This is a genomic window from Acidovorax sp. GW458-11-26-14-TSB4 (assembly GCF_059423865.1).
In genome coordinates this window covers 1-53,860 of record NZ_JBWKYR010000001.1, presented here as the reverse complement: position 1 = coordinate 53,860, position 53,860 = coordinate 1, and the positions used below count along the sequence as shown (strand labels likewise).

General features: G+C 68.3%; 55 protein-coding genes and 3 pseudogenes (1 of these 58 cut by a window edge). 33 read left to right on the top strand and 25 right to left on the bottom strand.

What is annotated here, in order from left to right:
* Positions 1-520 carry the 5' portion of an NIPSNAP family protein gene (locus AC07X5_RS00290; RefSeq protein ID WP_494768602.1) on the bottom strand. The gene continues 215 nt to the left of window position 1, outside the view, so the window shows 520 of its 735 coding nt (coding positions 1-520); its start codon is at positions 518-520; its stop codon lies beyond the left edge, outside the window.
* 113 nt (positions 521-633) lie between these two features.
* On the opposite strand from AC07X5_RS00290, the gene AC07X5_RS00285 reads away from it, so the two are divergent.
* Complete coding sequence (locus AC07X5_RS00285) at positions 634-1,620, top strand: helix-turn-helix transcriptional regulator (RefSeq protein WP_494768601.1); 987 nt, start codon at positions 634-636, stop codon at positions 1,618-1,620.
* A 10-nt stretch (positions 1,621-1,630) separates the two neighbouring features.
* Here the strand turns inward: AC07X5_RS00285 and AC07X5_RS00280 are convergent, their stop codons facing one another.
* On the bottom strand, positions 1,631-2,281 hold the full coding sequence (locus tag AC07X5_RS00280; RefSeq protein WP_494768600.1) for a TetR/AcrR family transcriptional regulator: 651 nt from the start codon (positions 2,279-2,281) through the stop codon (positions 1,631-1,633).
* A 108-nt stretch (positions 2,282-2,389) separates the two neighbouring features.
* Between AC07X5_RS00280 and AC07X5_RS00275 the strand changes: the two genes are divergently transcribed.
* The 6 genes and pseudogenes from AC07X5_RS00275 (at position 2,390) to AC07X5_RS00250 (ending at position 5,968) form a co-directional block, all read left to right on the top strand.
* Positions 2,390-2,824, top strand: a complete 435-nt coding sequence (locus AC07X5_RS00275) for a VOC family protein (protein ID WP_494768599.1) — start codon at positions 2,390-2,392, stop codon at positions 2,822-2,824.
* 14 nt (positions 2,825-2,838) lie between these two features.
* A complete protein-coding gene (locus AC07X5_RS00270) occupies positions 2,839-3,186 on the top strand; it encodes a GFA family protein (protein WP_494768598.1) in 348 nt (115 codons plus the stop codon).
* 26 nt (positions 3,187-3,212) lie between these two features.
* Complete coding sequence (locus AC07X5_RS00265; protein WP_494768597.1) at positions 3,213-3,701, top strand: DUF1579 domain-containing protein; 489 nt, start codon at positions 3,213-3,215, stop codon at positions 3,699-3,701.
* A gap of 23 nt (positions 3,702-3,724) precedes the next feature.
* Positions 3,725-4,195 (top strand): annotated as a pseudogene (locus AC07X5_RS00260) (MFS transporter); the annotation flags it as partial.
* Between the two features lie 133 nt (positions 4,196-4,328).
* Positions 4,329-5,375: a pirin family protein gene (locus AC07X5_RS00255; protein WP_494768596.1), complete on the top strand. Its 1,047-nt coding sequence runs from the start codon at positions 4,329-4,331 to the stop codon at positions 5,373-5,375.
* A gap of 122 nt (positions 5,376-5,497) precedes the next feature.
* Positions 5,498-5,968 carry an FKBP-type peptidyl-prolyl cis-trans isomerase gene (locus AC07X5_RS00250; RefSeq protein ID WP_494768595.1) on the top strand — a complete coding sequence of 157 codons (471 nt, stop codon included), beginning with the start codon at positions 5,498-5,500 and terminating at the stop codon, positions 5,966-5,968.
* A gap of 5 nt (positions 5,969-5,973) precedes the next feature.
* On the opposite strand, the gene AC07X5_RS00245 is transcribed toward AC07X5_RS00250, so the two are convergent.
* Together AC07X5_RS00245 and AC07X5_RS00240 are read right to left on the bottom strand one after the other, a co-directional pair.
* Positions 5,974-6,468: a GNAT family N-acetyltransferase gene (locus AC07X5_RS00245; protein WP_494768594.1), complete on the bottom strand. Its 495-nt coding sequence runs from the start codon at positions 6,466-6,468 to the stop codon at positions 5,974-5,976.
* A complete protein-coding gene (locus tag AC07X5_RS00240; RefSeq protein ID WP_409963566.1) occupies positions 6,461-6,877 on the bottom strand; it encodes a rhodanese-like domain-containing protein in 417 nt (138 codons plus the stop codon). The genes AC07X5_RS00245 and AC07X5_RS00240 overlap by 8 nt, the downstream gene beginning before the upstream one ends.
* A 100-nt stretch (positions 6,878-6,977) precedes the next feature.
* On the opposite strand from AC07X5_RS00240, the gene ftrA reads away from it, so the two are divergent.
* Entirely contained in the window at positions 6,978-7,967 is a 990-nt protein-coding gene (ftrA, locus tag AC07X5_RS00235) for a transcriptional regulator FtrA (protein ID WP_494768593.1), read from the top strand.
* Here ftrA and AC07X5_RS00230 read toward each other — a convergent pair.
* The gene (locus tag AC07X5_RS00230) at positions 7,920-8,837 is read right to left on the bottom strand and encodes a LysR family transcriptional regulator (protein ID WP_494768592.1); all 918 of its coding nucleotides are present in this window, start codon (positions 8,835-8,837) and stop codon (positions 7,920-7,922) included. The genes ftrA and AC07X5_RS00230 overlap by 48 nt on opposite strands.
* A gap of 108 nt (positions 8,838-8,945) precedes the next feature.
* Here AC07X5_RS00230 and AC07X5_RS00225 point away from each other — a divergent pair, with 108 nt between their 5' ends.
* Positions 8,946-9,590 (top strand): glutathione S-transferase family protein, encoded by a 645-nt coding sequence (locus tag AC07X5_RS00225; protein WP_494768591.1) that lies wholly within the window; start codon positions 8,946-8,948, stop codon positions 9,588-9,590.
* Positions 9,587-10,561: a flavin-nucleotide-binding protein gene (locus AC07X5_RS00220; protein WP_494768590.1), complete on the top strand. Its 975-nt coding sequence runs from the start codon at positions 9,587-9,589 to the stop codon at positions 10,559-10,561. Before AC07X5_RS00225 ends, AC07X5_RS00220 begins: the two co-directional genes overlap by 4 nt.
* On the opposite strand, the gene AC07X5_RS00215 is transcribed toward AC07X5_RS00220, so the two are convergent.
* The 4 genes from AC07X5_RS00215 to AC07X5_RS00200 form a co-directional block, all read right to left on the bottom strand.
* Positions 10,530-11,402: a TIGR03915 family putative DNA repair protein gene (locus AC07X5_RS00215; protein ID WP_409963556.1), complete on the bottom strand. Its 873-nt coding sequence runs from the start codon at positions 11,400-11,402 to the stop codon at positions 10,530-10,532. The two genes, AC07X5_RS00220 and AC07X5_RS00215, sit on opposite strands and share 32 nt — an antisense overlap.
* A 9-nt stretch (positions 11,403-11,411) precedes the next feature.
* Entirely contained in the window at positions 11,412-12,689 is a 1,278-nt protein-coding gene (locus AC07X5_RS00210; RefSeq protein WP_494768589.1) for a putative DNA modification/repair radical SAM protein, read from the bottom strand.
* 113 nt (positions 12,690-12,802) lie between these two features.
* A complete protein-coding gene (locus tag AC07X5_RS00205) occupies positions 12,803-13,357 on the bottom strand; it encodes a response regulator (RefSeq protein WP_409963552.1) in 555 nt (184 codons plus the stop codon).
* A 177-nt stretch (positions 13,358-13,534) separates the two neighbouring features.
* Positions 13,535-14,422, bottom strand: a complete 888-nt coding sequence (locus AC07X5_RS00200) for a gamma-glutamyl-gamma-aminobutyrate hydrolase family protein (protein ID WP_494768588.1) — start codon at positions 14,420-14,422, stop codon at positions 13,535-13,537.
* Between the two features lie 307 nt (positions 14,423-14,729).
* On the opposite strand from AC07X5_RS00200, the gene AC07X5_RS00195 reads away from it, so the two are divergent.
* From AC07X5_RS00195 to AC07X5_RS00185, 3 genes are all read left to right on the top strand, one after another.
* Positions 14,730-18,350 carry a TonB-dependent receptor domain-containing protein gene (locus AC07X5_RS00195; RefSeq protein WP_494768587.1) on the top strand — a complete coding sequence of 1,207 codons (3,621 nt, stop codon included), beginning with the start codon at positions 14,730-14,732 and terminating at the stop codon, positions 18,348-18,350.
* On the top strand, positions 18,331-20,310 hold the full coding sequence (locus tag AC07X5_RS00190) for a CHASE2 domain-containing protein (RefSeq protein WP_494768586.1): 1,980 nt from the start codon (positions 18,331-18,333) through the stop codon (positions 20,308-20,310). Before AC07X5_RS00195 ends, AC07X5_RS00190 begins: the two co-directional genes overlap by 20 nt.
* Before the next feature lie 125 nt (positions 20,311-20,435).
* A complete protein-coding gene (locus AC07X5_RS00185; protein WP_057200711.1) occupies positions 20,436-20,786 on the top strand; it encodes an HPF/RaiA family ribosome-associated protein in 351 nt (116 codons plus the stop codon).
* Between the two features lie 3 nt (positions 20,787-20,789).
* Here the strand turns inward: AC07X5_RS00185 and AC07X5_RS00180 are convergent, their stop codons facing one another.
* Both AC07X5_RS00180 and AC07X5_RS00175 read right to left on the bottom strand, forming a co-directional pair.
* A complete protein-coding gene (locus AC07X5_RS00180) occupies positions 20,790-21,758 on the bottom strand; it encodes a PDR/VanB family oxidoreductase (RefSeq protein ID WP_494768585.1) in 969 nt (322 codons plus the stop codon).
* The gene (locus AC07X5_RS00175) at positions 21,755-22,786 is read right to left on the bottom strand and encodes an aromatic ring-hydroxylating dioxygenase subunit alpha (RefSeq protein WP_494768584.1); all 1,032 of its coding nucleotides are present in this window, start codon (positions 22,784-22,786) and stop codon (positions 21,755-21,757) included. The genes AC07X5_RS00180 and AC07X5_RS00175 overlap by 4 nt, the downstream gene beginning before the upstream one ends.
* A gap of 253 nt (positions 22,787-23,039) precedes the next feature.
* Between AC07X5_RS00175 and AC07X5_RS00170 the strand changes: the two genes are divergently transcribed.
* From AC07X5_RS00170 to AC07X5_RS00140, 7 genes are all read left to right on the top strand, one after another.
* Positions 23,040-23,816, top strand: a complete 777-nt coding sequence (locus AC07X5_RS00170; RefSeq protein ID WP_494768583.1) for a GntR family transcriptional regulator — start codon at positions 23,040-23,042, stop codon at positions 23,814-23,816.
* 135 nt (positions 23,817-23,951) lie between these two features.
* A complete protein-coding gene (locus AC07X5_RS00165) occupies positions 23,952-25,133 on the top strand; it encodes an ABC transporter substrate-binding protein (RefSeq protein ID WP_494768582.1) in 1,182 nt (393 codons plus the stop codon).
* 181 nt (positions 25,134-25,314) lie between these two features.
* The gene (locus tag AC07X5_RS00160; RefSeq protein WP_494768581.1) at positions 25,315-26,187 is read left to right on the top strand and encodes a branched-chain amino acid ABC transporter permease; all 873 of its coding nucleotides are present in this window, start codon (positions 25,315-25,317) and stop codon (positions 26,185-26,187) included.
* On the top strand, positions 26,187-27,155 hold the full coding sequence (locus AC07X5_RS00155) for a branched-chain amino acid ABC transporter permease (RefSeq protein WP_494768580.1): 969 nt from the start codon (positions 26,187-26,189) through the stop codon (positions 27,153-27,155). Before AC07X5_RS00160 ends, AC07X5_RS00155 begins: the two co-directional genes overlap by 1 nt.
* Positions 27,152-27,958, top strand: coding sequence for an ABC transporter ATP-binding protein (locus AC07X5_RS00150; protein WP_494768579.1), 807 nt, complete (start codon positions 27,152-27,154; stop codon positions 27,956-27,958). Before AC07X5_RS00155 ends, AC07X5_RS00150 begins: the two co-directional genes overlap by 4 nt.
* A complete protein-coding gene (locus tag AC07X5_RS00145) occupies positions 27,951-28,676 on the top strand; it encodes an ABC transporter ATP-binding protein (RefSeq protein ID WP_494768578.1) in 726 nt (241 codons plus the stop codon). Before AC07X5_RS00150 ends, AC07X5_RS00145 begins: the two co-directional genes overlap by 8 nt.
* A gap of 22 nt (positions 28,677-28,698) precedes the next feature.
* Positions 28,699-29,613 (top strand): NAD(P)-dependent oxidoreductase, encoded by a 915-nt coding sequence (locus AC07X5_RS00140; protein WP_494768577.1) that lies wholly within the window; start codon positions 28,699-28,701, stop codon positions 29,611-29,613.
* On the opposite strand, the gene AC07X5_RS00135 is transcribed toward AC07X5_RS00140, so the two are convergent.
* Positions 29,598-30,512 carry a LysR substrate-binding domain-containing protein gene (locus AC07X5_RS00135; protein WP_494768576.1) on the bottom strand — a complete coding sequence of 305 codons (915 nt, stop codon included), beginning with the start codon at positions 30,510-30,512 and terminating at the stop codon, positions 29,598-29,600. The genes AC07X5_RS00140 and AC07X5_RS00135 overlap by 16 nt on opposite strands.
* 137 nt (positions 30,513-30,649) lie before the next feature.
* Between AC07X5_RS00135 and AC07X5_RS00130 the strand changes: the two genes are divergently transcribed.
* From AC07X5_RS00130 to AC07X5_RS00090, 9 genes are all read left to right on the top strand, one after another.
* A complete protein-coding gene (locus tag AC07X5_RS00130) occupies positions 30,650-31,348 on the top strand; it encodes a substrate-binding domain-containing protein (protein WP_494768575.1) in 699 nt (232 codons plus the stop codon).
* A gap of 33 nt (positions 31,349-31,381) precedes the next feature.
* A complete protein-coding gene (locus AC07X5_RS00125; RefSeq protein ID WP_494768574.1) occupies positions 31,382-32,416 on the top strand; it encodes an amidohydrolase family protein in 1,035 nt (344 codons plus the stop codon).
* A 1-nt stretch (position 32,417) separates the two neighbouring features.
* The gene (gene ligK, locus AC07X5_RS00120) at positions 32,418-33,101 is read left to right on the top strand and encodes a 4-carboxy-4-hydroxy-2-oxoadipate aldolase/oxaloacetate decarboxylase (RefSeq protein WP_494768573.1); all 684 of its coding nucleotides are present in this window, start codon (positions 32,418-32,420) and stop codon (positions 33,099-33,101) included.
* Positions 33,102-33,202: 101 nt separating this feature from the next.
* Entirely contained in the window at positions 33,203-34,198 is a 996-nt protein-coding gene (locus AC07X5_RS00115) for a Bug family tripartite tricarboxylate transporter substrate binding protein (protein WP_494768572.1), read from the top strand.
* Between the two features lie 19 nt (positions 34,199-34,217).
* On the top strand, positions 34,218-35,141 hold the full coding sequence (locus tag AC07X5_RS00110) for an amidohydrolase family protein (RefSeq protein ID WP_494768571.1): 924 nt from the start codon (positions 34,218-34,220) through the stop codon (positions 35,139-35,141).
* 4 nt (positions 35,142-35,145) lie between these two features.
* The gene (gene ligA, locus AC07X5_RS00105; protein WP_494768570.1) at positions 35,146-35,586 is read left to right on the top strand and encodes a protocatechuate 4,5-dioxygenase subunit alpha; all 441 of its coding nucleotides are present in this window, start codon (positions 35,146-35,148) and stop codon (positions 35,584-35,586) included.
* 2 nt (positions 35,587-35,588) lie between these two features.
* A complete protein-coding gene (locus AC07X5_RS00100; RefSeq protein ID WP_494768569.1) occupies positions 35,589-36,455 on the top strand; it encodes a class III extradiol dioxygenase subunit beta in 867 nt (288 codons plus the stop codon).
* A gap of 1 nt (position 36,456) precedes the next feature.
* The gene (locus tag AC07X5_RS00095; RefSeq protein ID WP_494768568.1) at positions 36,457-37,419 is read left to right on the top strand and encodes a Gfo/Idh/MocA family oxidoreductase; all 963 of its coding nucleotides are present in this window, start codon (positions 36,457-36,459) and stop codon (positions 37,417-37,419) included.
* A 71-nt stretch (positions 37,420-37,490) separates the two neighbouring features.
* On the top strand, positions 37,491-38,498 hold the full coding sequence (locus tag AC07X5_RS00090; protein WP_494768567.1) for an aldo/keto reductase: 1,008 nt from the start codon (positions 37,491-37,493) through the stop codon (positions 38,496-38,498).
* A 51-nt stretch (positions 38,499-38,549) separates the two neighbouring features.
* On the opposite strand, the gene AC07X5_RS00085 is transcribed toward AC07X5_RS00090, so the two are convergent.
* The 4 genes and pseudogenes from AC07X5_RS00085 to AC07X5_RS00070 form a co-directional block, all read right to left on the bottom strand.
* Complete coding sequence (locus AC07X5_RS00085; RefSeq protein WP_409960522.1) at positions 38,550-38,933, bottom strand: DUF4398 domain-containing protein; 384 nt, start codon at positions 38,931-38,933, stop codon at positions 38,550-38,552.
* A 329-nt stretch (positions 38,934-39,262) separates the two neighbouring features.
* Positions 39,263-40,204, bottom strand: a complete 942-nt coding sequence (locus AC07X5_RS00080; RefSeq protein ID WP_409960523.1) for an OmpA family protein — start codon at positions 40,202-40,204, stop codon at positions 39,263-39,265.
* A 42-nt stretch (positions 40,205-40,246) separates the two neighbouring features.
* Complete coding sequence (locus AC07X5_RS00075; protein ID WP_409960524.1) at positions 40,247-40,639, bottom strand: DUF4398 domain-containing protein; 393 nt, start codon at positions 40,637-40,639, stop codon at positions 40,247-40,249.
* 209 nt (positions 40,640-40,848) lie between these two features.
* A pseudogene (locus AC07X5_RS00070) lies at positions 40,849-41,679 on the bottom strand (substrate-binding domain-containing protein); the annotation flags it as partial.
* Here AC07X5_RS00070 and AC07X5_RS00065 point away from each other — a divergent pair.
* Positions 41,593-42,387 carry a nucleotide-binding domain containing protein gene (locus tag AC07X5_RS00065; protein ID WP_494768566.1) on the top strand — a complete coding sequence of 265 codons (795 nt, stop codon included), beginning with the start codon at positions 41,593-41,595 and terminating at the stop codon, positions 42,385-42,387. The pseudogene AC07X5_RS00070 and the gene AC07X5_RS00065 overlap by 87 nt on opposite strands.
* A gap of 73 nt (positions 42,388-42,460) precedes the next feature.
* Here the strand turns inward: AC07X5_RS00065 and gap are convergent, their stop codons facing one another.
* From gap to tkt, 3 genes are all read right to left on the bottom strand, one after another.
* Positions 42,461-43,459, bottom strand: coding sequence for a type I glyceraldehyde-3-phosphate dehydrogenase (gene gap / locus AC07X5_RS00060; protein ID WP_494768565.1), 999 nt, complete (start codon positions 43,457-43,459; stop codon positions 42,461-42,463).
* Between the two features lie 27 nt (positions 43,460-43,486).
* On the bottom strand, positions 43,487-44,191 hold the full coding sequence (locus tag AC07X5_RS00055) for a hypothetical protein (RefSeq protein ID WP_409960527.1): 705 nt from the start codon (positions 44,189-44,191) through the stop codon (positions 43,487-43,489).
* 155 nt (positions 44,192-44,346) lie between these two features.
* Positions 44,347-46,404 carry a transketolase gene (gene tkt, locus AC07X5_RS00050; RefSeq protein WP_494768564.1) on the bottom strand — a complete coding sequence of 686 codons (2,058 nt, stop codon included), beginning with the start codon at positions 46,402-46,404 and terminating at the stop codon, positions 44,347-44,349.
* Positions 46,405-46,539: 135 nt separating this feature from the next.
* Between tkt and AC07X5_RS00045 the strand changes: the two genes are divergently transcribed.
* Both AC07X5_RS00045 and AC07X5_RS00040 read left to right on the top strand, forming a co-directional pair.
* A complete protein-coding gene (locus AC07X5_RS00045; protein ID WP_409960529.1) occupies positions 46,540-46,929 on the top strand; it encodes an S-adenosylmethionine decarboxylase family protein in 390 nt (129 codons plus the stop codon).
* Positions 46,926-47,684 carry a nucleotidyltransferase family protein gene (locus tag AC07X5_RS00040; protein ID WP_494768563.1) on the top strand — a complete coding sequence of 253 codons (759 nt, stop codon included), beginning with the start codon at positions 46,926-46,928 and terminating at the stop codon, positions 47,682-47,684. The genes AC07X5_RS00045 and AC07X5_RS00040 overlap by 4 nt, the downstream gene beginning before the upstream one ends.
* Positions 47,685-47,697: 13 nt before the next feature.
* On the opposite strand, the gene AC07X5_RS00035 is transcribed toward AC07X5_RS00040, so the two are convergent.
* The 5 genes from AC07X5_RS00035 to AC07X5_RS00015 form a co-directional block, all read right to left on the bottom strand.
* On the bottom strand, positions 47,698-48,447 hold the full coding sequence (locus AC07X5_RS00035) for a hypothetical protein (RefSeq protein ID WP_494768562.1): 750 nt from the start codon (positions 48,445-48,447) through the stop codon (positions 47,698-47,700).
* A 123-nt stretch (positions 48,448-48,570) separates the two neighbouring features.
* Positions 48,571-50,283 (bottom strand): flotillin family protein, encoded by a 1,713-nt coding sequence (locus AC07X5_RS00030; RefSeq protein WP_494768561.1) that lies wholly within the window; start codon positions 50,281-50,283, stop codon positions 48,571-48,573.
* Positions 50,284-50,333: 50 nt separating this feature from the next.
* The gene (locus AC07X5_RS00025; RefSeq protein ID WP_494768560.1) at positions 50,334-50,966 is read right to left on the bottom strand and encodes a YqiJ family protein; all 633 of its coding nucleotides are present in this window, start codon (positions 50,964-50,966) and stop codon (positions 50,334-50,336) included.
* Complete coding sequence (locus tag AC07X5_RS00020) at positions 50,963-51,637, bottom strand: PspA/IM30 family protein (RefSeq protein ID WP_409960535.1); 675 nt, start codon at positions 51,635-51,637, stop codon at positions 50,963-50,965. Before AC07X5_RS00020 ends, AC07X5_RS00025 begins: the two co-directional genes overlap by 4 nt.
* A 1-nt stretch (position 51,638) precedes the next feature.
* On the bottom strand, positions 51,639-52,148 hold the full coding sequence (locus AC07X5_RS00015; RefSeq protein ID WP_494768559.1) for a hypothetical protein: 510 nt from the start codon (positions 52,146-52,148) through the stop codon (positions 51,639-51,641).
* Between the two features lie 147 nt (positions 52,149-52,295).
* Here AC07X5_RS00015 and AC07X5_RS00010 point away from each other — a divergent pair, with 147 nt between their 5' ends.
* Positions 52,296-53,693, top strand: coding sequence for an aminopeptidase P N-terminal domain-containing protein (locus tag AC07X5_RS00010; protein WP_494768558.1), 1,398 nt, complete (start codon positions 52,296-52,298; stop codon positions 53,691-53,693).
* Positions 53,694-53,774: 81 nt separating this feature from the next.
* Here AC07X5_RS00010 and AC07X5_RS00005 read toward each other — a convergent pair.
* Positions 53,775-53,860, bottom strand: a pseudogene (locus AC07X5_RS00005) (DUF4148 domain-containing protein); the annotation flags it as partial.

The following is a 53,860-nucleotide window of genomic DNA, read 5'->3' as shown; positions in this document are numbered from 1 at the left end:
CGCTGGCATACCACGCCGTGTGGCGGGCGCCGCCCGCGCGCAGCGTGGGGCCCATGCGCTCACGGCAGTAGTCCAGCAGCGCCGGCGTTGCAGGCTCCTTGAGATGGAACACCGTGGCATCGAGCAGGCCTGGTGCCGCGCCGCTGGCGCCCGGGGCAGCGCGTTCCGCAGGCAGGCCATCGGCCGCGCCGGGCCAGGCAGGGTGCAGCAGCAGCACGTTGTCCGAATCGACCATGGTGGCGTTGGCCGCATCGCGGTGCGCAGCCCACACCGGGCCGCCGTAGAAGGCTTCGAGGGCCTGCTTGCGCGCCGCCATGCCGGCAAAGCCGCGCAGCCAGACGAAGAGGTCGGGCCGGTCCAGGTCGCGGAACTGGCCGATCACGCGCATGCCTTCGCGCTCCTGGGTTTCGAGGAATTCGCGGTCGAACAGGTCGATGAGCACCTCGCGCTGGCCGGGGTGCAAGGTGTATTGGCGCAGCTCGACGATGCTGCAGTCTGGAAGGGATGGGGTGGTGGGCATGCGGTCTTCCTTGGCTGGGAATGAAAGGGAAGTTCGCAGTGTGCGGCGCAATACATGACAAGGCATGGCAGGTATTGCAGGCACAATGCACACCGTCGTCTTTCCATTCGCCCATGCGCGCCAGCCGCCTGTTGTCCATCCAGATGCTGCTCGAAACCCGCGGGCGCATGAGCGCGCAGGCGTTGGCCGAGGCGCTTGAAATATCGGTGCGCACGCTCTACCGCGACGTGGACCAGCTCACTGCGGCGGGCGTGCCCATCTATGCCGAGCGCGGCCGCAATGGCGGCTTTGCGCTGCTGCCGGGGTGGAAGACCACGCTCACCGGCCTCACCCCCTCCGAGGCGCAGGCCGTGTTCCTGAGCGGCCTGCCCGGTCCGGCCGGTGACTTGGGCTTGGGTGGCGATGTGGAGGGCGCGCGCCTCAAGTTGCTGGCCGCGCTGCCCGCCCCCTGGCGCGAGGACGCGCAGCGCGTGAGTGCCCGCCTGCACCTGGACCCCGTGGACTGGTACCGCGAGAGCGCGCCCACGCCGCACCTGGCCACGGTGGCTGCCGCGGTCTGGAGCGGCGAGCAACTGGCCCTGCGCTATGAAAGCTGGGCCGATACGGCAGAGCGCAGCGTGGCCCCGCTGGGCCTGGTGCTCAAGGCCGGTGTCTGGTACCTGGTGGCGCAGCCGGTGGGCAAGGCGACTGCGGACAGCGGCCCGCGCACCTACCGGGTCGCCAACATCCGCGCGGCCACGGCCTTGGGCACGCCCGTGCGCCGTCCGACGCGCTTTGATTTGCCCGCGTACTGGAGCGCGTCCATCCGCCGCTTCGAATCCAGCCTCTATACCGGCGAGGCAGACCTGCTGGCCACGCCAGCGGGGCTCAAGGGCCTTGCCGCACTGAGCAGCGCCGTGGCGCGGGCGGTGGCGGCCGCGCCGCCCTCGCGCCGCAAGGATGGGCGCGTGGCGCTCACCATCCCCATCGAGTCGGTGGCCCATGCCTGCGGCCAGCTCATGCGCCAGTCGCCCGAGGTGGAGGTACTGCGCCCGGCGGCGCTGCGGCGGGCGATGGTGGAACGCATCGAGGCCACGGCGCGGCTTTACAAGCTGCGCTGAGGCAGGGCCGCTACAAGCCCCGTTCCACCATGTCCAGCAGCCGCTGGCCCAGCAACTGCATCATCTCGGCGGGGGTGCCGCGCAGGGGACCATCGATGGAGAGCAGCGCCATGCCATGCACGGTGGACCAGGCCAGGTACTCGGCGCCCGGGCGGCGTTCCAGCGGCAGGGCGCCTGCGGTCACCAGGTCGTCGAGCGCGGCCGACAGGTGCTCGAAGGGGTTCAGGCCCGTCAGGCCCCCCATGGCGGGGTCGGGGTCCTGCTCCACGCTGAATTGCCCGCCGAATGCGGTGCGGAACAGCCCCGTTTCGGCGTGCGCAAAGCGCATGTAGCCCGCACCCACGGCGCGTACCCTGGCGCGGGCCTGCTCGGTGGGCGTGCCGCCGGTGGGCACATCGGCCATCTCTGCCTCCATGGCTTGGGCCACGGCGGCGACCGCAGCCGCGCGCACGGCGGCCAGCAGGTCCTGCCGGTTGGCGAAATGGCGGTAGGCGGCGTTGGGCGCCACGCCCGCGCGGCGCGTGGCCTCGCGCAGCACCACGGCATCGGGCCCGCCTTGGCGGGCCAGCTCGATGCCGGCATCCAGCAGGGCGCGGCGCAGGTCGCCGTGGCGGTAGGTACTGCGCGGGGTGGAGGGGCTGTTGCTTGTGGTTACGGACATCGGGCCTTCAATGTGGACACTGTCCATTATCTCTGCTATTGTTTGTGAACGGTGTCCACAATTGTGTAGGCATCTTTCGTTGTTCTCATCCTGCAAGGAGATTGCCCCATGAAGGTCGAACCGTATCTGTTCTTCGAAGGCCGTTGCGAAGAGGCCCTGGAGTTCTACCGCAAGGCCCTCGGCGCCGAGGTCACCATGCTCATGCGCTACAAGGACAACCCCGACCAGATGGGTGGCGCTGGCTGTTCGGCCGATGGTGCCCCGGGTGCCGGACCGCAGCCCGAGATGGTGATGCATGCCTCGTTCAACATCGGCGATACCCAGCTCATGGCGTCCGACGGCATGGGCTCGGGAAAGCCCGCCTTCCAGGGCATTTCACTGGCCCTGAATCCCGAGACGGAAACCGAGGCCAGGCGCCTGTTCGATGCGCTGACCGAGGGCGGCCAGGTGCAGATGCCGCTCGGAAAGACCTTTTTCTCCCCCGCCTTCGGCATGGTCGCCGACCGCTTTGGTGTCTCGTGGATGGTGGTGGTGCCGCAATGACGGAAGCCCAGTCCATGCGCCATACCGGAAGCTGCCACTGCGGCAAGGTGGCCTTCGAGGTCGAGGGCAGCATCGACAGCGCCCTGGCCTGCAACTGCACCATGTGCCGTCGGCGCGGCTCGCTGCTGTGGTTCGTGCCGCACGACCGGCTCAGGCTGACCACGCCCGAGGCGGACCTCGCCAGCTATACCTTCCACAAGCACGTCATCCAACACCGCTTCTGCCCGGCCTGCGGTATCCACACCCATGGCGAGGGCACGCACCCCGCGGGCCACAAGATGGCCGCGGTCAACCTGCGCGTGCTCGACGGCGTGGACCTCGACGCCATCCCCGTGCACCACCACGACGGCCTGGCGATGTAAACCCCCAACCCCCAAGGAGACACACCATGATGAATCCCGAACCCCAGGCGCAGCACCGCTGGCTGCAGCAACTGCTGGGCGACTGGACCTGCGAGTCCACCTGCGACACCGGTCCGGGCGAGCCGCCCATGACCAGCACCGGCACCGAACACGTGCGCCAGATCGGCGACCTGTGGGTGCTGGGCGAAGGCACGGGCACCATGCCCGATGGCGGCGATGCGCGCATGCTGCTCACCCTGGGCTACGACCCTGCGAAAGAAGCCTTCATCGGCACCTGGGTCGGCTCGATGGCGACCCACATGTGGATCTACTGCGGCACGCTCGACGCCACCGGGAAGGTGCTCCCGCTGGAGACCGAAGGTCCGAGCTTCACGGGCGACGGCAGCACCGCGAAATACCGCGACACCATCACCATCGTCGGCCCGAACGAGCGCACCCTGACCTCCTCCACCCAGCAGCCCGATGGGAGTTGGAAGGAGTTCATGAAGGCTGTTTACCGCCGCAAGACTTCCTGAACGAAACAACCCGTTGACCATGGCGCTTCGCATCGAAGCTGGTGCCGCTGGCCCTGCTGGGGCTGCGCAACCTGGCCATCTCCAACGTGGTGGGTGTGCTCTGGGCGGCGTCCATGTTCGCCTGGTTCTTTCTCTCGGCGCTGTACATGCAGCTGGTGCTGGGCTACGGCGCCATGCAGGTGGGCCTGGCCTTCCTGCCGTCCAACCTCATCATGGCGGCGTGCTCGCCGGGGCTTTCGGCCTGGGTGGTGATGCGCTTGGGCATCCGCAGCACCCTGGGTCGGGGACTGGTGATGGCGGCAGCCAGCATGGCCGATGCCCGTACCGGTGGGCTGCGCGCGGCGTGCGCCAGCACGGCCGTGGCCCTGCATGGCGGCTACCAACTGGCCTTCTGCGTCTCTGCCGTGGCAGCCGGCATGGCCGCCGTGCTCGGCGGGCTGGCGCTGAGGCCGGCGCCGGTTCCCACCAACGGCGCGCAGCCGGTGCACGCCTGACGGCGGGGCATTGTCCCGCCGCGCGCACCGCACTGTCCTATCCACAGGACTTCTGTTCGCGCGCTGTGGCCTCACTTGCAGGTGCAAGCCGTTCACAATCCGAGCGGCGCACCATACAAGGAGTCATCGCCCCATGTCGACCACCCACCCCACGCCTGTCCTGCAGAGCCAGCCGCTCGGCCCGCTGTGGCCCACGCTCGACCCGTTCCTGTTCTGTGCCCACCACGACGATGCCTACCCTGCGGGCAATGCGTCCTTCGGACCGGCCGTGCCCGTGGACGACCGCCAGATCGGCAGCGACTTCAGCCGCAAGGACGGCTGGAGCATGTACCACGGCGACACCGTGCCTGGCTTTCCCGGCCACCCGCACCGCGGCTTCGAGACCGTGACCTTGGTGCGCAAGGGGCTCATCGACCATTCCGACTCGCTCGGCGCGGCCGCGCGCTTCGGTGGCGGCGATGTGCAGTGGGTCACGGCCGGCAAGGGCATCGTGCATTCCGAGATGTTTCCGCTGCTCAATGCGACCGAGCCGAATCCGCTGGAGCTGTTCCAGATCTGGCTGAACCTGCCCGCGCGCCACAAGATGGTGGAGCCGCACTTCACCATGCTGTGGAACGAGAAGATCCCGCGCCTGGTGCACCACGACGAGGCCGGCCGCGCCACCACCGTGACCGTGGTGGCCGGCGCCCTGCCCGCAGCGCCCGCCCCGCTGGCGCCGCCGCCCGAGTCCTGGGCCTCGCAACCCGGCGCGGACGTCGCGATCTGGACCCTGCGACTGGAGCCCGGCGCGCAGTGGACCTTGCCTGCCGCGCAGGGCGAGGGCACCCGGCGCATGCTCTACTTCTTCGTGGGCGACGGCCTGCGCGTGGGCCCGCAGGACGTGCGCGAGCACGCCGCGATGGAAGTCGATGCACGCCAGGACTGGCTGCTGACCAACACCGGCCCCACCGTGGTGGAGCTGCTGGTGCTGCAGGGCCGGCCCATCGGCGAGCCCGTCGCGCAGTACGGCCCCTTCGTGATGAACACGCAGCAGGAGATCATGCAGGCCATGCAGGACTACCGCCGCACCCAGTTCGGTGGCTGGCCCTGGCCCGACAGCGACCCGGTGCACGGCACCGAGGCGCGGCGCTTTGCGCGCTACCCCGGCCAGGCCGAGGACGAGGTGCCGGCCGCGGCGTGAGGTGCGCTGCCCATCCCCTGCCGCGGCAGGGGTGGGCCGGGTCGTGGACAATCCGGCATCCTGATCCGCAAGGCGGCCATGCCGCCCCCTGCTTTTCCTTGAATGAACGCGCGCCAGAAACCATGAACATCGCCAAAGACACTGCCGTCACCATCAGCTACAAGGTCACCACGCCCGAGGGCAAGCCCCTGGATTCGGGCAACCTGTCCTACCTGCACGGCGGCTACGAGAACATCTTCCCCAAGGTCGAGGCCGCCCTCGAAGGCCATGCCGCCGGTTTCAGCACCACGCTGGACCTGGCGGTGGAAGACGCCTTCGGCGCGCGTGACGAGGGCCTGGTGCGCACCATTCCCAAGTCCGAGTTCCCCCCGGGCGTGAAGGTCGGCGGCCAGCTCCAGGGCGTGGGCAACGATGGCCAGCCCGCCGTGTTCAACGTGGTCAAGATCAAGGGGCCTGAAGTGCACCTCGATGGCAACCACCCCCTGGCCGGCCAGGCCCTGCGCTTTGCGTGCAAGGTGGCCAGCGTGCGCGCTGCCAGTGCCGAGGAAATTGCCCACCGCCACGTGCACGGCGACCACGGCCACCACCATTGATCGGCTCAGCCGGGCTGCCGCAGCGCCTCCTGCGGTAGCTCCCAGTGTTCCCAGTGCGTGTCGCGGCGCCCGCCGCAGCGCGCATACATGCGCTGGGCCGGCGCATTGCCCGGCAGTACCAGCCACTGCAGCCGCGTGGCGCCGATCGCTGACGCCCGCTTGCGCACCGCATCAAACAGCTGCTCGCCCAGGCCCCTGCGCCGGTGGGTGGGCTGCACCCACAGCTCCTTGAGCACCAGCGCGGGCTTCAGGTCGAAGGTGAAGCGGGTCAGCACCCAGACCGCATAGCCAGCGAGCGGCCCGCCCGCACCGGGCTCTGCCACCAGGCAGCCGAACTCGCGGTCCGCCCCGCTGCAGGCCAGCCCGCGGTCCAACAGGTCCTGCTCCGCCACCTTGAAGGCATCGGCATAGCCCTCGAAGACGGCCAGTGCGCGCATCATGGCGAGCAGTTGCGCTGCATCGTGCGGGCTGGCCTCGCGGATGTGGGTGGGTTCAGGCACCCTGGGCACCCTTCTCCACGCTGAAGCCCTCGTCGATCCAGCCGGTCAGGCCGCCGATCATCAGCTTCACCGGCAGCCCCAGCCGCGCCAGCCGCACGGCTCCGCGGTGGGCACCGTTGCAGTGTGGGCCCGCACAGTAGACGACGAACAGCGTGCCGGGCGCATACGCGGCCATCTTCGACTCGATGATCTTGCCGTGCGGCAGGCTCACGGCGCCGGGCACATGTCCGGCCTCGTACAGCGCATGGCTGCGCACGTCGAGCAGCACGAAGTCCTGCACGCCGCGGTCCATGGCGTCATGCACATCCCAGCAATCGGTCTCGAAGGCGAAAGCCGATTCGAAATGCGCGAGGGCTTGGTCACTGGGGGCGGCGGGGATGGCGGCGACGGCGCTTTGGGAAGAGGTCATGGTCGAGTGCTCCTGAATGGCTGGTGAGATGGCTCCAGTGTCGCCAGGGGAGCGCTTTCGGGCCAGTGGCCGACAGGACAATAGTCGGTAACATTGCGCCATGCCCCATCTCGTCGCAATCCTGGCCTACGACCGGCTGTGCACCTTCGAATTCGGCTGTGCGGTCGAGCTGTTCGCGCTGGAGCGGCCCGAGCTGGAGGTGGACTGGTACCGCCATGCCGTGTGCGCGGTGGAGCCCGGGCCGCTGCGTGCCATGGGCGGCCTGCAGGTGCAGGCGCCGCATGGCCTGGCCATGCTGTCGCGCGCAGACACCATCGTGGTGCCCGGCTGGCGCGATGCGGCCGAGCGCCCGCCCGAGGCGCTGCTGCGCGCCCTGCAACGCGCCTGGCGGCGCGGCGCGCGCATCTGCTCCATCTGCTCGGGCGTGTTCGTGCTGGCGCATGCAGGCCTGCTGGCCGGCCGGCGCGCCACCACCCACTGGCGCTACGCCGAGCGCCTGGCCAGCGAGTTTCCCGACATCACCGTGGACGTCTCGGCGCTTTACATCGACGAAGGCCAGGCCATCACCTCGGCCGGCTCTGCCGCCGGGCTGGACATGCTGCTGCACCTGGTGCGGCGCGACCATGGCGCGCGCGTGGCCAATGTGGTGGCCCAGCGGCTGGTGATGCCGCCGCACCGCGATGGCGGGCAGGCGCAGTTTGTGCCCCGGCCCATGCCGAGCACCGAGGTCAGCCCCATCGCCCGCCTGCTCGACTGGCTGCGCGAGAACGCGCGCCAGGACCATTCGGTGGATGCCATGGCGGAATTCGCACAGATGAGCCGGCGCACGCTGCAGCGCCGCTTCAAGGAGAGCACCGGCCTGTCGCCGCAGGACTGGCTGGTGCGCGAGCGCATCGGCATTGCCAAGGATCTGCTGGAGACGCATCCGGCCATGCCCATCGATGAAGTGGCGGATCTGGCGGGCCTGGGCTCGCCCGAGTCGCTGCGCCGGCATTTCCGGCTGCACCGGCTGCCTGCGCCCACGCGCTACCGGCAGGCCTTCTCAGCCCTTGCGGCCGAGCCCACGCCCTTGCAGGACGGGTTCGGCTGACAGCCGCTCGCGCGCAAACTCCACGAAGGCCCGTACTTTGGCCGGTGCACGCCGGCCAGCGGGGTAGACGATGTGCACGGGCACCGGCGGTGGCTCGTGCGCCGCCAGCACGATGCGCAGCCGGCCTGCACGCACACCCTGGGCCGCCTGGTAGGCCAGGCAGCGCGTGAGGCCCAGGCCCGACTCGGCCGCGGCGATGTCCACCTCGTTGCTGTTGCTGATCCAGGTGAACTGCGGCTGGCCCACCACGCCATCCTTGAACTTCCAGGGCGACACGCTGTTGTTGTCGAAGCTGAAGCCGATGGCCCGGTGCGTGGCCAGCTCGCCGGGGTGCTGCGGCTCGCCGTGCTGCGCCAGGTACCCGGGCGAGGCCACCACCAGGCGGCGCAGTGCACCCACCTGCACGGCCGTGAGGCGTGAATCCGGCAGGTGGGCGATGCGCACCGCCACGTCCATGCCTTCCTCCAGCAGGTGCACCAACCGGTTCACGAACAAGGTGCGCACCTGCACGCGCGGCTGGGCGTGCAGGAAGTCCTGCACGATGGGCGCCACGTGCCGCATGCCGAACATGTGCGGCGCAGTGATGGCCAGCAGGCCCTGGGGCTCGGCCTGCGCGCCGCGGGCGGCCTGTTCGGCCTCGTGCAGATCGGTGAGGAGGGGGCGGCAGTCGGCCAGGAAGCGCTCGCCCGCCTCGGTCAGGCGCACCGTGCGCGTGCTGCGCTGGAACAGCAGCACGGACAGGCGGGCCTCCAGCGCCGCAATGGCGCGCGTGACGGCGGTGGCCGACACCCCCAGGCGCCGCGCCGCAGCCGCAAAGCCGCCCGCGTCGGCCACGGCGATGAAGCAGCGCAAGGTGTCCAGATGGTCCATTGTTGCGATATCCGCAATTTTGATTGCCGTACTATGGCTATTCACGGCGGATCTGGCAATGGATATCGTTGAGGCATTCCTGTTTCCCTGTCTATAAGGACCCTCGCCATGGCACCCTCCACCCCCCTCAAGCTCTACCGCATGCCCATCTCGGGCCACAGCCACCGGGTCGAACTCATGCTGTCCATGCTGGGGCTACCGCACGAGCTGGTCCATGTGGACGTGATCGCCGGCGAGCACCGCCAGGCCGCGCATCTCGCGCGCAACCCTCTGGGCCAGATCCCGGTACTGGTCGATGGCGATCTGGTGCTGTCCGACAGCAACGGCATCCTGGTCTACCTGGTGCAGCGCTACGCGCCCGGCAGCCACTGGATGCCGCGGGACCCGGTGGGCCAGGCCGGCTTGCAGCGCTGGTTCAGCCTGGCGGCCGGCATGCTGGCGCCCGGCGCATCGAGCGCGCGCTTTGCCGCCATCACGGGCCGCGAACCCAGCGAGGCGGCGCTCGCCATTGGCTGGCGGCTGTTCGATTTCATGGAGCCGGCGCTCGAAGGCCGTCACTGGTTGCTGGGCGGTGCCCAGCCCAGCCTGGCCGACATCGCCATGGTCAGCTACACCTCGCAGGCCCCCATCGGCGGGCTCTCGCTGGACCGCTACCCGCGCATTGCCGCCTGGGTGGCACGGGTAGAGGCCCTGCCGGGCTATGTGCCGCTGGCCGACCGCCTGCCGGCCCCTAACGCCGTGGTGGCCGCATGAGCACCGGGGCCGCTGCTGCCTTCCACGTGGGCGAACAGGCGCTGCAGGAGCGCGTGGGCGTGCGCGAGCGCATGGCCGCGGTCGGCCCCGTGGTGCTGCGCGACCACATGCCCGACCAGCACCGCGAGCTGTTCGAGAAGCTGCCCACCCTGCTGCTGGGCGCGCTCGATGGCCAGGGCCAGCCCTGGGCCACCATGGTGGCCGGCGCGCCCGGCTTCGTGCAGACGCCCGATGAGCGCAGCATGCAGATCGCCGCGGTGCCCGATGCGGTCGACCCGGTGCTGGCGCAGCTCACGCAAGGGTCGCCGGTGGGCGTGCTGGGCCTGGAGCCGCACACGCGCCGGCGCAACCGCATGAACGGGCGGGTGGCTGCGTTTGACGCCCAGGAGGGCTTGGTGGTGGATGTGGTGCAGAGCTTTGGCAACTGCCCCAAGTACATCCAGGCGCGCGCGCCCGGGCTGCGGGCCGAGGTGGCGCCGCCTGCGCCGGCCCAGGCCTTGGGCCCGGGACTCGATGCCGCCGCGCTGGCGCTGATCCCGCGCAGCGACACGATGTTCATCGCCAGCGCTTCGGCTGCGCATCCGGGGGGCCGGCGCAACGAGGGGGTGGACGTGTCCCACCGCGGCGGCGAGCCCGGTTTCGTGCATGCCGAGCACACGGCCGAGGGCCTGGTGCTCAGCCTGCCGGACTACCCTGGCAACCTGTTCTTCAACACCCTGGGCAACCTCGCCCTGCACCCGCAGGCCGGACTGCTGTGGGTGGACTATGAAGAGGGCGGCCTGCTGCATGTGGCGGCACGCGCCGAGCTGCTCTGGGACGAGGCCTCGCGTGCACGCTGGCCCGGTGCGCAGCGTGTGCTGCGCCTGCACGTGCAGGGCGGCCTGTGGCGCGCGAACGCACTGCCCTGGCGCTGGACCACAGCCGAGCCCGCGCCGCAGTTCAGTGCGATGCGTGCGCGTGCGACGGTGTGAGCGGAGCGATGCGCTTGCGCGGCGTGGTGGCCGCGGCCTCGACCATGCGGCCGCTGCGTTCGTGCGCGCCGTGGGCCAGCTCGCTGATCAGCGTGGCCTCGGGCAGGTTGCGCCAGTAGCGCTGGGGCATCTCCTTGCGCATCATGGTGGTCTTTAGGCGCGCGGGGTTGAAGATGTGGCGGTAGTAGGTGAGCCACAGCGCCTCGCCGGCGTCGGGCGGCGGCGCATCGCTGCGCTGCGCGCCGGGACCCAGGTGCAGTTGGCTACCGTCCCAGCGCACGCTGGCATCGGGCGTGAGAATGGCCCAGTGCATCTGCGTGAAGCGGCGCACGAAGAAGCCGGCATTGGCCTCGGTGATGAAATGGTCGGGCTCGAACCAGGCCACCTGCACGGTCTGGCCATGGCTGTCGGTCACCGGGCGAAAGCGCACGAAGGCGTGCATCTTGTGCATGTCGCGCGCCACCGCGCGCACCATGTGGTGGGCCTGCAGGCGGTCGGCATCGAGCGGGTCGTGGCGCAGCGCACGCTCGTGCGCCAGGCGCCACAGCAGCCGGTACATCAATGCAAAGCGCGCCGGGTTGCGATGCAGCACCAGGCGTTCGCACAGGTGCACGAACGCCTCGGGGACCCGCAGCACCGGGCCAGGCTCCGTGGCTGGCGGCGGGGAGCCGGTGCAGTGCATGCCATCCGAAGGGGTGCTGAACAGATCGCGCGCAGCGGTCTGCGGGGTGTGCCACTCCACCTCCTGCGGGGGGACGCCGGCCTGCACCAGGGTGCGCGCCGCCTGGCGGAAGCCGCCCCAGTCGGTGGGGTGGGCAAGGGTGATGGTGTGGCAGGCCATGGGCGGATTTCAGTCAAACAGGCTGCGCTGCGCGGGGGGAGGCGCCAGGCGGGCCGCCAGGTCGGCCGCATCGAGCGCGCGGCCGGGCCGGTAGTCGGCCGCTTCCACAAAGGGCAGCACTTTCTTGAGCGGCACGTGCAGGCGCGCCAGGTCGGCATGGCGCAGGCGCCGCACACGGCGCGCAGCCAGCAGGCGGTCCACCGTCTGCACGCCAAAGCCGGGCACGCGCAGCAGCAGCTCGCGCGGCGCGGTGTTCAGGTTCACGGGAAAGCGCTCGCGGTGGGCAATCGCCCAGGCCAGTTTGGGGTCCATGTCCAAGGCCAGCATGCCGCCCTGGCCGGCGGGCACGATCTCGCCATGCGCGAAGCCGTAGTAGCGCATCAGCCAGTCGGCCTGGTACAGGCGGTGCTCGCGCACGGTGGGCGGCGCGATCAGCGGCAGAGCGCGCGCCGCATCGGGGATGGGGCTGAAGGCCGAGTAGTACACGCGCCGCAGCCGGTGCACGCCGTAGAGCCCGGCGCTGGTGGCCAGGATGGTGCGGTCGTCGGTGGCGTCGGCGCCCACGATCATCTGCGTGCTCTGGCCGCCGGGTGCGAAATGCGGGGCCGGGGCACGGCGCGCACGTGCCGAGGCAGGCATGGACACCACCTTGGTGGCCGCCTGCGCCTTGCGTGCTTGCCGTGCCTCCTCGATGTGCACCGCCATGCGCGCCATGGAGCGGGTGATGGCGGCCCCGTCCTTCTGTGGCGCCAGCGCCGCCAGGCCTTCCTGCGTGGGTAGCTCCACGTTGATGCTCAGCCGGTCGGCATGGCGGCCGGCGCGCTCCATCAACTCGGGCGAGGCATCGGGAATGGTCTTCAAGTGGATGTAGCCGCGAAAGTCGTGCTCCTCGCGCAGCACACGCGCCACTTCCACCACCTGCTCCATGGTGTAGTCGGGGCTCTGGATGATGCCGCTGGACAGGAACAGCCCCTCGATGCAGTTGCGCCGGTAGAAATCGAGCGTGAGCTGTACGACTTCCTGCACCGTGAAGCGGGCGCGCGGCACGTTGCTGCTGACCCGGTTCACGCAGTACAGGCAGTCGTACTGGCAGAAGTTGGTCAGCAGGATCTTGAGCAGCGAGATGCAGCGCCCATCGGGCGCATAGCTGTGGCAGATGCCCATACCCTCGGTCGAGCCCATGCCGCGTCCGCCGACGGAATCGCGCGGCGCGGCACCGCTGGACGCGCACGAAGCGTCGTACTTGGCGGCGTCGGCCAGGATGGCAAGCTTGGATTGCAAAATCACTGTATGAATTTACAGTGATTTGGAGGTTTTGACCAGCGCGGGGTTATTGCGACAGGGCTTTGCGCATGCGCTACCCCGTGCCGGCAGGCCGGGACTCAACGCAGTGCGCGCGATTACAACGGGGCGGGCGAAGTGGCCGCATCGCCCGGTGCGCCGCCCCTGCGCCGGGGAATGAGCTGTGGGTCGAGCAGGGCCTCGATGCGGGCGAAGATCTCGTGGCGCGAGAAGGGTTTCTTCATGAAATCGTCGGCGCCGATCCGGTTGGCATAGAACTGCTCGGTGGCGTGTTCGTTGCCGCTGATCATGATCACCGGGATGTGGTGCGAAGCCGGTGTCTTGCGGATGTGGCGCAGCGCGTTGAACCCGTTCATGCCCGGCAGGATGATGTCCAGAAAAACCAGATCGGGCGGTTCCTCGGCGATCAGGGCCAGGCCCCGCTCGGCATCCAGCGCCTCGCGGGTGTCATAGCCGGCCGAGGCGAGGGTCTTGCGCAGTACGGCGACGACGGTCGGCGAGTCGTCAATGATCAGCACCTTGGTGCCTTTGCGCGCATTGACACGCCGGTGCTTGCGCCGTTCCTGCGGCGCTGCTGCAGGTGTGGGAAGGGCCTCTGCGGGACGGTCCGTCGGCTTGCGCACGCCGCCCAGAAGGCGGTCGAAGATGCTCATGGTGCGGGCTCGCTTCTAGCTGGATAAGGGCTCATCAGGCGCCAAGTATCCAGGAAGTTGGGCTGCGGCAGAAGGTGCCGGTGCTTCGCCGGTCCCGCCGGGTAAGAAAAAGTGGGCGCTTTTGCGGTTTTTTTGCTGCGGCGGGCGCAATGAATGGGGTGTGCTGCAGGCGCGGTCTCATTGCTCCCCGGCCTTTTGCCGGTCCTTGCGCATGGCGCGCCGCAGAAGCCGGGTGGCGCGGTCGCGGAACGGCGACGCATGGGGCTCCGGGGCACCCTGCGCCTTGGCCTTGGTGCAGGCGGCCAGAAAGTCCTCGAGGATGGCGGTGTCGTCCAGCGTGTCGGAGCCCGGCTTGTGGAACTCGGGGTGCCATTGCGTGGCAGCGATGTAGCCGCGCCCTGGGGCGGGCTTGAGGCGGATGGCTTCGGGCACGCCATCCGGTTCGCTCAGGGCCTCCACCTCGAAGTCCGGTGCCACGCGCTTGATGCCCTGGTGGTGGATGCTGTTGACCCGTGCGCGCGGGGTGTCGGGGTACAGCTGGGCCAGGCGTGAGCCGGGCACGATCTGGATGTCGTGGAAATGCTGGTCGTAGGTGCTGGCGTTGCGGTGCTGCTGGGCCCCTGGGTGCTGGAACTCGATGTCCTGGTACAGCGCGCCGCCGAAGGCCACATTGATCAATTGCAGGCCCCGGCAGACACCGAAGATGGGCTTGCGCACCTCGGCGAAGGCCTTGACCACGGCCAGGTCGTACAGGTCGCGCACGCGGTCGCCCACCCATTCCTCGCGCAGCGGCTCCTCGCCGTAGTTGCCGGGCCAGACATCGGCACCGCCGTGCATGACCACGCCATCGAGCCATTCGGCATAGTGCGCCAGCGTCACGTCACCGCGTGCTGTCTCGCCCGTGGGGCAGGGCACCATCACCACCATGGCCCCGGCGGACATGAGCCAGTGGGCGATGGATTGCTCCACATACTGCAGGGTCTTGCCGGTGAACAGGGGGCGGTTGGGGTCGGCGTGCTGGAAGCAGGCGGACAGGCCGATCTTGAGGCGGGGGGCGGCGGGCATGGGTTGAGGCTCCACGGGGAATGTGCGATGCGGGTCCGCACATGCAATGCAATAGGTAGTTACGTTGTAGCACCGGCCCCTTGGTGCCGTCTGTAGGAAAGGGCCGTGCATCCCCTGCCTGCGCCACGCGGCGCTATGAAATGTGGCTTTCTTCATGAAATGGCGGCGCGCTACCCGGTGCGGGGGGTGTGCGGCCAGTCCTCGCTCACGATAATTTCAGTAACCGGTTGTGACCGGGTTGGTGCGGCTTGTTCGTGGCCGCGCCTGCGCCGCGTTCTACCCGCTCTACCAGATAACAAGGCACCCCATGCGCCACCCCACGATGCGTCTTTCTGCGCTGGCCGCGCTTCTGGCCCTGGCATGGCCCCCGGGCCATGCCGCTGTGCCCCCGGGCGCGGCGGCCGAGATCGTCAACCTGCAGGGCGCGGGCGACCAGCGCGCCGCGGCCATGCCGGATTGGAAGCCGGCGCGCCAGGCCCAGGCGCTGGCGGCCGGTGACTTCGTGCGCACGCGCGAAGCGGCACGCATGGCCCTGCTGTTTGCCGACGACACCCAGCTGCGCCTGCACCAGAACACGGTGCTGCAGGTCAAGGCCGTGGCGACGCCCGCGCAGCCGATGACCACGCTGATGCTCAGCGCCGGCCGCGCCTGGACGCAGACGCGCCGCGCCGACGGCAGCCGCCTCACGCTGGAAACGCCCGCCGCCACGGCGGCGATCCGCGGCACGGATTGGGACATCGAGGTCGCTGGCGATGGCCGCACGCTGATCACCGTGCTGTCGGGCACGGTGGAGTTTGGCAATGCCCAGGGGCAGGTCTCGGTGGCGGCCAATGAGGCCGCCTATGCCGATGTCGGCCAGGCACCGGTGAAGATGGTGCTCATCCAGCCGCGTGACCGCATCCAGTGGGTGAATGCGCTGCGCGCCGACCCGCTGCCCGCGCTTGCGGCGCAGGGCGCAACCGATGGTGGAATTCCCGCCGTGCTGGAGCCGGTGCAGCGTGCGCTCGCGCGCCGCGATGCCGTCGCTTCCTCCGTGGCCCTGGCCCAGGTCCGTGGCCAGGTGCCTGCCGGCTGGGCCGCCACCATGGAGTCGGCCGTGGCGCTGCAGGCTGGCGATTTGCAGGCCGCGCGCACCCGGTTGGCGCAGCAGGCGGGCGCGGCGGCGGGCCAGCCGCCGGTGCTGGCCGCCTGGCTGATGCAGTCGGACCTGCAACTGCTCGATGGCGATGGCACTGCGGCCGTGGCCACCCTGCGCACCGCGCTTGCGCGGCACTGGCCCGCGCATCCGGCCCTGCTGGCGCAACTGGCGCGCGTGCAACTGCTCACCGACCGGGTGGACGAAGCGCAGGCCACGCTGGCAGGAACCGGCGGGTCGGTCGATGCAAGCCTGGCACTGGTGCGCGCCGAGCTGGCCCGCCGACAGGGCGATGGGCCAGGGGCCATTGCCGCCTATACCGAGGCCACGGCGCGCTTGCCTGGCGACGCGCGGGCCTGGCAAGGCCTGGGCAGCGCACATGTGGAGCGCGAGGAGATCAGGCCCGCGCGCGCAGCGTTGGACCAGGCGCTGGTGCTGGACGCCCAGGTGCCGGGCGCGCAGGGTGAGAGGGGCACGCTGGCGACGTTCATCAACCAGTTCACCGAGGCCGGCCTGGCGTTCGAGACCGCGCTGCGCGACAACCCGGCCGACTATGTCGCACTCACCGGCCAGGGGCTCATGCACCTCAAGCAGGGCCGGCCCGAGGCAGCGCTCGGTGATTTCCTGCGCGCGGGCGTGATGGAGCCGCGCTATGCGCGCGCCAAGGTCTGGACGGCGGTGGCCTACTACCAGCTCGGGCGCACGCCCGATGCGCTGGCCACGCTGCGCCAGGCCAGCGCCCTGGACGACAAGGACCCCTTGCCCTACCTGCTGCTGGCGCAGATCCAGACCGACCTGTTCCAGCCCGGCGATGCTGTCGATTCCGCGCGCGCGGCCGTGCAGCGCATGCCCTACCTCAAGTCGCTCAACCAGGTGGCCAACGACCAGAAGGGCAGCGCCAACCTGGGCGCCTCCCTGGCCTTCTTCGGCATGGAGGAATGGGCGCTGGAGCTGGCGCAAAAGAGCTTCTCGCCGTACTGGGGCGGCAGCCACTTGTTTCTGGCCGACCGCTACCGCGGTGAATTCGCCAAGAACTCGGCGCTGTTCCAGGGCTTTCTGACCGACCCCATGGCCTTTGGTGCCAGCCAGCTGCATTCCTCACTGCTGCAGCGCCCGGGCAGCCATGGCGCGCTGGGCCTGCTGCTCGACCGCGATTTCTACCGCATGAGCGCGCCCTCGGTCACGCTCAATGGCATGGACAACAGCCACCGGCCGGTGTCCTGGTTCCTCAAGGCGCAGAGCGCGCGCGCCAGGCGTTCGCCGATCGACGTCGGGGTGTTCAATGTGCCGGCATTCCACGATCCCTCGGGGACGGGTGACATCGGTGCCGAGGTGCTGACCTTTGGCCTGGGGCTGCAGCCCAGCGAGCGCCTGAACCTGTTCGCCTATGCCAACCAGTACGACGTGTCGCTCACGGGCCACAACCGGCTCGACCTGTGGGGCGATGGCTCCGAGGTGCGGCAGACCACGGCGCACAACCGGGCGCGCCTGGGCGTGGCCGGGCTGTCGTACCGGTGGAGCCCGGTGGAGCAGACCTGGCTCAAGATCGGGCGCAGCCGCGAGCGCAACCGCGCCGACAACTTTCCCACCCTGTTCCTCTTCGAGCCGCTGGCGGCATTGGGCGGGTTGAAGGCATCACCCGAGAAGGCCTTCACCGACCTGCAACTGCGCCACAGTGTGGACCCGCAACCCGGGCAGCGCTTCAGCGTGGCACTGGAGCATGTGGCCGAAAAGCAGTCCAGCGAAGTGAGCGGCTACGGCCCCCTGATCCGCCGCGACATCAGCGTCGTGCCCGATATCCTGGTGTTCGCCGGGGTCAACGAGATCGACCGGCGCTACACCGGCCTGACCCTGGCGGGCAGTCAGCAGTTCACGCCAGAGTGGTTGCTCGACGGCGCTGTGGGCGTGCAGCAGATCCGCCACCGGGTGCGCGGCGGCAATGCGGTGGGCCTGCTGGTCCGGGACGTCAGCGAATCGAGCCAGGCCCGGCGCAGCGACACGGAAAAGGTGGTGACACCGCGCGTGGGTGTGGTGTTCACCCCCGCGGTCGGGACCACGCTGCGCATGGCCTACCAGGACTGGCTGCGCCCGCTGAGTGCATCCACCATCACCAGCGTGGAGACGGCCGGCATCCCTGTCGAGGACCGCATGGTGGAGGCCGGCGGGCGCCACCGCCGCACAGTGGCGCAGCTGGGCATGGAAATCGACGATCGCACCTTTCTGCATCTGCGCGCCGACCACCTGCGCGTGCGCAACCCCGGCGTGATCGGGGTGGACCTGCGCACACCGAGCATGCCCTTCCTGGAAGAGATGCGCAATGCGCAGCTCATCAACCTCTCGACCACCGATGTGCTCGAAGGCACGCCAGGTTTCGAGGAGGGCACGCTGCAGGCCCTGGGTGCCGGTGTGAACCGCATGTTCAGCCGCCAGTGGTCGGGCTACGCCAAATACCTGTACCAGCACAGCAGCAGCCAGTACCGGGACAGCACCAGCAACCGCATGGTGCGCGACCTGCGCATCCCCTACATCCCGCGCCACACCGCCGTGGTCGGGGCCACCTGGGCCAGCGCACAGCGCGTGTACCTGAGCGCCCGGGCGGTCTACCGGTCCGAGCGCTTCGAGGACAAGGAAAACCTCACGCGCCGCCCGCCGGGCTGGAGCATGGACCTCGTGGGCTACTGGGAGACGCGGGACAAGCACTGGGTCGTCGGCGCAGGGGTGCTCAACCTGTTCGGCGACCGGACGCCGCGCCAGACGGTCCGGTACGTGATCGATGCGCGCTACCGTTTCTAGGAGCGCGTGGCGCGAGTCGGCGCTGGCCTTGGCGGCCAGCGTGCTGGTGCTGCTGCTGGTCTGGTCCGCCACCTTCACGCGGCCTTGGCACGCGCTGGAGTTCAAGACCTTCGACGTGCTCACCTCCTGGGCCGCGCCACAGCGCGCAGCCTCCCCGGTGGTGATCCTCGCCATCGACGAGCCCACCTTCCAGGCGCTGCAGCAGCACTGGCCCTTTCCGCGCAGCCTGCATGCGCGCCTGATCGAGCGGGTCCATGCCGATGGTGCCGCTGCCATCGGCATGGACGTGGTGTTTGCCGACCCGGGCAGCGAGCAAGAGGATGCGGCACTGGAGCGCGCGGTGGCGACTGCGGCCCCGGTGGCGCTGGCTTCGGCGCGTGCCAAGGTGGAGAGCGGCAATGCCACGCTGTGGACCGACGTGCCCCCCTTGCCCCGCCTGCTGGCCGCGGGCGGCCAGGCGGGCAGCGCGCTGGTGCTGCCCGATGACGATTTCGTGGTGCGCCGGGCCTTTGGCGATGCGGACAGCCTGGCCATGCAGCTGGCGCGCCGCGTGGCGGGAACCCGGGCGAGCGACCTGCAGCCCGCCGAATGGTTGGCTTACCGCGGCCCGCGCGGCACCTTCGACACCCGCTCGTACTACCAGGCCCTGGAGCCGGGGCTGCTGCCGCCGGGGTTCTTCAAGGACAAGATCGTGCTGGTCGGGCGCTCCGCGCTCAGCGCGTCGGAGCTGGAGAACGCGCAGGCCGACCTGTTCAATTCGCCCTTTGGTTCGACCGGAGGCGAGCGCCTGTTTCCCGGTGTGGAACTGCAGGCCACGCAGGTGGACAACCTGCTGGCGGGCGACGGCCTGCGCAGCGCGCCCGGCCACTGGACGCCCGTGCTGCTGCTGCTCCTGGTTCCGCTGGTGCTCCTGGCCGGCTGGCGCCTGCACACTGGCTGGGCCGTTGCGCTGATGGCAGGCCTCATCGGGGCCATGGCGCTCGCCTCGTGGCTGCTGTTCGCGTACGCCCGGCTGTGGTGGCCGCCGCTGGTTCCCATCGCCTCGACCGCGGGGCTGACGGGCGCGACCGCGCTGGTCATCTACGCCACGGTGCGCCGACGCGCCCTGCAGACCCGTGCCATGTTCGCCCAGTACGTGCCGCCGGCCGTGGTGGCACGCCTGGTGGCCGAGCCCGGGCTGATGCGCCTGGGCGGCGAAGTGCGCGAGGTGACCATCATGTTCACCGACCTGGCCAACTTCACTACCCTGTCGGAGCAACTGAGCGCCGAGCAGACGGTGGAATTGCTCACGGGCTATTTCGACGCCATGACGCCTATCATCCATGCCAGCGGCGGCACGGTGGACAAGTTCATCGGTGACGCCGTGATGGCCTTCTGGGGCGCGCCGCTCGACGATGCACAGCACGCCGAGCATGCGGTGCGCGCGGCCCTGGACATGCAGCAGGCCATGGAAGCGCTGGTGGCCGATCTGCGCGCGCGCGGCCTGCCGCCGCTGCAGATGCGCATCGGCCTGCACACGGGGCGGGTGGTGGTGGGCAATGTGGGTTCGCAGCAGCGCTTTTCGTACACCGTGATCGGCGATGCAGTGAACCTCGCGGCACGCCTGGAGGGGGCGAACAAGGCCTTCGGCACGGGCATCCTGCTGTCGGAAGCCACGGCCCGGCAGCTCCCCGAATGGCTGCCGCTGCGCGTGCTCGATGATGTGATCGTCAAGGGCCGGGCCGAGCCGGTGCGCGTCTTCACGCTCTGTGCCGATAGCGCGGTCTGCGCGCTGTCGGCAGCGGCCCTGGACGCATTCCAGGCGGGCGATGCCGCAGCGGCGGCAGCACACATCGATCAGCTGCTGCAGCGCTGCCCGGGCGACCCGGCCGCACTTCGCCTGCAGGCCCGCGTGGCCGAGGCCGCGGCCCTGCCTGCAGGCGCTCCCTTGCCGACTGCCGTGGCACTGGACAAGTTGTAAGAACCTGTGTTTAACAGGTTCTTACGTGGTCGATTCGCGCTGTGGCGGCTTTGGTGCCACCATGGAGCCACGGCTGCGGTCCTGCACCAAAGCCTTTCTCTCACAAACACCCCAAGGAGCCCAGCATGCAAGTACAAGTCAACACCGACGACCACATCAACGGCAGCGAATCCCTGGCCCAATGGGTGACCGACGAAGCCAAGACCCGGCTGGCGCGTTTTCAGGACCATGTGACGCGGCTCGAAGTGTTCCTGTCCGACGTCGATGCCGGCAAATCGGGAGCCAAGGACAAGCGCTGCCGCATCGAGGCGCGTGTGACCGGCCGCCAGCCCGTGACGGTGACCGACGAGGCCGACAAGATGGCCAACGCCTTCATCGGCGCCACCGACAAGCTGGCGCGTGCGCTCGACACCGACCTGGGCCGTGCCAAGGACCGGCATGGCCGGGACACCATCCGCACCGCCGAAGCGGAGTAGCCCTCAGAGATCGAGCACCAGCAGCTTGCTTTTTGCGCGCGAGCAGCAGGGCATGAACTGCTCGTTCGATGCCCTCTCCTCGTCGGTGAGGTACATGTCGCGGTGGTCCACCTCGCCTTCGAGCACGCGCGTGATGCAGGTGCCGCACACGCCCTGCTCGCAGGACGTCATGATGTCCACGCCATGCGGGCGCAGCGCATCCACGATGGAGATGCCGGCCGGAATCGCGTAGGTGCTCCCCGTGCTGGCAATGCGCACTTCGAAGGCGCCATCGCCCGAGGTGTCCTGCGCGGGCGCGCCGAAGTATTCGAGGTGGATGCGCTCTGCCGGCCACCCCAGGTTCTTTGCGGTGTTGACTACATGGTCGATGAAACCGGCCGGGCCGCAGACGTACAGGCGCGAGTCGGGTGCGATATCGGCCAGCACGGCCATGAGGTCCAGTTTTTGCACGGCATCGCCATCGTCGGTATGGATCTGCACGTGCGGCGCCATGGCCGATGCCGCGATCTCCTGCGCAAATGCCGTGCGTGCCGCTGAACGTGTGCAGTAGTGCAGCGTGAAGTCGGCGCCGGTGTTGGACAGGCGCTCGGCCATGCACAGCAAAGGCGTCACGCCGATGCCACCCGCCAGCAGCAGTGTGCGCTGCGCCGGACGCAGTTCGAAGTGGTTGCGCGGTGCGCTGATGGTGAGCGTGTCGCCCTCGTGTACGGCATCGTGCATGCCCACGGAGCCACCGCGTGAAGCCGCGTCGCGCAACACGGCGATGCGGTAGCGGTGTCGTTCGCTGGCGCTGTTGCACAGCGAATACTGGCGCGTGATGCCTCCGGGCACATGGACGTCGATGTGCGAGCCGGCGCTGAACGCGGGCAGTGGTGAGCCATCGGGCCGCGCCAGCTCGAAACTGGCAATGCCCTCGGCCTCCACCTGCCTGCGCACCACGCGCACCTGCAGGGTGTCCTGCGCGCCGCTCATGCCGCCTGCTCCGCTGCCAGGACGCGGTCGATCACCTTGCGCGACTGCACGCCGCCGGCATCGATGTTGAGCATGAGCAGCTTGCGCTCGGGGTAGCGCGTAAGGTTGAGCTGCTGCAGTTCCAGCATCTCGCGGTCTTCGGAGAAGATCTTGCCCTGGCCTTCGCGGATCTGCGCCGTGAGGGACGGGTCGCCCGGCTTGAAGTTGCGTGCCATGCCCCAGAAGTAGTGGATGGAGGTCTCGGTCTCGGGCGTGATGAAGTCCACCACGATGCTCGAGGCCTTCTTGTCCGCCGGCGCCTCGTAGCCGCCATGGCCGGCCAGTGCCACGCCCACCTCGATCAGCACATGGCTTGGGGGCGTGAAGTGGCAGATCTGCCAGCGGTCCACCGGCTGGTCATCGGGCAGGCCGTTCATGCGCAGCGCCATCTGCCAGAACGGCGGTGCCTGGATGTTCTCCATGTGGCGGCTGGTGATGACCTCGTCGCCCTCCACGCGGGTCTTGCACGGAACCTCGTCGATCTCCTTCTGGCCGATGCTGTTGGCGTGCACATAGGTCTCGTGCGTCAGGTCCATCAGGTTGTCGACCATGAGCCGGTAGTCGCAGGCAATGTGGTACAGCCCGCCACCATAGGCCCATTCGGGGCTCTCGGCCCATTCCAGGTGGTGGATCTTGGCGGGGTCGGCCTGCGCCGCGTCGCCGGGCCAGACCCAGATGAAACCGTAGCGCTCCACCACCGGGAAGCTGCGCGTGCGCGGAAAGCCCTGCACCCGCTGGCCGGGCATGGACACGGCCTTGCCATCGCAGCCCACGCGCAGGCCGTGGTAGCCGCACATGAGCTCGCCGTCGCATACCTTGCCCAGCGACAGAGGGGCACCGCGGTGGGGGCAGAAGTCGTCGAGCGCGGCCACCTGGTCGGGCGCAGGGCGGTAGAAGACCATCTTCTCGCCGCAGATGGTGCGACCCAGGGGCTTGTCGGCAATCTCGTCGGGGGTGCAGGCGACGTACCAGGCGTTCTTGGGGAACATGATTTTTGTCTCTCTCCGTGGGGTGGCAGCGCTTTTGCGGTCTTGGTATACAACCAGTCCAGCAGATCGCCGTGTTAATGCGCTTATTGTGGGGAAAAGGCGGGTTTCTGTATACATAGAAAACAAGGAAATCAGCTATCGCAGCCAGGCATATCAACTAGATCGTTGTTTTGTAAGGGCTGCAGTGTTGTTGCCAATGGATGTGAACTTGATTTCTGTATACAGTCGCGCCCATCCATCCCTTGTCTCCTGCATGAACCACCCAGACCCCCAGGCGCTGGCCGTCCTAGGCGATGCGGCCGATGTCGGCGCCTCGCAATCGGTGAAGGCCCAACTGCGCTTGCGCGAAATGATCCTGGCCGGCGAACTCGCCGGCGGCGCGCGCATTGCTGAACTCACGCTGGTGGAGATGCTGGGCGTCTCGCGCACGCCCATCCGCGCGGCGCTGATGCGCCTGGAGCAGGAGGGGCTGCTGCACCGCCTGCCCGGCGGCGGCTACGCAGTACGCACCTTCTCCGAGACCGATGTGGCCGACGCCATCGAGCTGCGCGGCACCATGGAAGGCCTGGCCGCGCGCCTGGCGGCCGAGCGCGGCGCGGACGCGGCGGTGCTGGCCGAGGCCGCACAGTGCCTCGATGAGATCGACGCGGTGCTGGCACCGCGCGCGCTCGATGACGAGGGCTTCTCGGACTATGTGGCGCTCAATGCACGCTTCCACCAACTGCTGGGCCGCATGGTGGGCAGCGAGGTCATCGTGCGCGAGCTCGACCGGGTCAAAAGCCTGCCGTTCGCTTCGCCCTCGGCCTTCGTGGTGGTGCAGACCCATTCGCCTGCGGCGCGCGACATGCTCGTGATCGCGCAGGACCAACACCGCCAGGTGCTCGACGCGATCACGCGGCGCGAGGGCGCACGTGCCGAGGCGCTGATGCGCGAGCATTCGCGCGTGACCCGCCGCAACCTGCTCGCGGCAGTGCAGGCGGCACAGATACAGGGTTTGCCCGGGGTGCAATTGATCCGGGATCACGTCTGATCAATAGCTGTTGCAAGTTATCACAAACGGCGATATCTAAAAGTTGGGAATCCCGCTTGTGAAAGCACGCACGCCGGCCCAGACTTCGCCCCACCCAGCGCTGTATACAACGATATCCACAGGAGACAAAGCACCATGCACAAATGCCACCTTCTGCGCGCCTCGGCCGCTGCCGCCACCCTGATGATGACCCTGTCCGCCTTGCCTGCCATGGCCCAGGACAACGTCTTCAAGATCGGCCTCATTCTTCCCATGACGGGCCAGCAGGCCACCACGGGCCGCCAGATCGAGGCCGCTGCGCGCCTGTACATGGCGCAGAACGGCGACACCGTGGCCGGCAAGAAGGTGCAGCTCATCGTCAAGGACGACACCAGCCTGCCCGACGTGACGCGCCGCCTGGCGCAGGAACTGGTGGTCAACGACAAGGTCAACGTGCTCGCGGGCATGGGCATCACGCCCTCGGCCATGGCCACGGCGCCCCTGGCCACGCAGTCCAAGACCCCGCTGGTGGTGATGGCCGCGGCCACGTCCAGCATCACCGAGGCCTCGCCCTACGTGGTGCGCACCAGTTTCACCCTGCCCCAGGTGTCGGTGGCCCTGGCCGACTGGGCGCCCAAGAACGGCATCAAGAAAGTCGTGACCCTGGTCAGCGACTACGGCCCGGGCATCGACGCCGAGAAGTTCTTCAACCAGCGCCTGGCCTTCAACGGCGGCCAGGTGACCGAGGCGCTGCGCGTGCCGCTGCGCAACCCCGACTTCGCCCCCTTCCTGCAGAAGGTGCGCGACGCCAAACCCGATGCGCTGTTCGTGTTCGTGCCCTCGGGCGCCGGTGCCGCGGTGATGAAGCAGTTCCTGGAACGCGGCATGGACAAGGCCGGCATCAAGCTCATTGCCACCGGCGACGTGACCGATGACGACCAGCTCAACGACATGGGCGATGGCGCCCTGGGCGTGGTCACCTCGCACCACTACTCGGCCGCGCACCCCTCGCCACTGAACAAGAAGTTCGTCGAGGCCTTCGAGAAGGCCAACAAGGGCCTGCGTCCCAACTTCATGGCCGTGGGCGGCTACGACGGCATGCGCGTGATCTACGAAGCGCTCAAGACCACCAAGGGCGCAGGCGGCGGCGATGCGCTGCTGGCCGCCATGAAGGGCCAGGTCTTCGAGAGCCCGCGCGGCCCCGTGTTCGTCGATGCGCAGACCCGCGACATCGTGCAGAACGTCTACCTGCGCAAGGTCGAGCGCGTCAACGGCCAACTCTACAACGTGGAATTCGACGTGATCAAGGACGTCAAAGACCCCGGCAAGACAAAGTAAACAACTCCCCTGAGTCGCTTTGCGCCTTCCCCCGAGGGGGACGCCACCGATGGCCTGGCAAAGCCAGTTCCACGGTGGCACCGGCTTGGGGCGCGCCAGTGTCGACGGCAAGTGGACTTCTTCAGCGGACGGGATGGATGCCTCCCGCCGCGCATTTGCTGCTTTCTATTGAAGTGATTGCATGCTGACCATTCTTTTCGACGGCGTTGCCTACGGCATGCTGCTGTTCATCCTGGCCGTCGGCCTTGCCGTGACCATGGGGTTGATGAATTTCATCAACCTCGCGCACGGGGCCTTTGCCATGGCGGGGGGCTACATCACGGTGCTGCTCATGCAGCGCCTGAACGTGCCCTTCCTGGTGTGCCTGCCGCTGGCCTTCATCGGCACGGCGCTGCTGGGTGCCGTGCTCGAGCGCACGCTGTACCGGCCGCTCTACCACAAGGCCCACCTGGACCAGGTGCTGTTCTCCATTGGCCTGGTGTTCATGGCTGTGGCCACGGTGGACTATTTCGTGGGCTCCACGGGCCAGATCATCCAACTGCCGGCCTGGCTCAAGGGCCGCACCGAGATCGGCAGCGGCGCCTTCATGCTGGGCATGGGGCACTACCGGCTGTTCATCATCGCGGTGTGCGCGGCCCTCACCGTGGGCCTGCAGTACGTGCTCACGCGCACGCGCTTCGGCAGCCGGCTGCGCGCCTCGGTGGACGACCAGCGCGTGGCCGCCGGCATGGGCATCAACGTGAACATCGTGTTCCTGTCCACCTTCGCGTTCGGCTCGGGCCTGGCGGGCCTGGGCGGTGCGCTCGGGGCCGAGGTGCTGGGGCTGGACCCGAGCTTTCCGCTCAAGTTCATGATCTATTTCCTCATCGTGGTGGCCGTGGGCGGTACCTCGTCCATCACCGGCCCGCTGCTGGCCGCGCTGCTCTTGGGCATAGCCGACGTGGCGGGCAAGTACTACATCCCCAAGCTCGGGGCCTTCATCGTCTACAGCCTCATGATCCTGATCCTGATCTGGCGGCCCCAGGGCCTGTTCGTGCGCAAGGGGGGCAAGTGATGACCGCTGCTCCACCCAACGTGCTGCTGCACAGCCGCCGCATGCGGCCCTGGGAGCCCGTGCTCTGGCTGCTGGCCTTTGCCGCTCCGCTGGCACTGCCCAGCCACGCGCTCATCATCAACGAGATCGCCATCGTGGCGCTGTTCGCGATCTCGCTCGATCTGATCCTGGGCTACACCGGCATCGTCTCGCTCGGCCACGCGGCCTTCTTCGGTATGGGCGGCTATGCGGCCGCCCTGTTCGCCAAGCACGTGATGCCTGACCCGCTGGTGGGCCTGGCCGTGGGCGTGGGCGCCGCAACGGTGCTCGGGGCCGTGGCCTCGTTCACCATCATGCGCGGCACGGACCTTACGCGCCTCATGGTCACGCTGGGTGTGGGCCTCATCATGCTGGAGCTGGCCAACAAGCTCGACTGGCTGACCGGCGGCGCCGACGGCCTGCAGGGCGTGGTCATGGGCCCGGTGCTCGGAAGGTTCGAATTCGACCTGTTCGGGCGTACGGCGGCCTGGTACTCGATGAGCGTGCTGCTGGTATTCTTCGTGCTGGCGCGGCGCATCGTGCAGTCGCCCTTCGGTGCCACGCTCAAGGCCATCCGCGACAACCGGCTGCGCGCCATGGCCATCGGCATCCCCGTGACGGCCAAGCTGGCCCAGGTCTACACGCTGGCCGCCGCGCTGGCCGGCGCCGCGGGCGCCCTGCTCACGCAGACCACGGGCTTCGCCTCGCTGGACCTGTTCGAGTTCCACCGCTCGGCCGACGTGATGCTGATCCTGGTGATCGGCGGCGTGGGCTGGCTCTACGGCGGCGTGGTCGGTGCCATCGGCTTCAAGCTGCTGCAGGACCTGATCTCGGCCGTGACACCCCAGTACTGGACCTTCTGGATCGGTTTGTTCTTGGTGGTGCTGGTGCTGGTGGGCCGCGAGCGCCTGATCCGCCCCTGGACCTGGTTCGGAGGGCGCAAGGCATGAACACCACCGCTTCCATGAAGAACGACGCCCCTGTGGGCCATGAAGCCCCCGTGGTGCTGGCCGCGCAAGGCCTGGTCAAGCGCTTCGGCGGCATCACGGCCACCAACAACGTCACGCTGAACCTGCGCCAGGGCGCACGCCACGCGCTGATCGGCCCCAACGGCGCAGGCAAGACCACGCTGATCAACCTGCTGACCGGCGTGCTGGAGCCCACCGAGGGAAGCATCACGCTGGAGGGTCAGGACATCACGCGCCTGGCGCCGCACCAGCGCGTGCAGCGCGGCATGGTGCGCACCTTCCAGATCAACCAGCTGTTCGATTCGCTCACGCCCATGGAAACGCTGGCGCTCACGGTCTCGCAAAAGCAGGGCCTGGGCGGCAAGTGGTGGCAAAAGCTCGGCGCGCGCAGCGCGGTGAACGAGCGCTGCGAGCAATTGCTCGAACAATTCCACCTCACGGCCGTGATGGCCGAGCCCACGCGCGTGCTGGCCTATGGCAAGCGCCGCCTGCTGGAGATCGCCATTGCCCTGGCCTGCGAGCCGCGCGTGCTGCTGCTCGACGAGCCCGTGGCCGGCGTGCCGGCAGGCGAGCGCGAGGAGCTGCTGCAGACCGTGGCGGCCCTGCCCGCCGATGTCTCGGTGCTGTTGATCGAACACGATATGGACCTGGTTTTCAGCTTTGCCAAGCGCATGACGGTGCTGGTAAACGGCACCGTGCTCACCGAAGGCGACCCCGACACCATCGCCAACGACCCGCAGGTCAAGGCGGTGTATCTCGGTCATGGAGAAGAAGCGCATGTCTGAGCTGTTGAAGATCGAGGGCCTGAGTGCCGGTTATGGCGAGGCCGTGGTGCTGCAGGGCGTGTCCCTGTCGCTGGCCGAGGGCGAGACCCTGGCCCTGCTGGGCCGCAACGGCACGGGCAAGACCACGCTGATCAACACCCTGGCCGGCGCCACACGCCAGCATGCGGGCACGGTGGCGCTGGGTGGCGTGGCGCTGCACCGCCTGCCTGCGCACGAGCGCGCGGCCGCCGGCATCGGCTGGGTGCCGCAGGAGCGCAACATCTTCAAGTCGCTCACCGTGCACGAGAACCTGACCGCCGTGGCGCGGCCCGGCCGCAAGGGCGCCACGGCCGCGCCGTGGACGCCTGACAAGGTGTATGCCATGTTCCCGCGCCTGGCCGAGCGCAAGACCAACCTGGGCACGCAGCTGTCGGGTGGCGAGCAGCAGATGCTGGCCGTGGGCCGTGCGCTGGTGCTCAACCCGCGCCTGCTGCTGCTCGACGAGCCGCTCGAAGGCCTGGCCCCGATCATCGTGGAGGAGCTGCTGCGTGCCATCCGGCGCATCACCCAGGAAGAGGGGCTGTCGGCCATCATCGTGGAGCAGCACCCGCAGGCCATCCTCGCGATCTCGGACCAGGCCGCCGTGCTGGACCGCGGCACGGTGGTGCACACCGGCACGGCTGCCAGCCTGGGGGCGCAGCCCGAGCTGCTGGACCGGCTGCTGGGCGTGGCCCGGTAAGTCCCCCATTGGAAAGCCCGCCATGACCATCCAGCACATCGGCCTGATCGGCTATGGCGAAGTCGGCAAGACCTTTGCCCTGGGGCTGCAGCCGAAACCCGGTGTGGCCGCTGTCGGCGCCTGGGACCTGAAGTTCGCGCAGGCCGCCACGCGCGAGACCGAGCTGGCGCATGCCGCCCAGCATGGCGTCACGGCCCATGCCTCGGCCGCGGCGCTGTGCGCGGCCAGCGACCTCGTCATCTCCGCCGTCACCGCCTCGCACACGCTGGAGGTGGCCGAAGAGGTGGCCGCCCACATCCGCCCGGGCACGCTGTTCCTGGACCTCAACTCCGCCTCGCCCGGCACCAAGCAGCAAGCGGCCGCGCTGATCGATGCGCGCGGCGCGCACTATGTCGAGGCGGGTGTCATGACCTCGGTGCCGCCCTACGGCATCCGCGTGCCCATGCTGCTGGGCGGCGCGCAGGCACCGGCCCTGGCCGCTGTGCTGCAAGGCTGGGGAATGGACGCCACGCCGGTCAGTGAACAGCTGGGCGTGGCCAGCGCGATCAAGATGTGCCGCAGCGTGATGATCAAGGGGCTCGAAGCCCTGGTGATCGAAAGCTACGCCACCGCGCGCCAGTACGGCGTGGAGGCGCATGTGCTGCCGACCTTGGCCGAGACCTTTCCCTCCATCGATTGGGAAAAGCAGGGCAGCTACTTCTTCAGCCGCGTGGTGCAGCACGGCCAGCGCCGTTCCGAAGAGATGCACGAGGCCGCGCGCACGGTGCGCGAAGCCGGTGTGGAACCGTTGATGGCCAGCGCCACCGCGCACAGGCAGGCCGCGGTGGCGGCCATGGCACGCGAGGGCGTGTTCGCCGGCCTGCCCAAGGATGCGCCGTGGCAGGACTATGCCGACCGGCTGCTGGCGCACCTGGCGAAGGATCAGGGCGCCTTGTAGATCGTCTGCAAGGTTGTGCGGATCAGCTCTGCCATGGCCTGCTGCGTCAGCGTGGCCGGGCGCTGCGAACTCACGGCCATCAAGAGCTTGCTGCGCAGCCGGGGCTCGCCGGCCTGGCCGATGGGCCGGGTGGTGAACACCTCGGGCCGGCCCGAGGTGGTGACCGCGTTCATGGGCAGCACGGCGCAGCCCGCGCCGTCGGCCACCAGGTCCAGGATGGCGGCCACGCCGTCGATCTCCAGGTTGATCTGCGGGCGCAGGCCCAGCGCCGCCAGTTCCGACTCCACCAGCATGCGGATGGAGTTGGGCCGCGTGGGGATCACCAGTTCGTAGCGGGTCAGGGCCTCCAGCGCGACAGGCGCCTGGTCCTCGCCTTCTGCGCCTGTGCGGCGCTGCACCAGGAACAGGTCTTCCTCCAGCAGGGGCGTGATCTCGATGCCCGGCGACGCAGGCGTGTTGTAGAGCAGCGCGATGTCCAGCAGCCCCGTGGTCAGCGATTCGCGCATGGCGACCGACAGGCCCTCGCTGATGGCCAGCGCCGCATCGGGCATCTGCACGCGGAACGCGCGGGTCAGCGGCACGGTGAGCACCTTGGCCATGGTGGGCGGCAGGCCGATTGCCACGCGCCCGGCCAGCGCCCCGCGCACGCGCCCGAGCTCTTCGCGCGCGCGCTGCACCTGGTGCAGGATGCCGCGGCCATGCTCCAGCAGCAGCTTGCCGGCCTCGGTTGGTATGGCGCCGCGGCCGTTGCGCACCAGCAGGTTCTGGCGCAACTCCACCTCCAGCAGGCGCACCTGGCGGCTCAGCGCCGGCTGGGCGATGTCCAGCACCACCGAGGCGCGGGTGAAGCTGCCCAGCTCGGCCACGCGCACGAAGTATTCGATCTGCTTGAGGTCCATGGCCTGCTCCCTGCTATTTGCAATAGCTCCAATTCGACAATACAAGAATGATATATCTGGTAGTGCCCCTGCCGGCTTCTTGCGGGGCCCCGTCCTGCCCACAATCGGGGCATGTATACAGCCCTGATCGAGCACCCATGACCGCGCCCGCTCCTGCCTTGCGCGGAATCTCCTCCATGGCCACGCGCCAGGTGCTGGCCGAGTTGCTGGTTGCCTATGAAACGCAGACCGGCCAGCGCGCAGCCATCGAGGCCGTGGGTGGTGTGGACGCTGCCAAGCGCGTGCAGGCCGGCGAGGCCTTCGACGTGGTGGTGCTCGCCTCCGATGCCATCGACAAGCTCATTGCCGCAGGTGCCATCGTGGCCGGCAGCCGGACCGACTGGGTGCGCTCCGGCGTGGCCGTGGCGGTGCGCGCCGGGGCGCCGCTGCCCGACATCGGCTCGGAAGATGCCGTGCGCAGCGCCGTGCTGGCCGCGCGCAGCATCAGCTATTCCACCGGCCCGAGCGGCGTGGCGCTGGCGAAACTGTTCGAGCGTTGGGGCATTGCCGGCGAAGTGGCGGGCCGCATGGTGCAGGCGCCGCCCGGCGTGCCCGTGGGCTCGCTGGTGGCCCGTGGCGACGTGGAACTGGGCTTCCAGCAACTGAGCGAGCTGCTGCATGTCGAGGGCATCGCCATCGTGGGTCCGCTGCCGCCGGCGATCCAGATCACCACCATCTTCTCATCAGGTGTCGCCACCACCAGCGAGCAGCCCGCAGCCGCCCAGGCGCTGCTCGACTTCCTGGCCTCGCCCGCAGCGGCGGACGCCAAGCGCCGCCAGGGCATGGACCCTGCCTGATCCCGAATTCCAAGATCCAAGGAGCACAACGCAATGAGCCTCATCATCGACTGCCACGGCCACTACACCACGGCACCCAAGGCGCTGGAGAACTGGCGCAACCAGCAGATCGCCGGCATCAAGGACCCGGCCGCCATGCCCAAGGTGGCGGACTTGCAGATCAGCGACGACGAGCTGCGCGAGTCCATCGAGACCAACCAGCTGCGCCTGATGAAGGAGCGCGGCAGCGACATCACGCTGTTCTCGCCGCGCGCGAGCTTCATGGCCCACCACATCGGCGACTTCAACGTCTCCAGCACCTGGGCGGCCATCTGCAACGAGCTGTGCCACCGCGTCTCCACGCTGTTCCCCGACAACTTCGTGCCCGTGGCCATGCTGCCGCAAAGCCCCGGCGTGGACCCCGCGACCTGCATCCCCGAGCTGGAAAAGTGCGTGAAGGAATACGGCGCCGTGGGCATCAACCTCAATCCCGATCCCTCGGGCGGCCACTGGACCAGCCCGCCGCTGACCGACCGCCACTGGTACCCCATCTACGAGAAGATGGTGGAGTACGACCTGCCCGCCATGATCCACGTGAGCACCAGTTGCAACGCGTGCTTTCACACCACGGGCGCGCACTACCTGAACGCCGACACCACGGCCTTCATGCAGTGCATCCAGGGCGACCTGTTCAAGGACTTCCCCACGCTCAAGTTCCTGATCCCGCACGGCGGCGGTGCCGTGCCCTACCACTGGGGCCGTTTCCGCGGCCTGGCGCAGGAGATGAAGAAGCCCCTGCTCGAAGACCACCTGCTGAACAACATCTTCTTCGACACCTGCGTTTACCACCAGCCGGGGATCGACCTGCTCAACACCGTGATCCCCGTGAAGAACGTGCTGTTCGCCTCCGAGATGATCGGCGCCGTGCGCGGCATCGACCCCACTACCGGCAATTACTACGACGACACCAAGCGCTACATCGAAGCGTCGAAGATCCTGAGCGGCGAAGACAAGCACCAGATCTACGAAGGCAATGTGCGCCGCGTGTTCTCCCGACTCGATTCACGCCTGAAGGCAAAGGGGCTCTGACATGTACGAACTAGGCGTTGTCTACCGCAACATCACCCGCGCCGACCGCGCGGCCGCCGATGGCCTGGCCGCTCTGGGCTCGGCCACGGTGCACGAGGCCATGGGCCGCGTGGGTCTGCTCAAGCCCTACATGCGCCCCATCTACCCCGGCCAGCAGGTGTCGGGCACGGCGGTCACGGTGCTGCTGCAGCCCGGCGACAACTGGATGATGCACGTCGCTGCCGAGCAGATACAGCCCGGCGATGTGGTGGTGGCGGCCGTCACCTCCGAGTGCACCGATGGCTACTTCGGCGACCTGCTGGCCACCTCGTTCCAGGCGCGCGGTGCGCGGGCGCTCATCATCGATGCCGGCGTGCGCGACGTGAAGACGCTGCAGGAGATGAACTTCCCTGTGTGGAGCCGCGCCATCTCCAGCAAGGGAACGATCAAGGCCACGCTGGGTTCGGTCAACATCCCTGTGGTCTGTGCCGGCATGTGGGTCACTCCGGGCGACGTGATCGTGGCGGATGACGATGGCGTGGTCTGCGTACCTGCCGCACGCGCCGCCGAAACGCTCGAAGCCGCGCGCAAGCGCGAGAGCTTCGAGGGCGAAAAGCGCGCCAAGCTCGCCTCGGGCGTGCTCGGCCTCGACATGTACAACATGCGCCCCGGGCTCGAAAAGGCCGGGCTCAGGTACATCGACTGAGCGCCACCACGCGCTAACCGCTCCAGTGACGTCTGCCGTGCGGCGGATGTCATACCGCTGCGCACGGCGCAGCACCTATTTTGATATTGACGATACCTACCATGCGCCTTCTTTCTTCCTCCCTCTCCCGCCGCGCCGCCCTGGCACTGGGCCTGGCCGCCGCCGGCATGGCGCCGCAGTTCGCGGCCGCCCAGCAGTTTCCCACCAAGCCCGTGCGCATCATCACGCCCTTCCCGGTGGGCGGCGGCCCGGACGGCGTAGCCCGCATCGTGGCCGAAAAGCTCGGCCGTGCCTGGAACCAGCCCGTGGTGGTGGAAAACCGCCCGGGCGGCAATGGCTTCATCGCCATCGATGCGTTCAAGCGTGGCGCCAAGGACGGGCATGACCTGCTGGTGCTCGACAACGTGCACCTGGCCGCCTACCCCAGCCTGTTCAAGAAGCTGCCCTACGACGTCGCCAAGGATTTCGACACGCTGCTGCCACTGTTCAAGACCCACTTCTTCTTCACCGTGGGCACGGGCAGCAAGTACAAGACCGTGGCCGACATCGTGGCCGACGCCAAGGCCCGCCCGGGCAAGCTCAACTACGGCTCCTGGTCGGTGGGCAACCCCGTGCATCTGGGCTCGGAGCTGTTCGAGTCGGCTACCGGCACGCAGATGGAACACGTGATCTTCAAGGAGACCACGCAGCTGTACACCTCGGTGGCCACGGGCGAGATCGATTTCGCACTGGGCAGCGCCGCCACCGCGGGCCCGCTGTACCGGGCCGGCAAGCTGCGCCTGCTGGCGTTTGCAGGCCCCAAGCGCTCGGCCGAGTTCCCCGACGTGCCCACCGTCGCCGAAGCCGGCGGCCCCAAGGACTTCGCCGTCACCGGCTGGAATGCGATTGCCGTGCCGACCGGCCTGCCCGCTGCCGTCACCGACAAGATCAAGCGCGACATCGAGCAGGCGCTGACGGGCGCCGATGTGGCCGAGAAGTTCAAGACCTTCGGCTACGAGCAGTTCCCCACCACGCGTGCACAGTTCTCGCAGTTCGTCAAGGACGAGAGCCAGCGCTTTGGCGACGTGATCAAGAAGGCCAACGTCTCGCTGGACTGAGCACCAAGGAGCACACCGCATGAGTGAATTCACCAAGACCCCTGGCTGGCTCGACTGGTACGCGGGCCCGAGCAAGCCGCGCTTCCAGGTGCCTGCGGGCGCCGTGGACGCGCATTGCCATGTGTTCGGCCCCGGTGCGGAGTTTCCGTATGCGCCCGAACGCAAGTACACGCCCTGCGACGCCAGCAAGGCCCAGCTCTATGCGCTGCGCGACCACCTGGGCTTTGCCCGCAACGTGGTGGTGCAGGCCACCTGCCACGGTGCGGACAACCGCGCCATGGTCGACGCGCTGGTGCACTCGGGCGGCAAGGCACGCGGCGTGGCCACGGTGCGCCGCTCGGTGACCGACGAGGAACTGCAGGCCATGCACGAGGCTGGCGTGCGCGGCGTGCGCTTCAACTTCGTCAAGCGCCTGGTGGACTTCACGCCCAAAGACGAGCTCATGGAGATCGCCGCGCGCATCCACCAACTCGGCTGGCATGTGGTGATCTACTTCGAGGCGGTGGACCTGCCCGAGCTGTGGGATTTCTTCACGGCCTTGCCCACCACCGTGGTGGTGGACCACATGGGCCGGCCCGACGTGACCAAGCCCGTCGACGGCCCCGAGTTCGAACTGTTCCTGAAATTCATGCGCCAGCACCCCAACGTGTGGAGCAAGGTCAGCTGCCCCGAGCGCCTGAGCATGGCCGGCCCCAAGGCGCTGGATGGCGAGCAGGCCGCCTACCGCGACGTGGTGCCCTTCGCGCGCCGCGTGGTGGAGGAGTTCCCGGACCGCGTGCTCTGGGGCACCGACTGGCCGCACCCCAACCTCAAGGACCACATGCCCGACGATGGCCTGCTGGTGGATTTCATCCCGCACATCGCGACGACGCCCGAGCTGCAGCGCAAATTGCTGGTGGACAATCCCATGCGGCTGTATTGGCCGGAAGAAGCAAAAGGCTGACGCCATGTCCCTCGACAAACCCTACCTGGACGTGCCCGGCACGACCATCTTCGACGCAGAGCAGAGCCGCAAGGGCTACTGGCTCAACCAGTTCTGCATGAGCCTCATGAAGGCCGAGAACCGCGCCCGCTTCAAGGCCGACGAGCGCGCCTACCTCGACGGGTGGGCGATGACCGAAGAGCAGAAGCAGGCCGTGCTCGCGCGCGATCTCAACTGGTGCATCCGCCTGGGCGGCAACATCTACTTCCTGGCCAAGATCGGTGCCACGGATGGCAAGAGCTTCCAGCAGATGGCGGGCTCCATGACCGGCATGACGGAAGACGAATACCGCGCCATGATGATCGGTGGCGGCCGCTCGGCCGAGGGCAACCGCGTCATCGGCGAAGACGGCGATGCCCAGGCGCACCGCCAGCCGCAGGGCGCTGCGGGAAAGAAAGGAACCTGAACATGGCGCGCATCACCGCCTCCGTCTTCACCTCGCACGTGCCGGCCATCGGCGCGGCGCTCGACCTGGGCAAGACCCAGGAGGACTACTGGAAGCCGCTGTTCGCGGGCTACGACTTCTCCAAGCAATGGATGAAGGACAACAAGCCGGACGTGGTCTTCCTGGTCTACAACGACCATGCCACGGCCTTCAGCCTGGAGATGATCCCGACCTTTGCCATCGGCACGGCGGCCGAGTACCTGCCGGCCGACGAGGGCTGGGGCCCGCGCCCCGTGCCCAAGGTCATCGGCCATCCCGATCTCGCTTCGCACATCGCGCAGTCGGTGATCCAGCAGGACTTCGACCTGACCATCGTCAACCGCATGGACGTGGACCACGGCCTCACGGTGCCGCTGTCGCTGATGTGCGGCCAGCCCGACCCCGTGGCCGGCGCCTGGCCCTGCCCGGTGATTCCGTTCGCGGTCAACGTGGTGCAGTACCCCGTGCCCAGCGGCCGGCGCTGCTACAACCTGGGCCAGGCGATCCGCAAGGCCGTGGAGAGCTACGACGAGGACCTGAATGTGCACATCTGGGGCACGGGCGGCATGAGCCACCAGCTCCAGGGCCCGCGCGCGGGGCTGATCAACAAGGACTTCGACAACGACTTCCTGGACAAGCTCATCAGCGACCCCGAGGCCGCTGCCAGCATCCCGCACATCGACTACGTGCGCGAGGCCGGTAGCGAGGGCATCGAGCTCGTGATGTGGCTGATTGCGCGCGGCGCCATGGCCGATGTGGCCGGCGGCAAGCCGCCCAGGCTTGCGCACCGCTTCTACCATGTGCCCGCATCCAACACGGCCGTGGGCCACCTGATCCTGGAGAACTCCTGACATGACTGCGAACCAAAAGACCATCAAGGTCGCCCTGGCGGGCGCCGGCGCCTTCGGCATCAAGCACCTGGACGGCATCAAGAACATCGACGGCGTCGAAGTCGTCTCTCTGATCAGCCGCGACCTGGACAAGACCAAGGAAGTGGCCGCCAAGTACGGCATCGGCCACGTCACCACCGACCTGGCCGACAGCCTGGCCCTGCCCGAGGTGGACGCCGTGATCCTGTGCACGCCCACCCAGATGCATGCCGAGCAGAGCATCGCCTGCATGAAGGCCGGCAAGCATGTGCAGGTCGAGATCCCGCTGGCCGACAGCCTCAAGGGTGCGCAGGAGGTCGTGGCGCTGCAGAAGCAGACCGGCCTGGTCGCCATGTGCGGCCACACGCGCCGCTTCAACCCCAGCCACCAGTATGTGCACAAGAAGATCCAGGCCGGCGAGTTCAACATCCAGCAGATGGACGTGCAGACCTACTTCTTCCGCCGCACCAACATGAACGCCCTGGGCCAGCCGCGCAGCTGGACGGACCACCTGCTGTGGCACCACGCGGCCCACACCGTGGACCTGTTCGCCTACCAGGCAGGCAGCCCCATCGTGAAGGCCAACGCCGTGCAGGGCCCCATCCACCCGACGCTGGGCATCGCCATGGACATGAGCATCCAGCTCAAGGCCGCCAATGGCGCCATCTGCACGCTGTCGCTGTCGTTCAACAACGACGGCCCGCTGGGCACCTTCTTCCGCTACATCGGCGACACGGGCACTTACATCGCGCGCTACGACGACCTGGTCAACGGCAAGGAAGAGAAGATCGACGTGAGCCAGGTGGACGTGTCGATGAACGGCATCGAGCTGCAGGACCGCGAATTCTTCGCCGCCATCCGCGAGGGGCGCGAGCCCAATTCCAGCGTGGCCCAGGTGCTGGCCTGCTACCAGGTGCTGCACGATCTGGAGCAGCAGCTGCTGTAACCTTCGGCTATCCAACCCTATCGCCCGTAGCCCTTACGCTGCGGGCGTTTTTCATGGAGCAACGACCCACCATGCAGACACGCAAACTCGGCCCCTTCGACGTCAGCGCCATTGGCCTGGGGTGCATGAACCTGAGCCACGCCTACGGCGCCCCGGTCTCTCCCGAGCAGGGCGAGCGTGTGCTGCTGGCCGCGCTGGATGCGGGCGTGACCCTGTTCGACACGGCCACGCTCTATGGCTTCGGTGCCAACGAAACCCTGGTGGGCCGCGTGATGAAGCCGCACCGCAATCGCTTCACGCTGGCCAGCAAGTGCGGCATGCAAGGCGTGGACGTGGCCGGCGACGGCAAGCTGGTGCGCGTGATCGACGGGCGCCCCGCCACCTTGCGCCAGACCTGCGAGGACAGCCTGCGCCGCCTGCAGACCGACGTGATTGACCTGTACTACCTGCACCGCTGGGACAAGCAGGTGCCCATCGAGGACAGCGTGGGCGCACTCGCCGACCTGCTGCGTGCGGGCAAGATCCGCAGCATCGGCCTGTCCGAGGTGTCGGCCGCCACGCTGCGTCGGGCACATGCGGTGCACCCCATCGCTGCCGTGCAGACCGAGTATTCGCTGTGGACCCGCAACCCCGAGATCGCCGTGCTCGACGCCTGCCGCGAGCTGGGTGTGGCCTTCGTGGCATTCAGCCCGGTGGCGCGCGGCTACCTGTGCGGTGGCCTGACCGACGTGTCCACCCTGGACGCCAAGGACATCCGCCGCGCCATGCCGCGCTTCGCGCCGGAGGCCTATGCCGCCAACCTGGCGCTGCTGGAGGGGTACTTCGCGATTGCGCGCCAGGTGGGCTGCACCCCGGCGCAACTGGCACTGGCCTGGCTGCTGCACCAGGGGGAGCACATCATCCCCATTCCGGGCACGACGAGCGTGGAGCACCTGCACGACGACCTGGGGGCTGCCAGCGTGCAGCTCGACGCAGCCACCCTGGCCGCGCTCGACGGGGCCATCAACCAGCACAACGTCGTCGGCCACCGCTACAGCGCGCAGAGCGCCAGCGAGGTGGATACCGAAACGTTTGCCTGAGAACCGGCGCCCCGTGCTGGGGCGACGTGCGCCATCACAGGGCGAGGAACATCAGGGCCGGCGGGCCTGGGTGTCGGTGTGCAGGCTGATCTGCTCGGTACCCGAGCTGGCCGTGCGGATATTGGCTGCCAGCATGCGCGTGCGTGCGGCGCTGGTGGCGGCTTCTGCCTGCAAGGCCGCCATGTAGGCGATGTGGTTCGTCTCTGCCTCGTCGTGGGTCTTGCTCCAGATGCTGTTGGCCGTGGCCAGGGCCTCAGTGGCCCGCTTCAGCTCCAGGGCGGCGTGACGGGCCACTGCGGGATCGGCGCTGGCCGTGCTGACGGCTGCACGGGCCCTTTCGAGGGCCATGGAGGGCGCAGTGGCGCAGGCAGACAGGAACCCTGCGGCCATCGCGCTGATGGCGAGAACGGTGGTGCTGCGAAGCATGGGATGCATGGTGGCTGTTCCTTCAAGACGCTGGTAAGCGGGTCTGTTGCATCCATCCCATATGTAACAGATGCATGTGACCCGCCCGTGGCAGAAATTGAACAGCAAAACCTGTGCCGCCCCGCATGGGGCTTACCCTTGTGGGATATTGTTGTTACCAACAGCGGACCCTGCACCATTCCAAGGCGCACCTATGAGCGTGCGAATGTTACAAGTGGGTGGCCGCTTACTTAGACTGGAGCACCTTTTCGTTGGGGACGGCCGCCCCCAAAAAAACCGCGCGGCGTGAGCGGCGCGGTCCTGGGCAGGCCGGGCGGTGGTCCGCCGGGCCAGGGCTTTCAGCGGCCCTTGAGGTTGCCCTTGTCGTCGGCGATCACGATCTCCACGCGGCGGTTCATGGCGCGGCCTTCGGGTGACGCGTTGTCGGCCACCGGGTAGACCTTGCCGTAGCCGCGCGCCGTGATGCGGCTGGCGTCCACACCGCGAGACACCAAGGCATCGCGCACTGCGCCAGCGCGGCGTGCCGACAGTTCCTGGTTGTACACGTCCGAGCCCACGCTGTCGGTGTAGCCCTCGATCAGCAGCTTGCGGTCGGGAAACTGCTTGAGAAAGTTGGCCAGCTTGTCCAGGCGCGGTGCCGCCTGGGGCGACAGCTCGGCCTTGTTGAAGGCGAACAGCACATCGCCCAACGTCACGATCAGGCCACGCTCGGTCTGCAGCGCTTCCATCTCGCGCAACTGCGCTTCGAGCATGCGCACGCGGTCCTGCGCTGCACTGGCCTGGGCCAGGGCGGCATTGGCCTGCGCCTGCTGCTGGGCGGCACGCTGCTCGGCGCTCAGGGCCTGGGCCTGCGCGATCTGCGCGTTGCGCGCCTGGGCATCCGCGCGCATGCGCGCTTCATCGGCTTCGCGCGTGCGGGCTTCCAGGCGTATGCGGTCAGCTTCGGCGCTGGCGCTCTGCAGGTTGGCATCCAGCATGCGGGCACGGGCCGCATTGGCGGCGATCTCGGCGCGCTGGGAGGCCAGGTAGGCCATGTGTCTGGTTTCGGCCTCGTCGTGCTTGTCGGCCCAGTGGCGGTCGGCGCGCAGCAGGGCGTCGTTGGCTTCCTTGAGTTCCAGGGGTGCGTACTGGCCGACGATGGGGTCGGCGCCCACGCGGCTCACGTTGGCGCGGGCCTGCTCCAGGGCTGGCGAGGGGCCGGTGGTGGCGCAGGCGGCCAGCAGGCCGGCGGCGAGCAGGCTGGTGGCCAAGGCAGAGGTGCGGCGAAGAATGGGGTGCATGGTCGGGATTCCTTCAGTATTCAATGGATGGCAGGGCGCGGATCAGCGAGCAGGCGCCACGGCGCGGCGGTTGATCTCTTCCTGCAGCGCGCGGATGCCGTCCTGCACCTGGGCCAGGTTGCCGGCATTGCGCTCGGCGTCGGCCCGGGTCTCGGCAACGCGGGCATCCACCTCGGCCTCGGCTGCCAAGCGGCGTGCGGCGGTGTAGTCCTCGGCGCCCATGGCCTTTTCGGCCGCCATCAGCTTGTCGCGGGCGCGCTGCAGTTCGACGGGGGCGGTGGCGGTCACGTTGGGGGCTGCGGACACACGGGTGAGCGTGGTGCGGCTCACGGCCATCTGCTCGGTGGGTGCCGGCGGCTTGGAGGCGCAGGCGGTCAGCGCGGCCAGGGCCAGCACAGAGATGGCGATGCGAAGTGCGGCGGAGGAATGGTGCATGGTTCGGGGCTCCTGTGGAGGATGAGGGACCTGGGTGCCGATGGAGGCATGGCGGAGGCAGGAAGGCCTGCCGGGCTGGGTCCCGAGAAGGTGCGGGTTGAGTTGCATTGTTCGCGGCCAGCCCCGCAAGCCGCGTAGTCCCCGCCACAGTTCGCCTGTGGGCAGGGTCTTACATCGTTTTACTTTTGCAGGCCCGGAGGGCCTCCACGTCATGGCAGGTTTTCGCGGAAGACGACCTGGCTGCGCGTGGTCTCCACGCCCGGGAGTGCGGGCCGCCCATCGCGCAGATTGGCAAAGATCCTCACGCAGCTGGTGATGGTGCTCAAGGGGTTCTGCGTGATCACGGCGTCCATGCTGCCGTCGATCAACTGGGCGCGCGTGTCCGGCGTGAGTCCGTGGCCGATGAACACCACCTTGTGCTGCATGCCGCCTTCCTGCAGCGCGCGGGCGATGCCGTCCGAGGCGCCGCCGATGTTGTAGATGCCGGCCAGGTCGGGGTGGCGCTCCAGCAGGGTGCGCGTCTGGCGCTAGTTCTTCTCGGAGTCGTCGAGCCCCTCGCGCAGGCCCACCACGGTGAGCTGCGGGAACAGTTCTTCGAGCACGGGCAGGAAACCCGCTTCGCGCTCCTGGTGCGCCGCGTAGCGCAGGCTGCCGGCCACCAGTGCCACCTTGGCCTCTCGCGTGCCGATGAAGCGGCCGATCAGGTAGCCCGCCGTGCGGCCCGCGGCGCGGTTGTCCAGGCCCACATAGCCCACGCGCTGCGAATTGCCCAGGTCCGAGATCACGGTGACCACGGGCACGCCGCGCTCGGCCAGCGTGGCCACGGCCTCGCGCAACTGGGGATGCTCCAGCGCCATCATCACCAGGCCGTCGTAGCGCTTGCCGTGGTGCAGCAGCGCCTGGGCCAGGGCCTCGGGGTTGAAGCTGTCCACCGTCTCGGCACGGCACTTGACATGGAAGGGCGCCCAGTGCTCCTGCGAGTGGCTGACCATGTCGCCCAGCATGGTGAGACGTATGCCCTGCCGCTCGCCGGGCAGGAGGCGGCGCTCGACGCCCTGCTGGCGGCGCAGCCGGCCGCCGTGCTGATGGATGCCAGCCGGCTCGAGGACCTGCAGGCCGTGGGCCAACTGGTCTGGCGCCGCGCCCAGCAGGCGCGGCTGCTGGCGGTGGGGCCCAGCAGCGTGGTGCAGGCGCTGGCAACGCAGTGGCCATCTGCCGCCGCGGCCCCAGCCGCGCCCCTGGCCGCGGTCGAGGGGCCGGTCTTTGTGCTGGCCGGCAGCCTCTCGCCGGTGACGGCGCGGCAGGTCCGTGCAGCCACCTCCTATGAGCCGATGCCCATCGATGTGGCGGCCCTGGTGCAGGGCCGCGAGGAGGCCGCCCACGTCCTGGCTGCACGCCTGGCCGCCAAACTGCGTGCCGGGCGCAGCGTGCTGGCGGTGAGCGCGGGTAGCGCGGCCCAAGGAGCGTCGCCGCACCAGGTGGCCGAGGCCGGTGGCCGGCTGCTGGCCGGGGTGCTGGCCCAGGTGCCGCTGCGCCGCATCGGCATCGCCGGGGGCGATACCTCCAGCCTGGCGGTGCAGGCGCTCGCAGCCTGGGGTCTGTCCTACCGGGCTTCGCTTGCGCCCGGCGTGGCGCTGTGCCGGCTGCACAGTGACAAGGCCGCGCTCGACGGGCTGGAGATCATGCTCAAGGGCGGGCTGATGGGGCCAGAGGACCTCTTCGAGCGCTTGCTGCACGGCGGCGCCTGACACCGCCGCACCCATGAAAAAGGCCGGCCACCCTTGCGGGCAGCCGGCCTTTTTGCTGGCCAGGGCTGGCGGCTTACTTGGCCACCACGCGCACCATTTCCAGGCACTTGTTCGAGTATCCCCATTCGTTGTCGTACCAGCTCACGACCTTCACGAAGGTGCCGTCGAGGGCGATGCCGGCGTCGGCGTCGAAGATCGAGGTGCGGGTGTCACCGCGGAAGTCGGTGGCCACCACCTTGTCTTCGGTGTAGCCCAGCACGCCCTTGAGCGCGCCTTCGGACTGGGCCTTCATCTCGGCCTTGATCTCTTCGTAGGTGGCGGCGTTTTCCAGCTCCACGGTCAGGTCAACCACGGAGACGTCGCTGGTGGGCACGCGAAAGGACATGCCGGTCAGCTTTTTGTTCAGCGCAGGGATCACCACGCCCACGGCCTTGGCAGCGCCGGTGCTCGACGGGATGATGTTTTCCAGGATGCCGCGGCCGCCGCGCCAGTCCTTGTTGGAGGGGCCGTCCACCGTCTTTTGCGTGGCGGTGGCAGCGTGCACGGTGGTCATCAGGCCGCGCTTGATGCCCCATTTGTCGTTGAGCACCTTGGCCACAGGGGCCAGGCAGTTGGTGGTGCACGAGGCGTTGGAGACGATGGCCTCGCCCTTGTAGCTCGTGTGGTTCACGCCGTACACGAACATGGGGGTGTCGTCCTTGGAAGGGGCCGACAGGATGACCTTTCTGGCGCCGGCGTCCAGGTGCTTCTGGGCCGTGACCTTGTCCAGGAACAGCCCGGTGGATTCGATCACCACGTCCGCGCCAACCTCGTTCCACTTGAGGTTGGCGGGGTCGCGCTCTTGCGTCAGGCGGATCTTCTTGCCGTTGACGATCAGGGTATTGCCGTCCACCGACACTTCGCCCTTGAAGCGGCCGTGCACCGAGTCGTACTGCAGCATGTACGCCAGGTACTCGGGCTCCAACAGGTCATTGATCGCAACGACTTCGATGTCGCTGAAATTCTGGATGGCGGAGCGCAGCACGTTGCGGCCGATGCGGCCAAAGCCGTTGATGCCAATCTTGATCGTCATTTCCAAGGTTCTCCAAACGTTAAGGAATCAGGGTTGACATTGCGCCGCCTGTGCGAATGTCGAGAGGTAGCCCAGGCGCTGCACCGAGGGGGTGGGCTGCGTCTGGTAGAAGTAGACACTGGGCTGGTCGAAAGTGGGCACGGCCGTGTCGGCCCCCAGGCACATCGTGCCGTTGGCGTAGCAGCGCAGGTGGAATGGCGAGACGGTGGCCGTGCCCGTGGGCGTGGTCAGCAACTGCGGGAAGCTCTTCTCGGCCCAGTCGAGCACGCAGTCCAGCGGCGTCGATGTGCCGGTGCCGTGCAGCGGGTAGGTCGCAAGCGCCCCGCCGGTGCGCGACTGGACGATGAGTTGGGAGATGCGCGACCCCGGGGCGGTGGGGGTGAAGGCCACCAGGGTCGAGCAGCCCTGTCCGGGCTGCAGCACGGCATTGGAGCAGCCGTCCGAGCCTGCCGGGATCAGGAAGTCCCCCTGGGCGACGACCGGGCAGCCGATGCCGGCGCAGGTCGCCAGGGCGGCGCCGCTGGAGATCACCGCGCCCAGCTGCAGCGGCGCACTGCTGCGGTTGAACACCGAGAAGTACTGCGTGGCAAATGTGGCGTTGAGCGGAACCTTGCCGAAGTTGTGGCCGGCCGGCGGGTCGGTGATCTCCACCTGGGCGTGGGCCGACAGGCAGGCCAGCGACAGCACGGCCATGGCGGCCAGGGACTTGCGGGGGAACAGGGTCGGGATCATGGCAGCTCCTTGAAAAGGGGGAAGTCAATGAAAACGACTAGCGTGCCGGCCACATGTAACGGCGTCAAGCATGCAAAGAGGCCGCAACGTGCTGTAAATCACGCGAAACCTCTGCATATTTGCACAATGTTACGTTGCTGCTGCGTCGCACCCTGTCAGCGGCCGCCCTTAAGCACGGCCTGCACGGTGGCAGCCACGTTCTCTTCGGTGAAACCAAAGTGCTTGAACAGCACGGGGGCCGGGGCCGATTCGCCGTAGGTGTCGAGGCCCACCACGGCGGCGCAGCCGTACTTCCACCAGCCATCGGTCACACCCATTTCCACCGCCACGCGGGGGATGCCGGCGGGCAGCACGGACTTCTTGTACTTGGCGTCTTCGCGGTCGAAGGTGGTGTTGCTGGGCATGGAGACCACGCGCACGGCGATCTTGCGATCGGCCAGCAGGCGCTGGGCCTTCAGCGCCAGCTGCACTTCGGAGCCGGTGGCGATGATCACGGCCACGGCCTTCTTCTTGAGGCCCACATCGGCCGGCTCGCTCAGCACATAGGCGCCGCGGCTGATGTCACCCAGGTCGCTCTTGGGCGCGTAGGGCAGGTTCTGGCGCGACAGCAGCAGTGCGGTGGGCTTGTCCTTGTTGGACAGGGCCACACTCCAGGCCACGGCGGTTTCGGCCGTATCGGCGGGGCGCCACACATCCAGGTTGGGGATCAGGCGCAGGCTGGCGGCGTGCTCCACCGACTGGTGGGTGGGGCCGTCCTCGCCCAGGCCGATGGAGTCGTGCGTGAAGACATGGATCACGCGCTGCTTCATCAGCGCAGCCATGCGGATGGCATTGCGGCTGTAGTCGCTGAAGGTCAGGAAGGTGCCGCCGTAGGGGATGAAGCCGCCATGCAGCGCAATGCCGTTCATGATGGCGGCCATGCCGAATTCGCGCACGCCGTAGTTGATGTGGCGCCCGCCGATCTTCTGGCCGTCGGCCATTTCGGTCTTGACCACGTTGCCCTGCATGTCGAAGCGCAGGTTGGGCGTGCTCTTGGTGTTGGTCAGGTTGGAGCCGGTCAGGTCGGCGCTGCCACCCAGCAGTTCGGGCAGGGCGGCGGTGAAGGCTTCCAGCGCCAGCTGGCTGGCCTTGCGGCTGGCCACGGTCTCACCCTTGGTGTGGGCGGCGACCACGGTGTCCACAGCCACCTGGGCGAAGTTGGCGGGCAACTGGCCCTGCATGCGGCGCGTGAACTCGGCGGCCAGTTCGGGGAAGGCGGCGCTGTAGGCGGCAAAGCGCTCATTCCAGGCAGCTTCGGCGGACTGACCGCTGGCCTTGGCATCCCAGGCGCTGTACACGTCTTCAGGAATGGAGAAGGGCTCGTGGCTCCAGCCCAGGGCCTCGCGGGTCAGGGCGATTTCCTCGGCGCCCAGGGGCTCGCCGTGGGCCTTGGCGGTGTTGGCGCGGTTCGGGCTGCCCTTGCCGATGTGCGTCTTGCACACGATCAGGGTGGGGCGCTCGGTCTGCTTCTTGGCATCGGCGATGGCGGCGGCCACCTTCTCTGCGTCGTGGCCATCGATGGGGCCGATCACGTTCCAGCCGTTGGCCACGAAGCGCAGGGGCGTGTTGTCGGCGAACCAGGGTGTGACCTGGCCGTCGATGCTGATGCCGTTGTCGTCGTACAGGGCGATCAGCTTGTTGAGCTTCCAGGCGCCGGCCAGCGACACGGCTTCATGGCTGATGCCTTCCATCAGGCAGCCATCGCCCAGGAAGACATAGGTGTTGTGGTCCACGACGGCATGGCCTTCGCGGTTGAATTCGGAGGCGAGCAGCTTCTCGGCCAGGGCGAAGCCGACGGCGTTGGTGATGCCCTGGCCCAGCGGGCCGGTGGTGGTTTCCACGCCGGGGGTGATGCCCACTTCAGGGTGGCCGGCGGTCTTGCTGTGCAGCTGGCGGAAGTTCTTGAGCTCACCGATCGGCAGGTTGTAGCCCGTCAGGTGCAGCAGCGCGTACAGCAGCATCGAACCATGGCCATTGCTCAGCACGAAGCGGTCGCGGTCGAACCACTGGGGGTTCGTGGGGTTGTGCTTGAGGTGGCGACCCCACAGGGCCACGGCCATGTCGGCCATGCCCATGGGGGCACCGGGGTGGCCGGAGTTGGCTTGTTGAACGGCGTCCATGGCCAGCGCGCGGATCGCGTTTGCCATTGGTTGGTTGTGCAGGGTGTTGGCCATGGAAAGAGCGGCTCCGGGTGGGGGAGGTTCAGGGGAAACCCGGTATTTTACCGGGGAGCGCCCCAGTGCCTGTTTCCATGCTCGCAAACACGTTCCTGTGCCCGGGTCGGCAGCCGATGCACTACAGTGCGGCTGATGCAAGGACTGCACCTCACCGCCGACCTCCATGGCTGCCGCTGCGCCCCTGAATGGCTGCTCGATGCCGCCGCCCTGGGCCGCGCCTGTACCGACGCCGTGCACGCCGCTGGCCTGCAGTCCGTGGGCCAGTTGTTCCACGGATTTCCCGCCACAGCGCAAGGGCCTGGCGGTGTCACCGCCACCATTTTGCTGGCCGAGTCGCACCTGTGCGTGCACACCTGGCCCGAGCAGTGGGCTGTGACGCTGGATGTCTATGTCTGCAACTTCGGTGCCGACCATTCGGCCAAGGCGCGCGCGCTCATGGAGGCGCTGCTGGCCCTGTTCGAGCCCTCCCATGTTCAGCGGCATGCGCTGCAGCGCGGCGCCGTGCAGGAGGTGGCCGCATGAGCGCGGCCGCCCAGGTGCCGGCCCTGCTGCTGGCCGCCGGCCGTGGCGAGCGCATGCGCCCGCTGACCGACACCACGCCCAAGCCGCTGTTGCAGGTGCAGGGCCAGCCACTGCTGGTGTGGCACCTGCAGGCCCTGGCCGAGGCCGGCGTGGGCGAGGTGGTGATCAACACCGACTGGCTGGGCGAGCAGATCGAAGCACACTGCGGCACCGCCTTCGGCACGCACCATTCACGCCGGGGCAACCACCGGCTGGAGATCGCCTATTCCCGCGAGGGCCGCGACTTCGGCGGCGCGCTGGAAACGGCGGGGGGCATCGCGCGCGCGCTGCCGCTGGTGGAGTCGGATGTGTTCTGGCTCGCTGCGGGGGATGTGTACACGCCCGACTTCACTTTCGATGCGCAGGCCGTGCAGGCCTTCAAGGCCAGCCGGCAACTGGCCCATCTGTGGCTGGTGCCCAACCCTGCGCACAACCCGCGCGGCGATTTCGGCCTGTCGGCCGAGGGGCTGGCGCTGAACCTGCCGGCCGACGACCCCGCGCCGCGCTACACCTACAGCACCATTGCCCTGCTGCATGCCGAGCTGTTCTTCACACCCTGGTGCGACATCCCTGTGGGCAACCCGGGCGGCATCAAGGCACCGCTGGCGCCGCTGCTGCGCCGCGCCATGGATGCTGGCCGCGTGGGCGCCTCGCTCTACAGCGGCCGCTGGACCGATGTAGGCACGCCCGAGCGCCTGGCCGAGCTCAACCGCTGAAGGCCCCCTGCGCTCATTTGGCGGCGGCCGCGAAGGCTGGCTGCACGGCAATGGCAGGACCGTTCTCGCATGCGCGCAGCAGCCACTCGCTGGGGCGAAAGCGCGCCTCGGGCCCATCGGGCGCGGGCTTGCCCACCTCGGCCTGGACATCGTAGGCAATGGGCGGCACCTGGTACAACGCCATCTGTCCCTTGCGGCAGGCCAGTGCCGGCACGATTTTGTGCACCGCCCAGCTTTGGCTGGCCGTGTCGAAACGGTAGACCGGGCCCAGGGTCTGGTCCTGCGCCAGCTCCAGGCGCAGCGGTGTGGTCTGCAATGCGCTCACCCAGGCGCCGGCAATTTCCACCGGCTGTGCAAAGCGCACGGATTCCAGCCCGTGCAGGGCGAGCGGCTTTCCGGGCTCGCCCTTGTCGAAGGGGTCGTTTCGGTTGATCAGGCTGCCTGCGGGGATCAGCAGCTCGCCATACTGGAAATCCGCAGGCAGCACGAAGCGCTCCCGGCTGGCGCGCACCACGGCGCCGTCCTGCCGCGCCTGCTCTGTGCGGACGGACAGGTACCACTTCAGGGCGATCAGCGCATGGCACAGCACGGCCACGGCGCACAGGATCTGCAGCGCGCGCCGGGTGAGCATCCACTTCTGCGGAATGTCCACGAAGCGGACATAGGCGGCATACACCAGCAAGGCCCCCGTCAGTGCCAACCCCAGCACGGGGAGCAGCAGCGTGAAGATGAAGTTCAACAGGGAGCCGAGCAGGAGAAGCATGGGGCCCGAGTCTGCCACGCCCGTGGCCAGGGCGACCGGTGCGGCGGGGAGCCGCGTGGCGCACAAGCCACGCGCTCTGGCGGCGGTGCCCCAGGCCGGGCTATCGCGCCTGGGCCCGGAGGCTCACTCTGCGGCGCGGCCGGAAGGCGCCTGCGCGGCCTGCGGCGAACTGCCCAGCATGCCCGCCAGGCTCTGCGCCATGCCGGTGATGCCTTCATTGGAGAGGCCAGCGTCCTTCATCACCGCGTCCACGATGGGTTTGGCGATCTGGTACTGCAAGGCCGAGTTCAGGACCTGCTCCGGGAAGGTGCCCTGCGCACCGTTGCCGCTTTGCCCGGAGCCCTGGCCGGGCGCGCCGCCCGGCAGGCCGCCAACCTGCACGATGCGGATCGAATCGATCTTTTCCATGGGGCGCACGGCCTGGGCAATGATCTGTGGCAGCTGCTGCAGCAGCAGGCTGCGCACCTGCAGGTCCACCTGGGCGGCCGAGAGGGTGTTGAGCGCCTCGTTCAGCGCGCGCTTGCCCTCGGCCTCGGCCAGGGCCGCGGCCTGGCGCGCACGGGCTTCGATGGTGATGGCTTCGGCGCGGTCCATCGCGGCTTCCTTCTCGGCAGATGCAGAGACCCGGATCGAGATGGCGTTCTGCTCGGCGTCCTTGGAGGCCTCGATCAGCTGGATGTTCTTGTCGCGCTCGGCCACGGCCACCTGGCGCGCGGTGTTCACGGCTTCCTCGGCCTTCACGGCCTCGGCACGCGCCAGGTTGGCGGCGGCGTCGGCGTCGGATTGCTCGCGCGACTTGGTGGCGATGGCGATCTGCGTGTCCTGGCGCGCGATCTCCACCTGCTTGCGCTGTTCGGCGCGCTTGGTCTCGGTATGGCGCTCCAGTTCGATCTCACGCGTCTGGATCACCAGGTTCTTCTCGATCTCGGCGGCCTTGATCTCGCGCTCGGCCTCGATGCGCTTCTGGCTCACCTGGCGCTCGGCCTCGATCTTGGCGGCCTCGGCCTCGCGGTTGCGCTCGGCCTGCTGCGTGGCGATCAGTGCGGCCTGTTCGGCGCGCGTGGTCTCGATCTCGCGCTTTTGCGACAGCGAGGCGAACTCCTGGTCCTTCTCGATGGTGAGCTTCTGGCGCGTGGCCTCCAGGTCCTTGGTGCGCACCTGCACCTCGGTGTCCTGCTCCACATCGTTGCGCTGCTTGCGCCGCGCCTCGGTCTGCTCGGTCAGGCGCGTCAGGCCCTCGGCGTCGAAGGCGTTGTTGGGGTTGAAGAACTGCTTTTCGGTCTGGTCCAGGCTGGTCAGCGAGACAGACTCGAGCTCCAGGCCGTTCTTCTCCAGGTCCTCGGCCACCGCGTTCTGCACCGCCTGCACGAAATCGCGGCGCTTGTCCTGCAGTTCCTGGATGGTCATGGTCGCGGCCGTGGCGCGCAGCGAGTCCACGAACTTGTCTTCCACCAGGGCCTTGAGCTCTTCGGGGCTCATGGTGCGCGCGCCCAGCGTCTGGGCAGCGATGCTCACGGCTTCCTCGGTCTGCTTGACGCGCACGAAGAAGGCCGCCGTCACGTCCACGCGCATGCGGTCCTTGGTGATCAGGCTTTCCTTGGCGCGGCGCACCACCTCCAGCTTCAGGGTGTTCATGTTCACCAGCACGCGCTCATGGAATACCGGCAGCAGGATGGCGCCGCCATCCATGATGACCTTCTGGCCTCCCAGGCCCGTGCGCACGAAGGCGGTTTCCTTGGTGGAGCGCTTGTACAGGCGCGCAAAGACGATGCCGATGGTCAGCAGCGCCAGCAGGGCAATGCCGGCAATCGCGCCCAGTTCGATCAGGTTGCTCATTTCTCAGTCTCTCCCTCGGTTGGTGTCGGTATGTTGATGGCAATGGGCGGCTACATCAACCCCGGGTGGGGGTTGGCAATGCAGCGGTAGAAGGCCCCGATCTTGCGCACGATGAGGATCTGCGCGCCTTCGTCGAAGACCTCGTCATCCAGGTCGGGCTCGACCATCAGGTAGTGGGTGCGGCCGTGCGCGTCGCGCACCCGCGCCTGCGCTGCCAGTCCCCGGCGTGCAGAACCCGCAGAGACGATGCCGTGCCGCCCGATCAGCGACATCTCGCTCACGGCCGAGGTCTCGTCGCGCGGGATGATGTGGGCGATCAGGGCGCCCAGGCTGCGCACCGTGGCCATGCCCGGCGCCACGGCCACCAGGCCCGCCAGCCAGACCGGCAGGTAGCCGCCCAGCAGGCCGTGGGCCACCTTCTGCAGGCTGTAGCCGAAGATGGCGTAGCCCGTGAGGAACAGCACCAGCAGCACCAGCGAGGGCACCTTGCCGATGTACAGCCAGCCCAGCACCCGGTCCAGGCCGGTGTCGCCATCAATGTCGGGCAGCAGGTCGTCGAGCCAGTTGCTCGGACTGAGCGAGACCAGCATGCCCAGGCCCTCGATCAGCGCTATGCCGACGATGAGCGCAAAGGCCACGCCGAAAGGCCAGGTCTCGGGGGCGGTGAAGAGGCCGACGATCACGCGTGCCCCGTCTTCAGGCGCGCCATGCGCTCGGCGATCTTGTGGTCGCGCACCAGGTCGTCGAGCTCCTTGAGCTTGGCGGCCTGGTCCAGCGTGTGGCTGCGGTCGGTGCCGGCCAGCCCGGTCTGGCGCGCGTACAGGCGGTCGAATGCACCGGTCACGGCATCCATGCGCTGCTGGACCCCATTGGCACCGCCAGACGGTGCGGGACCGGCCTGCGCTGCTGCGGCGCGGCTCTGGCGAAAGGCATCCAGCGCATCGCCCATCTCGCGCTGCTTGGCCAGCAGAGCCGCCACATAGCCGGTGAGCTCGCTCTCCTGCCGCGCCAGGTCGGCCAGCGTGGCCTCCAGCACCGGGATCTGCGCTTCGATATCGAGCTGGCGCGCCACGGCGGCGCGCGCCAGGTCTTCGCGGCCCGCGGTCAGTGCCTGGTCGATCTGCTCCGCGAGCTTGCCGTGCTGGTCGTTGAGGTGGGCGTGCTGCTGCTGGGCCAGGTGGCGGTTGGCGCTGGTGCGGCCCAGCTCATGGCGCACCTCGCCGATCACGGTGTCGGCTTCGCGCAGCGACTGCTCCATCACCGCCAGCGGTGCATGGTTCTCCAGGTGGTCCACCAGCGCATGCACGCTGCCGGCAATGATGCGGCCTACGCGTGTCTTGAGCGAATCTGCCATCTCAGGCTCCTTTCGAGAGAGGGGATTGAATGGTTTGGGCCAGCTCCAGGGTGGCTGCGGCATGCCGCTGCACGACGGCTGGATCGTACGCGCTGGCCTGCGTGGTGGTCGCCTGGCGCAGCAGCATCTCACTGAGCGCAAAGCCCCGGCGCACCAGCAGGTCTTCGAGCTTTGCGGCCTCCTGCTCCGAGGTGGGCGCATTGCTGACGGTGATGGCCAGGCAGGTCGTGACGTGGTCCAGCATGGCATTGAGCACGTCCGAATGGCGACCGGTCTGGCCCTCGGTGCGCACCAGCGATTCACGCAGCCGGGCCGTGATGTCGCGCGCCCAGGCGTGGGCGGCCACATAGTCCAGCGCGCCGTCGTGGTGGCGTTTGAGCTGGCCCAGCAGCACGCGCAGCTTGTCGCTGTTGGTGGTGGCGCCTTCCACCTGCAACTGGGCCAGCCACAGGTAGAGATCGCTCGGTATGCGGGCGGAGAGGGGCTCCATCGTGCTGGAGGTGGTAACCATGGCATCCATCCGAAGTGGTTTGAATGCGATGGTATTCATGTGAATACGTTTGTCAACGGCCCATTTGGGTGGCCGGTTTTGGGAATTGTTTGCGAGCGCGATGGCCCGCGGCACCGAGGGGAGGCGGATTCGCGTTAAAAATAGCGGATGAACTCACCGTCCTCGCACTCCATCTACGCCCAGCGCCGCGCGCGCCTTGCTGCCCAGTTGGGGGCCGGGGGCATTGCCATCATCCCCACGGCACCCGAGTACCCGCGCAACCGCGACACGGACTTCCTGTACCGCCACGACAGCTATTTCTATTACCTGACCGGCTTCACCGAAGCCGGCGCCTGCCTCGTGCTCACGGCCGAGGGGAATAGCGCGCTGTTCTGCCGCCCCAAGGACCTGGAGCGCGAGATCTGGGACGGCTACCGCCTGGGCCCCGAGGCGGCGCCCGGCGTGCTTGGCGTGGATGCGGCCTATTCGAGCACCATGCTCGATGCGCAACTGCCCCGGCTGCTGGAGAACCGCCACAGCGTGTGGTACCCCCAGGCCACGCACAATGGGCTGGCGGCGCGCGTGGATGGCTGGCTCAACGCCGTGCGCGCCCGCGTGCGCTATGGCGCGCAGTGCCCGGCCGTGCAGCAGGACCTGTGCGGGCCGCTCGACGAAATGCGCCTCATCAAGGACGCGCACGAGCAGGACACCATGCGGCGCGCCAGCGACATCAGCGCCCGCGCCCACATCCGCGCCATGCAGCGCTCGGCCCGCATGCTGCGCGCTGGCGAGGACGTGCGCGAGTACCACCTCGATGCCGAGCTGCTGTATGCCTTCCGCGAAGGCGGTTCGCAGTACCCGGCCTACGGCTCCATCGTGGCGGCCGGTGCCAATGCCTGCGTGCTGCACTACCGCGCCGATGCCGCCCCGGTGCGCGATGGCGAACTGGTGCTGATCGACGCCGGCTGCGAACTCGACGGCTACGCGAGTGACATCACCCGTACCTTCCCGGCCAACGGTCGCTTCACCGGGCCGCAGCGCGCGCTGTACGACCTGGTGCTGGCCAGCCAGGTCGCGGCCGTGGACGCCACGCGCGCCGGCGCGCGCTTCAACGATCCGCACGACGCCACTGTGGCCGTGCTCGCGCAGGGCCTGCTGGACCTGGGCCTGCTGGATGCCAACAAGGTCGGCACCGCGCAGGACGTGATCGACAAGCGCGCCTACTTCCCTTTCTACATGCACCGCACCAGCCACTGGCTGGGCATGGACGTACACGACTGCGGCAGCTACGTGGAGCCCGGCGAGGCCGACAAGACCACCGAGCGCAAGGACCCGCTCTCGGGCGAGACCGTCCTCAACCGCCCGAGCCGCGTGCTGCAGCCCGGCATGGTGCTGACCATCGAGCCAGGCCTGTACGTGCGCGCCGCCGAGGGCGTGCCCGAGCAGTTCCACGGCATCGGCATCCGCATCGAGGACGACGCCATCGTCACCGCCACCGGCTGCGAGCTGATCACGCGCGGCGTGCCGGTGGATGCGGACGAGATCGAGGCGCTGATGCGAAACTGAGGCGCCTTGCGGGCCGCCGAAGCCCCAACGAAAAACGGGCTCCTGATGGAGCCCGTTTTGGTTTCCGGCAAGCCGGCTCGATTACATCGAGCTGATCTCGCCCGAAGGGATCTGGCCGGTGCGCACGGCTTCGGCAGCCGCTGCACGCACGGCAGCGCGATCGGCCG

Bases quoted from the DNA above. Each gene is read 5' to 3' on its own strand.
- AC07X5_RS00285 (WP_494768601.1), top strand. From the start codon at position 634: ATGCGCGCCAGCCGCCTGTTGTCCATCCAGATGCTGCTCGAAACCCGC.
- AC07X5_RS00280 (WP_494768600.1), bottom strand. From the start codon at position 2,281: ATGTCCGTAACCACAAGCAACAGCCCCTCCACCCCGCGCAGTACCTAC.
- AC07X5_RS00275 (WP_494768599.1), top strand. From the start codon at position 2,390: ATGAAGGTCGAACCGTATCTGTTCTTCGAAGGCCGTTGCGAAGAGGCC.
- AC07X5_RS00270 (WP_494768598.1), top strand. From the start codon at position 2,839: ATGCGCCATACCGGAAGCTGCCACTGCGGCAAGGTGGCCTTCGAGGTC.
- AC07X5_RS00265 (WP_494768597.1), top strand. From the start codon at position 3,213: ATGATGAATCCCGAACCCCAGGCGCAGCACCGCTGGCTGCAGCAACTG.
- AC07X5_RS00255 (WP_494768596.1), top strand. From the start codon at position 4,329: ATGTCGACCACCCACCCCACGCCTGTCCTGCAGAGCCAGCCGCTCGGC.
- AC07X5_RS00250 (WP_494768595.1), top strand. From the start codon at position 5,498: ATGAACATCGCCAAAGACACTGCCGTCACCATCAGCTACAAGGTCACC.
- AC07X5_RS00240 (WP_409963566.1), bottom strand. From the start codon at position 6,877: ATGACCTCTTCCCAAAGCGCCGTCGCCGCCATCCCCGCCGCCCCCAGT.
- ftrA (WP_494768593.1), top strand. From the start codon at position 6,978: ATGCCCCATCTCGTCGCAATCCTGGCCTACGACCGGCTGTGCACCTTC.
- AC07X5_RS00230 (WP_494768592.1), bottom strand. From the start codon at position 8,837: ATGGACCATCTGGACACCTTGCGCTGCTTCATCGCCGTGGCCGACGCG.
- AC07X5_RS00225 (WP_494768591.1), top strand. From the start codon at position 8,946: ATGGCACCCTCCACCCCCCTCAAGCTCTACCGCATGCCCATCTCGGGC.
- AC07X5_RS00220 (WP_494768590.1), top strand. From the start codon at position 9,587: ATGAGCACCGGGGCCGCTGCTGCCTTCCACGTGGGCGAACAGGCGCTG.
- AC07X5_RS00215 (WP_409963556.1), bottom strand. From the start codon at position 11,402: ATGGCCTGCCACACCATCACCCTTGCCCACCCCACCGACTGGGGCGGC.
- AC07X5_RS00205 (WP_409963552.1), bottom strand. From the start codon at position 13,357: ATGAGCATCTTCGACCGCCTTCTGGGCGGCGTGCGCAAGCCGACGGAC.
- AC07X5_RS00200 (WP_494768588.1), bottom strand. From the start codon at position 14,422: ATGCCCGCCGCCCCCCGCCTCAAGATCGGCCTGTCCGCCTGCTTCCAG.
- AC07X5_RS00195 (WP_494768587.1), top strand. From the start codon at position 14,730: ATGCGCCACCCCACGATGCGTCTTTCTGCGCTGGCCGCGCTTCTGGCC.
- AC07X5_RS00190 (WP_494768586.1), top strand. From the start codon at position 18,331: ATGCGCGCTACCGTTTCTAGGAGCGCGTGGCGCGAGTCGGCGCTGGCC.
- AC07X5_RS00185 (WP_057200711.1), top strand. From the start codon at position 20,436: ATGCAAGTACAAGTCAACACCGACGACCACATCAACGGCAGCGAATCC.
- AC07X5_RS00180 (WP_494768585.1), bottom strand. From the start codon at position 21,758: ATGAGCGGCGCGCAGGACACCCTGCAGGTGCGCGTGGTGCGCAGGCAG.
- AC07X5_RS00175 (WP_494768584.1), bottom strand. From the start codon at position 22,786: ATGTTCCCCAAGAACGCCTGGTACGTCGCCTGCACCCCCGACGAGATT.
- AC07X5_RS00170 (WP_494768583.1), top strand. From the start codon at position 23,040: ATGAACCACCCAGACCCCCAGGCGCTGGCCGTCCTAGGCGATGCGGCC.
- AC07X5_RS00165 (WP_494768582.1), top strand. From the start codon at position 23,952: ATGCACAAATGCCACCTTCTGCGCGCCTCGGCCGCTGCCGCCACCCTG.
- AC07X5_RS00160 (WP_494768581.1), top strand. From the start codon at position 25,315: ATGCTGACCATTCTTTTCGACGGCGTTGCCTACGGCATGCTGCTGTTC.
- AC07X5_RS00155 (WP_494768580.1), top strand. From the start codon at position 26,187: ATGACCGCTGCTCCACCCAACGTGCTGCTGCACAGCCGCCGCATGCGG.
- AC07X5_RS00150 (WP_494768579.1), top strand. From the start codon at position 27,152: ATGAACACCACCGCTTCCATGAAGAACGACGCCCCTGTGGGCCATGAA.
- AC07X5_RS00145 (WP_494768578.1), top strand. From the start codon at position 27,951: ATGTCTGAGCTGTTGAAGATCGAGGGCCTGAGTGCCGGTTATGGCGAG.
- AC07X5_RS00140 (WP_494768577.1), top strand. From the start codon at position 28,699: ATGACCATCCAGCACATCGGCCTGATCGGCTATGGCGAAGTCGGCAAG.
- AC07X5_RS00135 (WP_494768576.1), bottom strand. From the start codon at position 30,512: ATGGACCTCAAGCAGATCGAATACTTCGTGCGCGTGGCCGAGCTGGGC.
- AC07X5_RS00130 (WP_494768575.1), top strand. From the start codon at position 30,650: ATGACCGCGCCCGCTCCTGCCTTGCGCGGAATCTCCTCCATGGCCACG.
- AC07X5_RS00125 (WP_494768574.1), top strand. From the start codon at position 31,382: ATGAGCCTCATCATCGACTGCCACGGCCACTACACCACGGCACCCAAG.
- ligK (WP_494768573.1), top strand. From the start codon at position 32,418: ATGTACGAACTAGGCGTTGTCTACCGCAACATCACCCGCGCCGACCGC.
- AC07X5_RS00115 (WP_494768572.1), top strand. From the start codon at position 33,203: ATGCGCCTTCTTTCTTCCTCCCTCTCCCGCCGCGCCGCCCTGGCACTG.
- AC07X5_RS00110 (WP_494768571.1), top strand. From the start codon at position 34,218: ATGAGTGAATTCACCAAGACCCCTGGCTGGCTCGACTGGTACGCGGGC.
- ligA (WP_494768570.1), top strand. From the start codon at position 35,146: ATGTCCCTCGACAAACCCTACCTGGACGTGCCCGGCACGACCATCTTC.
- AC07X5_RS00100 (WP_494768569.1), top strand. From the start codon at position 35,589: ATGGCGCGCATCACCGCCTCCGTCTTCACCTCGCACGTGCCGGCCATC.
- AC07X5_RS00095 (WP_494768568.1), top strand. From the start codon at position 36,457: ATGACTGCGAACCAAAAGACCATCAAGGTCGCCCTGGCGGGCGCCGGC.
- AC07X5_RS00090 (WP_494768567.1), top strand. From the start codon at position 37,491: ATGCAGACACGCAAACTCGGCCCCTTCGACGTCAGCGCCATTGGCCTG.
- AC07X5_RS00085 (WP_409960522.1), bottom strand. From the start codon at position 38,933: ATGCATCCCATGCTTCGCAGCACCACCGTTCTCGCCATCAGCGCGATG.
- AC07X5_RS00080 (WP_409960523.1), bottom strand. From the start codon at position 40,204: ATGCACCCCATTCTTCGCCGCACCTCTGCCTTGGCCACCAGCCTGCTC.
- AC07X5_RS00075 (WP_409960524.1), bottom strand. From the start codon at position 40,639: ATGCACCATTCCTCCGCCGCACTTCGCATCGCCATCTCTGTGCTGGCC.
- AC07X5_RS00065 (WP_494768566.1), top strand. From the start codon at position 41,593: ATGGAAGGGCGCCCAGTGCTCCTGCGAGTGGCTGACCATGTCGCCCAG.
- gap (WP_494768565.1), bottom strand. From the start codon at position 43,459: ATGACGATCAAGATTGGCATCAACGGCTTTGGCCGCATCGGCCGCAAC.
- AC07X5_RS00055 (WP_409960527.1), bottom strand. From the start codon at position 44,191: ATGATCCCGACCCTGTTCCCCCGCAAGTCCCTGGCCGCCATGGCCGTG.
- tkt (WP_494768564.1), bottom strand. From the start codon at position 46,404: ATGGCCAACACCCTGCACAACCAACCAATGGCAAACGCGATCCGCGCG.
- AC07X5_RS00045 (WP_409960529.1), top strand. From the start codon at position 46,540: ATGCAAGGACTGCACCTCACCGCCGACCTCCATGGCTGCCGCTGCGCC.
- AC07X5_RS00040 (WP_494768563.1), top strand. From the start codon at position 46,926: ATGAGCGCGGCCGCCCAGGTGCCGGCCCTGCTGCTGGCCGCCGGCCGT.
- AC07X5_RS00035 (WP_494768562.1), bottom strand. From the start codon at position 48,447: ATGCTTCTCCTGCTCGGCTCCCTGTTGAACTTCATCTTCACGCTGCTG.
- AC07X5_RS00030 (WP_494768561.1), bottom strand. From the start codon at position 50,283: ATGAGCAACCTGATCGAACTGGGCGCGATTGCCGGCATTGCCCTGCTG.
- AC07X5_RS00020 (WP_409960535.1), bottom strand. From the start codon at position 51,637: ATGGCAGATTCGCTCAAGACACGCGTAGGCCGCATCATTGCCGGCAGC.
- AC07X5_RS00015 (WP_494768559.1), bottom strand. From the start codon at position 52,148: ATGGTTACCACCTCCAGCACGATGGAGCCCCTCTCCGCCCGCATACCG.
- AC07X5_RS00010 (WP_494768558.1), top strand. From the start codon at position 52,296: ATGAACTCACCGTCCTCGCACTCCATCTACGCCCAGCGCCGCGCGCGC.